The sequence below is a fragment of the Paenibacillus sp. FSL W8-0186 genome (assembly GCF_037969765.1).
In the GTDB taxonomy this organism is placed as follows: domain Bacteria; phylum Bacillota; class Bacilli; order Paenibacillales; family Paenibacillaceae; genus Fontibacillus; species Fontibacillus woosongensis.
This window is the reverse complement of the sequence record NZ_CP150207.1, coordinates 634,388-692,058: the sequence shown is the minus strand read 5'-3', so window position 1 is coordinate 692,058 and position 57,671 is coordinate 634,388. Positions and strand designations below refer to the sequence as shown.

At 49.1% G+C, this 57,671-nt stretch carries 52 protein-coding genes and 2 pseudogenes (2 of these 54 running past the window's edge); 9 read left to right on the top strand and 45 right to left on the bottom strand.

The annotated features are described in order from the left end of the window. On the bottom strand, positions 1-512 hold the 5' portion of the coding sequence (locus MKX50_RS02900; protein ID WP_213590967.1) for a MerR family transcriptional regulator. Its footprint begins 229 nt before the window's first position; only the first 512 of its 741 coding nucleotides appear in the window; its start codon is at positions 510-512; its stop codon lies beyond the left edge, outside the window. A 96-nt stretch (positions 513-608) separates the two neighbouring features. Here MKX50_RS02900 and MKX50_RS02895 point away from each other — a divergent pair, with 96 nt between their 5' ends. Then, the gene (locus tag MKX50_RS02895; RefSeq protein WP_213590966.1) at positions 609-1,310 is read left to right on the top strand and encodes a type II CAAX endopeptidase family protein; all 702 of its coding nucleotides are present in this window, start codon (positions 609-611) and stop codon (positions 1,308-1,310) included. A 298-nt stretch (positions 1,311-1,608) separates the two neighbouring features. On the opposite strand, the gene MKX50_RS02890 is transcribed toward MKX50_RS02895, so the two are convergent. The 14 genes and pseudogenes from MKX50_RS02890 to serC form a co-directional block, all read right to left on the bottom strand. Beyond that, positions 1,609-2,355 carry an SDR family NAD(P)-dependent oxidoreductase gene (locus MKX50_RS02890; RefSeq protein WP_339158369.1) on the bottom strand — a complete coding sequence of 249 codons (747 nt, stop codon included), beginning with the start codon at positions 2,353-2,355 and terminating at the stop codon, positions 1,609-1,611. A 533-nt stretch (positions 2,356-2,888) separates the two neighbouring features. Beyond that, positions 2,889-4,043, bottom strand: coding sequence for a sialidase family protein (locus MKX50_RS02885; RefSeq protein WP_213590964.1), 1,155 nt, complete (start codon positions 4,041-4,043; stop codon positions 2,889-2,891). A gap of 366 nt (positions 4,044-4,409) precedes the next feature. Continuing rightward, positions 4,410-6,020: a sodium:solute symporter family protein gene (locus tag MKX50_RS02880; protein WP_213590963.1), complete on the bottom strand. Its 1,611-nt coding sequence runs from the start codon at positions 6,018-6,020 to the stop codon at positions 4,410-4,412. 33 nt (positions 6,021-6,053) lie between these two features. Next, positions 6,054-6,968, bottom strand: a complete 915-nt coding sequence (locus MKX50_RS02875) for an NAD-dependent epimerase/dehydratase family protein (protein ID WP_055106756.1) — start codon at positions 6,966-6,968, stop codon at positions 6,054-6,056. Positions 6,969-7,042: 74 nt separating this feature from the next. After that, complete coding sequence (gene allB / locus MKX50_RS02870) at positions 7,043-8,416, bottom strand: allantoinase AllB (protein WP_339158368.1); 1,374 nt, start codon at positions 8,414-8,416, stop codon at positions 7,043-7,045. Positions 8,417-8,481: 65 nt separating this feature from the next. After that, positions 8,482-9,258 (bottom strand): FCD domain-containing protein, encoded by a 777-nt coding sequence (locus MKX50_RS02865; protein ID WP_213590961.1) that lies wholly within the window; start codon positions 9,256-9,258, stop codon positions 8,482-8,484. A 224-nt stretch (positions 9,259-9,482) separates the two neighbouring features. Continuing rightward, positions 9,483-10,346, bottom strand: coding sequence for a serine/threonine protein kinase (locus MKX50_RS02860; protein ID WP_339158367.1), 864 nt, complete (start codon positions 10,344-10,346; stop codon positions 9,483-9,485). 172 nt (positions 10,347-10,518) lie between these two features. Continuing rightward, positions 10,519-11,163 (bottom strand): hypothetical protein, encoded by a 645-nt coding sequence (locus tag MKX50_RS02855; protein ID WP_339160267.1) that lies wholly within the window; start codon positions 11,161-11,163, stop codon positions 10,519-10,521. Positions 11,164-11,289: 126 nt separating this feature from the next. Further along, a pseudogene (locus MKX50_RS02850) lies at positions 11,290-11,606 on the bottom strand (response regulator); the annotation flags it as partial. Positions 11,607-11,645: 39 nt separating this feature from the next. Continuing rightward, positions 11,646-11,927: pseudogene (locus MKX50_RS02845) on the bottom strand (5'-nucleotidase); the annotation flags it as partial. A 17-nt stretch (positions 11,928-11,944) separates the two neighbouring features. Then, the gene (locus tag MKX50_RS02840; protein WP_244996411.1) at positions 11,945-12,754 is read right to left on the bottom strand and encodes an aminoglycoside phosphotransferase family protein; all 810 of its coding nucleotides are present in this window, start codon (positions 12,752-12,754) and stop codon (positions 11,945-11,947) included. Positions 12,755-12,928: 174 nt separating this feature from the next. Next, entirely contained in the window at positions 12,929-13,618 is a 690-nt protein-coding gene (locus MKX50_RS02835; protein WP_339158366.1) for an MOSC domain-containing protein, read from the bottom strand. 55 nt (positions 13,619-13,673) lie between these two features. Then, complete coding sequence (pdxS, locus tag MKX50_RS02830; protein ID WP_339158365.1) at positions 13,674-14,555, bottom strand: pyridoxal 5'-phosphate synthase lyase subunit PdxS; 882 nt, start codon at positions 14,553-14,555, stop codon at positions 13,674-13,676. 124 nt (positions 14,556-14,679) lie between these two features. Further along, on the bottom strand, positions 14,680-15,765 hold the full coding sequence (gene serC, locus MKX50_RS02825; RefSeq protein ID WP_339159999.1) for a 3-phosphoserine/phosphohydroxythreonine transaminase: 1,086 nt from the start codon (positions 15,763-15,765) through the stop codon (positions 14,680-14,682). Between the two features lie 102 nt (positions 15,766-15,867). Here serC and MKX50_RS02820 point away from each other — a divergent pair, with 102 nt between their 5' ends. Then, positions 15,868-16,764: a LysR substrate-binding domain-containing protein gene (locus MKX50_RS02820; protein ID WP_339158364.1), complete on the top strand. Its 897-nt coding sequence runs from the start codon at positions 15,868-15,870 to the stop codon at positions 16,762-16,764. Here the strand turns inward: MKX50_RS02820 and MKX50_RS02815 are convergent. From MKX50_RS02815 to MKX50_RS02780, 8 genes are all read right to left on the bottom strand, one after another. After that, complete coding sequence (locus MKX50_RS02815; RefSeq protein ID WP_339158363.1) at positions 16,761-17,939, bottom strand: acetylornithine transaminase; 1,179 nt, start codon at positions 17,937-17,939, stop codon at positions 16,761-16,763. The two genes, MKX50_RS02820 and MKX50_RS02815, sit on opposite strands and share 4 nt — an antisense overlap. Before the next feature lie 12 nt (positions 17,940-17,951). Beyond that, the gene (hemL, locus tag MKX50_RS02810; protein ID WP_339158362.1) at positions 17,952-19,259 is read right to left on the bottom strand and encodes a glutamate-1-semialdehyde 2,1-aminomutase; all 1,308 of its coding nucleotides are present in this window, start codon (positions 19,257-19,259) and stop codon (positions 17,952-17,954) included. Positions 19,260-19,272: 13 nt separating this feature from the next. Beyond that, positions 19,273-20,520 carry a serine hydroxymethyltransferase gene (gene glyA / locus MKX50_RS02805; protein WP_213590953.1) on the bottom strand — a complete coding sequence of 416 codons (1,248 nt, stop codon included), beginning with the start codon at positions 20,518-20,520 and terminating at the stop codon, positions 19,273-19,275. A gap of 14 nt (positions 20,521-20,534) precedes the next feature. After that, the gene (locus MKX50_RS02800; RefSeq protein WP_213590952.1) at positions 20,535-22,007 is read right to left on the bottom strand and encodes an aminotransferase class I/II-fold pyridoxal phosphate-dependent enzyme; all 1,473 of its coding nucleotides are present in this window, start codon (positions 22,005-22,007) and stop codon (positions 20,535-20,537) included. Between the two features lie 174 nt (positions 22,008-22,181). Next, positions 22,182-22,796, bottom strand: a complete 615-nt coding sequence (locus MKX50_RS02795; RefSeq protein ID WP_213590951.1) for a MarR family transcriptional regulator — start codon at positions 22,794-22,796, stop codon at positions 22,182-22,184. Positions 22,797-22,913: 117 nt separating this feature from the next. Continuing rightward, positions 22,914-23,153, bottom strand: coding sequence for a thioredoxin family protein (locus MKX50_RS02790; RefSeq protein ID WP_339158361.1), 240 nt, complete (start codon positions 23,151-23,153; stop codon positions 22,914-22,916). Between the two features lie 210 nt (positions 23,154-23,363). Next, a complete protein-coding gene (locus MKX50_RS02785; protein ID WP_213590949.1) occupies positions 23,364-23,843 on the bottom strand; it encodes a DinB family protein in 480 nt (159 codons plus the stop codon). 52 nt (positions 23,844-23,895) lie between these two features. Then, positions 23,896-24,354: a GyrI-like domain-containing protein gene (locus tag MKX50_RS02780; protein WP_339158360.1), complete on the bottom strand. Its 459-nt coding sequence runs from the start codon at positions 24,352-24,354 to the stop codon at positions 23,896-23,898. A 319-nt stretch (positions 24,355-24,673) separates the two neighbouring features. Between MKX50_RS02780 and MKX50_RS02775 the strand changes: the two genes are divergently transcribed. The 3 genes from MKX50_RS02775 to MKX50_RS02765 all read left to right on the top strand — a co-directional run bounded on the left by MKX50_RS02775 (position 24,674) and on the right by MKX50_RS02765 (position 27,128). Continuing rightward, positions 24,674-25,012 (top strand): helix-turn-helix transcriptional regulator, encoded by a 339-nt coding sequence (locus MKX50_RS02775; protein WP_213590947.1) that lies wholly within the window; start codon positions 24,674-24,676, stop codon positions 25,010-25,012. Positions 25,013-25,057: 45 nt separating this feature from the next. Continuing rightward, on the top strand, positions 25,058-25,720 hold the full coding sequence (locus MKX50_RS02770) for a cell envelope integrity protein TolA (protein WP_339158359.1): 663 nt from the start codon (positions 25,058-25,060) through the stop codon (positions 25,718-25,720). A gap of 475 nt (positions 25,721-26,195) precedes the next feature. Beyond that, the gene (locus MKX50_RS02765) at positions 26,196-27,128 is read left to right on the top strand and encodes a macrolide 2'-phosphotransferase (RefSeq protein WP_213590945.1); all 933 of its coding nucleotides are present in this window, start codon (positions 26,196-26,198) and stop codon (positions 27,126-27,128) included. Between the two features lie 6 nt (positions 27,129-27,134). Here the strand turns inward: MKX50_RS02765 and MKX50_RS02760 are convergent, their stop codons facing one another. The 9 genes from MKX50_RS02760 to MKX50_RS02720 form a co-directional block, all read right to left on the bottom strand. After that, the gene (locus MKX50_RS02760; RefSeq protein WP_213590944.1) at positions 27,135-27,296 is read right to left on the bottom strand and encodes a hypothetical protein; all 162 of its coding nucleotides are present in this window, start codon (positions 27,294-27,296) and stop codon (positions 27,135-27,137) included. A 196-nt stretch (positions 27,297-27,492) separates the two neighbouring features. After that, positions 27,493-28,623, bottom strand: a complete 1,131-nt coding sequence (locus tag MKX50_RS02755; RefSeq protein WP_339158358.1) for a glycoside hydrolase family 88 protein — start codon at positions 28,621-28,623, stop codon at positions 27,493-27,495. Positions 28,624-28,656: 33 nt separating this feature from the next. Continuing rightward, the gene (locus MKX50_RS02750) at positions 28,657-30,456 is read right to left on the bottom strand and encodes a hypothetical protein (protein ID WP_339158357.1); all 1,800 of its coding nucleotides are present in this window, start codon (positions 30,454-30,456) and stop codon (positions 28,657-28,659) included. A gap of 118 nt (positions 30,457-30,574) precedes the next feature. Then, entirely contained in the window at positions 30,575-30,796 is a 222-nt protein-coding gene (locus tag MKX50_RS02745; RefSeq protein WP_339158356.1) for a hypothetical protein, read from the bottom strand. 345 nt (positions 30,797-31,141) lie between these two features. Further along, entirely contained in the window at positions 31,142-31,336 is a 195-nt protein-coding gene (locus tag MKX50_RS02740; protein WP_339158355.1) for a hypothetical protein, read from the bottom strand. A gap of 145 nt (positions 31,337-31,481) precedes the next feature. Beyond that, a complete protein-coding gene (locus MKX50_RS02735; RefSeq protein WP_339158354.1) occupies positions 31,482-33,386 on the bottom strand; it encodes a DUF2264 domain-containing protein in 1,905 nt (634 codons plus the stop codon). Positions 33,387-33,545: 159 nt separating this feature from the next. After that, complete coding sequence (locus MKX50_RS02730) at positions 33,546-34,385, bottom strand: carbohydrate ABC transporter permease (RefSeq protein ID WP_155613037.1); 840 nt, start codon at positions 34,383-34,385, stop codon at positions 33,546-33,548. 14 nt (positions 34,386-34,399) lie between these two features. Further along, positions 34,400-35,338, bottom strand: a complete 939-nt coding sequence (locus tag MKX50_RS02725; protein ID WP_244996410.1) for a sugar ABC transporter permease — start codon at positions 35,336-35,338, stop codon at positions 34,400-34,402. A gap of 100 nt (positions 35,339-35,438) precedes the next feature. After that, entirely contained in the window at positions 35,439-36,782 is a 1,344-nt protein-coding gene (locus MKX50_RS02720) for a sugar ABC transporter substrate-binding protein (RefSeq protein WP_339158353.1), read from the bottom strand. A 269-nt stretch (positions 36,783-37,051) separates the two neighbouring features. On the opposite strand from MKX50_RS02720, the gene MKX50_RS02715 reads away from it, so the two are divergent. Then, the gene (locus MKX50_RS02715; RefSeq protein WP_339158352.1) at positions 37,052-38,863 is read left to right on the top strand and encodes a histidine kinase; all 1,812 of its coding nucleotides are present in this window, start codon (positions 37,052-37,054) and stop codon (positions 38,861-38,863) included. A gap of 124 nt (positions 38,864-38,987) precedes the next feature. Next, on the top strand, positions 38,988-40,607 hold the full coding sequence (locus tag MKX50_RS02710; RefSeq protein ID WP_213590940.1) for a response regulator: 1,620 nt from the start codon (positions 38,988-38,990) through the stop codon (positions 40,605-40,607). A 504-nt stretch (positions 40,608-41,111) separates the two neighbouring features. On the opposite strand, the gene MKX50_RS02705 is transcribed toward MKX50_RS02710, so the two are convergent. Both MKX50_RS02705 and MKX50_RS02700 read right to left on the bottom strand, forming a co-directional pair. After that, on the bottom strand, positions 41,112-43,064 hold the full coding sequence (locus MKX50_RS02705; RefSeq protein WP_339159997.1) for a carbohydrate-binding protein: 1,953 nt from the start codon (positions 43,062-43,064) through the stop codon (positions 41,112-41,114). Positions 43,065-43,166: 102 nt separating this feature from the next. Then, a complete protein-coding gene (locus tag MKX50_RS02700; RefSeq protein ID WP_339158350.1) occupies positions 43,167-45,206 on the bottom strand; it encodes an RICIN domain-containing protein in 2,040 nt (679 codons plus the stop codon). A gap of 328 nt (positions 45,207-45,534) precedes the next feature. On the opposite strand from MKX50_RS02700, the gene MKX50_RS02695 reads away from it, so the two are divergent. Beyond that, positions 45,535-46,677 carry a glycosyl hydrolase family 8 gene (locus MKX50_RS02695; protein ID WP_339158349.1) on the top strand — a complete coding sequence of 381 codons (1,143 nt, stop codon included), beginning with the start codon at positions 45,535-45,537 and terminating at the stop codon, positions 46,675-46,677. Between the two features lie 74 nt (positions 46,678-46,751). Here the strand turns inward: MKX50_RS02695 and MKX50_RS02690 are convergent, their stop codons facing one another. The 11 genes from MKX50_RS02690 to MKX50_RS02640 form a co-directional block, all read right to left on the bottom strand. Then, positions 46,752-47,075 (bottom strand): hypothetical protein, encoded by a 324-nt coding sequence (locus MKX50_RS02690; protein ID WP_213590936.1) that lies wholly within the window; start codon positions 47,073-47,075, stop codon positions 46,752-46,754. 30 nt (positions 47,076-47,105) lie between these two features. Continuing rightward, on the bottom strand, positions 47,106-47,618 hold the full coding sequence (locus tag MKX50_RS02685) for a GNAT family protein (protein ID WP_339158348.1): 513 nt from the start codon (positions 47,616-47,618) through the stop codon (positions 47,106-47,108). A 187-nt stretch (positions 47,619-47,805) separates the two neighbouring features. Further along, on the bottom strand, positions 47,806-48,279 hold the full coding sequence (locus MKX50_RS02680; RefSeq protein WP_213590934.1) for a DUF4358 domain-containing protein: 474 nt from the start codon (positions 48,277-48,279) through the stop codon (positions 47,806-47,808). Next, positions 48,276-49,424, bottom strand: coding sequence for a DHHW family protein (locus MKX50_RS02675; RefSeq protein WP_339159995.1), 1,149 nt, complete (start codon positions 49,422-49,424; stop codon positions 48,276-48,278). The genes MKX50_RS02680 and MKX50_RS02675 overlap by 4 nt, the downstream gene beginning before the upstream one ends. Before the next feature lie 14 nt (positions 49,425-49,438). Continuing rightward, complete coding sequence (locus MKX50_RS02670; RefSeq protein ID WP_339158347.1) at positions 49,439-50,845, bottom strand: MBOAT family protein; 1,407 nt, start codon at positions 50,843-50,845, stop codon at positions 49,439-49,441. A 21-nt stretch (positions 50,846-50,866) separates the two neighbouring features. Then, positions 50,867-51,553, bottom strand: a complete 687-nt coding sequence (locus MKX50_RS02665; RefSeq protein ID WP_213590932.1) for a GDSL-type esterase/lipase family protein — start codon at positions 51,551-51,553, stop codon at positions 50,867-50,869. Positions 51,554-51,672: 119 nt separating this feature from the next. Beyond that, the gene (locus MKX50_RS02660) at positions 51,673-53,499 is read right to left on the bottom strand and encodes a HAMP domain-containing sensor histidine kinase (protein WP_339158346.1); all 1,827 of its coding nucleotides are present in this window, start codon (positions 53,497-53,499) and stop codon (positions 51,673-51,675) included. Beyond that, on the bottom strand, positions 53,496-54,170 hold the full coding sequence (locus tag MKX50_RS02655; protein ID WP_213590930.1) for a response regulator transcription factor: 675 nt from the start codon (positions 54,168-54,170) through the stop codon (positions 53,496-53,498). Before MKX50_RS02655 ends, MKX50_RS02660 begins: the two co-directional genes overlap by 4 nt. Positions 54,171-54,306: 136 nt before the next feature. Beyond that, positions 54,307-54,570, bottom strand: a complete 264-nt coding sequence (locus MKX50_RS02650; protein ID WP_213590929.1) for a helix-turn-helix domain-containing protein — start codon at positions 54,568-54,570, stop codon at positions 54,307-54,309. A gap of 14 nt (positions 54,571-54,584) precedes the next feature. Further along, positions 54,585-55,580 carry a hypothetical protein gene (locus MKX50_RS02645; RefSeq protein ID WP_213590928.1) on the bottom strand — a complete coding sequence of 332 codons (996 nt, stop codon included), beginning with the start codon at positions 55,578-55,580 and terminating at the stop codon, positions 54,585-54,587. 326 nt (positions 55,581-55,906) lie between these two features. Next, positions 55,907-57,217 (bottom strand): ABC transporter substrate-binding protein, encoded by a 1,311-nt coding sequence (locus MKX50_RS02640; protein WP_339158345.1) that lies wholly within the window; start codon positions 57,215-57,217, stop codon positions 55,907-55,909. A 299-nt stretch (positions 57,218-57,516) separates the two neighbouring features. Here MKX50_RS02640 and MKX50_RS02635 point away from each other — a divergent pair, with 299 nt between their 5' ends. After that, a protein-coding gene (locus tag MKX50_RS02635) for an LLM class flavin-dependent oxidoreductase (RefSeq protein ID WP_339158344.1) crosses the window boundary here: on the top strand, positions 57,517-57,671 show its start. The gene runs 916 nt beyond the window's last position; 155 of the gene's 1,071 nt are visible here — the first part of the coding sequence; its start codon is at positions 57,517-57,519; its stop codon lies beyond the right edge, outside the window.

The window sequence follows — 57,671 nt, the reverse complement described above, 5'->3', positions numbered from 1 at the left end:
CAATGCTCGATCCGCCGAAGCAGCGATACGTACTGCTGGGTGGCGCGGTCTCCGCTCTCCAAAGCGGGCAAAGCCTTTCGCAAAAACTCGCGCTCCTCCTCAGCAAAGTAATCGACCCATTTCTTCGTGCCAACCTGTGCGTTCTGTACCAGAGCGGAGACTCGTTCCCAAGGGAGAGTCCCTTCCAAGTCCAGCATATTTATGAGCGAAGCTGTATTCGCAATGCTGGCCTGTAAAGAAGCAAGTTCCTCCTGCAAATGATGGTGGTGGGCGATCAGGATGTCCCGCAAGGAAAGCTGGCCGAGTACCTTCTGAATGTCCTCCAGCGAAAGGGACAGCGATTTGAGCAGCATGATTTTTTCGAGTATAAACAAATCTTCTTCAGAATAGTAACGGCGGCCGTTATCCTGCCTCAGGCTTGGCGTCAGCAGCCCGATCTGATCATAGTAGCGCAGCGTGCGCACCGAGATATTCCGCAATTTGGATACTTGTCCGGTCGTCCATCTAGTCATTGCCTGCCTCCTGCAAAAAACGCTTGAAGATAACGTTGCGTCACCTTTTATAATGCAAATTATACCATAGGGAGATAATGGAAAGGAGTTTGTTCTATGAACAGAATGGCTGGATGGAAAACAAAAGATGCATGGTCCTGGAGGGAATTCGTGCTTCTCCTGCTGCTTGAGTTCGTCTTCGTGATGGCTGTGGTGAAATACGGTGCACAGAGATTGTATTTGTCCTGGCTGGGCAACCCGCTATATTCAGGTATGCTTACCGGACTGACGATCGCGATCGTGCTGCTGGCAGGCTTGAACTATATTGCCCTGCGTCCGCAACGATTAACATGGGCGGAGATTGGGCTCCGCAGGTTCCCGGCGAAGGATTGGGGGCGGATTCTCATTTGGATTCTAGTCCTTGTCGTACTCAGCACAGGAGCGATGCTCTTAACCAACTTGTTTGGAAATACGGTAAGTAACAGCAAAACGGAAAGCCTTCAGCAAAATGTCACCTGGTTCACCGTACTCCTCGCGGTGATTTCTGCAGGGGTTATCTCCCCCTTGTATGAAGAGCTCTTTTATCGCGGCTTCATGTATCGCTGGCTGCAGGCACGAGCGGGAGTAGGCTGGGGAATAATGATCAGCTCGCTAATTTTTACGGCGGCGCATTATCCAACTATGAATGCGATGCCGGTTAACTTCATTGCAGGCGTCGTTCTGGCCTGGGCATATGAAAAGACGGGCTCGGTCGTGCCCGCCATGATTATCCACGGAGTAACCAACACCATCGCTGTCCTGCTTACGGCAACAGGATAGTCCCTTCCCCCTCTGAGCCAGCGAAGCGGGATTTCGCGGCAGCCTGCTTACGGTAATAGAATAAGTTCTTGCCCCTGAGCTTTATTGATAAGCACATCACGCAGCTGGTACTGTGCGTACCCCGGGCCAAGCCCAACTTCGCATGGCGCTTTCCAAATAACGGTTCAAATAGCGGTCCAAGTAGCGCCATAGCGGAATTCCCCCTTTGCCTAACCCCTTTTCATTTGATCCTACTTCACTTAACCCTCCTTTGCTTGATCCTGTTTCGCTTGAACCCCCTTCGGATGATTTGGACAACCTAGGGCTCCATATCCGCGTAATGGACAAGCCTTCCGGGTGAAAATTCGTTTTCGATGATTTTCAATAAGTGCCTGCCGAGCGATTCCACGGGCTGGACTTGGCCGGCCTCGTAGGCCTGCTTGAAGTATTTGCCCATCCCGAAGTCCTGCTCATCCTTACCCCGGGCTGCTGCTTGCAGTCCGGTCTCGACCATTCCCGGATCTACGGCAATAATCTCCACAGGGCGGGCATGATTCGCCTGCTCCGCTCCGACACATTGAGTGAACATGTTGATCCCAGCTTTAGCCGTACAATATGCGCTCATGCCTGGAGCAGGATACGTGCCTGAGCCAGAGGTAATATTGATGATTTTCCTTCTGATGTCCATGTCCTGGGTATACCGGATAAAGCTAGAGGTCAAGGCCATAGGAGCAGCGAGGCTAATCTGCAGATGCTGCTGGATTTCCGTAGCGGTACAACGATCAATTGGCTTTAGCGGTTCAAGCATGGCTGCATTATTAATCAGGCAAAATATTTTAGAGTTATTTATATTTACCTCATTAACAATCCCTTCGATCAGGGATTCAATTGCTGTAATATCGTTCAAATCAAACGTGCGATGGACGTAATTCCCATAGCTTTGCAACCGTTCCGAAGCCCCCCGGGCAATGCCGTATACCCGGTGTCCAAGATCAAGCAGCAGGGCCGCCAACTGCTCGCCAATTCCTTTGGATGTTCCTGTAATAACAAAATGCCCTCTTTCCATCAGAACACCTCCATCCTATTAGGGCTAGTTGCTGTACATATTTAACTTAATTTGAAAATATCACCGCACGCTCCATTCGTCAAACCTCGTCCTCTTTCATCCGTTTTCATACAATTTCTTAGACTTTCATCCCTCTTCTAGAAGCTCCGCAAATGCAAAAAGCCGATTTAGCCCTGTTAGAAGGGTAAATCGACTTGAACACTGTTGAGGCATGTGGCGATCGACCACCGTCATGCAATGGAACACCGCGCGCTGGGAGCTTCACGTTAGGAGCTGCGCTCGGGAGATGTGCGCCCGGAGCCCCATTTGAAACTGCACTCGAGAACTGCGCGCCCGGAGTTCCATTTAGAGCTGCACTCGAGAGTTGTGCGCCGGGAGCTGTGCTCGGAACTGCGCCCCCGAAGCTGCACTCGGGAACTGCGTGCCCGGAGCTGCGCGCGGTGCGAAATGGAGTTAACGCAGTAGAAGCCAACCCTACAGACGATGGATGATCTGCTGTCCTTCATTCAGCAACACAAGCCTATACTGAGGTCTTATTCGACATCTGGCTGTCCTGTTGCTTTGTTGACCACTTTTTTGAGTACAGCATTTGGAGAGCTGCATTCCCCCTTTATAATATCTTCCTCTGTAAAACGCGCCATCAAAATTTCCCGCTGTGTCACACGTTCCCAATCATAAGTCACATAGATATACCCATCCGCAGCCTCGACGGCATCCGGATAAGATACCTCGTTGCGCTCATCAAGCAATAAGGTATACGGCCATGTCTTCCCGTCATCCTCACTCAATAAAGCAGTCAAGTGACTTCGGCCCTTCCACTTTTTCACATCTCCCTGATTAAATATATCCTCCAGGTCAATTCTTTCATTAAAGTTATAATGATTAATCATTAACAGTCTTCCTGATTTCAATCTGCGAATATGGAAGCGTGAGCACGGTCCATCGATATGGCTCTTCCTGCCTGGAGACCAGGTATACCCTCCATTCTCGGAAATGCTCTCCCCGACTCCATCAAAGGTTCTGACAAGCATCCATAAGGCTCCATCCTGTTTCTCTACGATCATATGCTCATCGAAGCTCCGATTAGGTACATCCGCATGACCTCGTAGCTGAAAGGTTTTCCCGTTATCGGTTGATACATAAACATTGGAAAACTGTTCGTGCTGCAACCCATGATCTTCACTTGGCGTACTTCCGCAGGTATTGCACCATATAGCGCATGGAAATAGCCATTCTTGCTTTGATGTAACAATGGGCTTATTCATCATGATCCCATTGGCTATTCTACGCGGCGGGGTCCAGCTAAGGGTTTCCGCGTCCGGATCCTCGCAAATGGAAACCCACACGCCCATTCTACCGTCATTAAATCCACGGGCTTGAGTCCAAGTCATCCATAATCTTTTAAAAGGATCGATCCACAAGTTCGGATCATAGATGCGACATTCCGGGTCAGGGTGCTCTACAACGGCAACGCCTGAGCGAAAGGTCTGTCCATGGTCATCGCTTACACATAAAACCATGATATTCCCGCCAACCTCTGCACCTTGTCCGGAGTAAAAATTGATAAAAATTCTTCCTTTTTCTGTGACTTCAATGGAAGGTATCCCTTGCCAACGTCTGTAATCATCCCTGAACCTTTGTTCGGAAGGCTCTACAAAAATATGAGCTGGTCTCAGTGCAGAATCCATAATATGTGATCTCCTTAAAGTGTAATGTGGATTTATACCCAAAGGCATTTATGCAAAACAATAACGAAGGTGCAATCGATATTAAGAGGTCTGAGATGCTTCAGACTTCGTGCGTGTGATGAATGCAGCTATGAAAAAGGCTAGTCCAAAGAGGAAGGTCACACTTCCCCACCAAAAATTGATGTTGTACGGAAAGAACTCTGTAGTCTTGTTGGTAAATAATCCGAAAACCACCAAGACTAGACCCAGATAACAAAAAATCACGCCTGTTAAAAATTTAAGATCAAATATTAGCCTCTTCATGATCTCACTCCTCGTGTTTTCATTACAGCCGTCTAAATTACAAGCATGGGCAAATGAAATCGCTTACCAGAAATAAATATTAATGACAGTCATAATAATGATAGAAATAAGGGCTAGATAACCTGGCCGTTTGTACCATGGAAGATCCGGGTAGGATATTTTATCACTCAAGCTCCGTACTAATCCCTTAAGCTCGCTTTCCGGCTTTGGTTTGGTAAACAAGCTTACGACTATAGTAATGACCATAGTTACGATCCAAGCCCATAATGCTCTAGAGAAGTTGCCTTCGGCCATCGTGCTGTAGAAATCGCTTGGAATTAGGAAGTACATTAAGAAGGAGCTGATAATCCCCAGCAGCAAGCCCCAGAACGCTCCCCATCCAGTTGCTCTCTTCCAGAATACGCCTAGGAAGAATGTTGCAAAGAACGGTGCGTTAAAGAACGAGAACAGCATTTGAATATAGTCCATAATGTTCGGGAACTTGGCAGCGATAAAAGCAGCAAAAACCGCAAGTATTGTACCGATGACCACCATTAAACGCCCGACCTTAATATAATGCCGCTCACTGCCATCCTTTTTCATATAAGCCTGGTAGATATCATACGTCCAAACCGTAGTAAAAGCTGTAATATTACCGGCCATCCCACTCATGAAGGCAGCCAATAGAGCGGTTATGCCTAGACCAAACAACCCTTCAGGCAGCAGCTTGGCTAATGTAAGCGGCAATGCCAGATTGTAAGGCATATCAGGGTCGGTACCCAGCTCAGGGAACAGCGGAATGGCAATAAACCCTGGCACAATAACTACGATCGGCACGATAATTCTAAAGAAGGTGGCATAGATAGGTGTATTTTGAACCGCTCTTACATCCTTAGCAGCAAATGCCCTCTGTGCGACCAGAAAGTCGGTCATCCAATATCCAAAGGATAGAACAAAGCTAAGGCCAATAATCACTCCGAACCAGCTAACTCCCATTGGATTATCAGCAGTGCTGCCTAAGCCCTGCCATAGATGCGTGAAGGACTCGGGCATGTTGGCCAAGATGCCGTGAATACCCCCAAACTTGTACATCCCGATAAAGGCAATGGGCAGCAAACCGATCCATATTAGGAAAAACTGAATAACCTCGTTGTATATGGATGAAGTCAGTCCTCCCAGCAATACGTATAATAAAACTACGATCGCGGCCAGAACGATACTGAAGACCATCGACCATCCCAGCAATACGCTAAAAATCAATCCCATAGCATATAAGCTAATGCCGGAGAACAGAATTGTTAGGACAAAAAACGTAATGGCATTCAATCCACGGGTTGCTTCATTGTATCGGAACTTTAGATACTCCGGGATCGTTCTGGCTTTTGACGCATAGAAGAATGGGTACATGTACAGGCCTACGAATAACATAGCGGGTACGGCTCCCACCCAATAGTAGTGCATAGTCAGCATGCCATATTGCGCGCCGCTGGCGGCCATCCCCAATAGTTCCAGGGCTCCTAAATTCGCTGCCAAATACGCGATACCCGTAATCCATGCCGGAAGCGACCGGCCGGATAGAAAGAAGTCACTGTCTGACTTGATCAGCTTCTGAACAATTAACCCGACTACTATTACGAACGCGAAATAACTGAAGATAATAAAATAATCAATCGACCCCACTGAAATTTTCCCCATTTAGTTCACCCGCTCTCGTTTGATTAAGCGCTTTCATTTATCGGCTTTATGAATATTTTCCAAATGCTTCGCATAGTCCGTAATCCCGGCCTCAAGATGATATTTAGCTTTGAACTGCAGCTGCTTCTCCGCTTCACTGCAATCAAATGCACCAATAAAGTCATAGCCTAAATCTCCGGGGCCAATCCGGATGTATACATTAGGGTATATTTTCTTAATTACCGCCGCCACTTCTTTTATCTTGGTATTAACTCCTGTTCCAATATTAAAGACGCTTGAACTGCAATTTTCAGCCTGCAGCGCTTTATATACGGCAAGAGCGGCATCCTTGACATAGATGAATTCCAGCTGTTGATCCCCACCAGCCGCATCATCTATGTCCTCCCCATGAACGGCCCTCTCCAGAAGGGATTTAATCGGATCCGGCATGAAGCGATTGGGACCGTAAACGAAAGCAAGACGTAATGAGATCACATTCATCCCGTAATTTCTGTTATACACCTCCCCTAGCTGCTCCCCCGTCAGTTTGGATACCGCATACGTGTTCTCTGGATTAACCTTGCTGTCTATAGTTGTTACCGCTGCGGAATTATTGCCGTACACGGCCCCCGAGCTCAAATAAACCACCTTGCTAATATTAAATATTCTTGCGGCTTCAAAAATCGTTGATGTTCCTAAAATATTCGTTCTCACCGTCTCATAGGGGGAGACTTCTCCCGCATGAGGATGCGAGATGCCTCCTGAATGAACTATCGCGTTGATGTTGTATTTTTTAATGATCGATGCCAGCCTCGGAAAATCGCACAGATCACCCGTCTCCACCGTAAACTTATCCGTGATCGGCGATTTTCTCTGATCAAAACCTACGGCAATATGGCCTTCGCTGCTTAGCAATTCCATCACGGTTGATCCTACCAACCCTGAGCTTCCTGTTACTAAAACGTTCATGCATGCGCCTCCCTTGTTTCCATGCTGTATAAAATCAATTATTTCAATGAGCCCCCAAAAGGGGGATTGCCCAATCACCGCTGAATGGGGACAAACTCTCCGTAGGTGGATTCCTCCGTGATTTTTCCATTCTCATAAACTACAGTCCCCCGTACCATCGTTGCCATCACTTTGCCTTTAAACTTGTATCCTTCATAAATCCCCTGTGAGCTTTTGGTCTTCGAAAACGAATGCTCGCCTTGATAGACCCATTCCTGGTTCAAATCAACAATCGCCAGATCGGCGTCCGATCCCACGGTAATAGTCCCTTTTTTTGGATATAGCTCAAAGGTTTTCGCTACATTCGTTGAAACCAGCTTGGCCAGCTCCACTAAGCCCAGTCCTCTGGCATTCACGCCCTCGCTAATCATAGCCGGAAGCAAGACATCGATTCCACCGAATCCAGGCCAGGCCTGCCATATGTTATCCTTGCCTGCCAGTTTCTCCTCATCCGTGTACGGAGAGTGATCCGAGCCGATGAAGTCTATATTTCCTTTAAATATCTGTTCCCACAGCCCCTCTTTATTCTCAAGCGATCTTATTGGAGGGTTGCATTTGGCAAATGGCCCCTTTTCCTTCAGGATCGATTTATCGAATAACAGGTAATGCGGACAGGTTTCATTCGAAACCCGGATGCCCTTTTCTTTCGCCTTGCGAACCATTTCTCCGCCTTCGGCTACAGTCATATGGACAATATGCAGACGGCATCCGGTATTTTCCGCGAGCAAAATGGCCCTTTCCATCGCTTCCAGCTCGGCCAAAGCCGGTCTTCCGTCCGGGTATGACTCCGGATTCAAATTACCGCTTTGCTCCATTTCCCTGCCTGCGGCTTCCACAATGTCAGCGTTTTCAGCATGGACTCCAATGAGGCCGTTGAACCTTGCAGCGTTCTTCATCGCTCTATATAAGACATCATCCGGCGTATGCGGGTAATTCTCATTCGCGTAGGACATGAAGGCCTTGTAACCGACGCAGCCCAATTTATGCATTTCACTTAAATTATCCGCAGATTTGGGGATCAAGCCGCCCCATAGGGCAAAATCAATCAAGGAGTTTCGGTCTGCGATTTCCTTCTTCAATTGGAAGGATTCACGGTCTATGACCGGCGGAACACTTAAAGGCATTTCTATCAAGGTCGTTACCCCGCCAGAGGCCGCTGCCTTGGAGCCGCAGTTATAGTCCTCCCTATAATCTTGGGGACTTGGCTCCCATAGATGGACATGGGGATCGATTGCGCCCGGCAATATAACCATCCCCTCGGCATCGATCAGCTTCCGGCTGTCAACCCTGCTATGGCTGTCTAAAATTCCTGCAATTTTCCCATCTTGGATTAACAAGGTTCCCTTCACCGCTTGGTTCTCCAGCACAATGGTTCCATTTACTATCGCGGTATCAAATACGGTACCCATTTGCTTCGCCCCTTTCCTTATTCAACTAGTCCATGTCCATAGTTAGTGGCAGCCCTTCTGCCGCCTTAATTCCCTTCAGCCTGTTCTTTGATCGCACTAATCAGCGTTTCGATATGGACGCCCATTCGTCTCTCGGCTTCAGAGGCATTTCTCTGCTTAATCGAATCAACAATCGATATATGTTGAAGGAGATACTCCTCTCCCCGTTCTCTTGTAATGAGCTGAGCGATTTGGGATTCCAGCCGAAGCTCCTCATAAATCAAAATATCCAGTGATGCGATTAAGAATCGATTGTATGAAGCCTTGGCTACCTTAATATGAAAATCCAAAGCAATATCCGTAGGATCAATCTTGCCTTTGACTACTTCCTCATGTTTTTTCAAGGAAATCTCAAGCTCTTCGATGTCCTTGGAGGAAGCCCGAAGCGCGGCTAGCCTTGCTGTTTCACACTCCAAAGCTTTTCTGGCATCAAGCAAGTCAATTAATTCATCAAAGCTTTGTGGTATTGCGGCCATCATAAGCCGGGCCTGCAGGCGTTCCCGCTCGATTCTTTCTGACTGAATTTTGGCATAATTCATTCCTTTTGAAGTGATGGCCCTCCCCTGGGCACCGGCAAGCTTCGTGAATCCCTTGGCGTCCATTTCCTTCAGCATTCTACCGATCGTTGCCGTACTGAACTCGATTCCTTTAAGCCCAAGCATCACCTTCAACACCCAGGAGCCCACCGGCTCATCCGTCTGTATTAAATACTTGAGCACCAAATACTCCGCATATTCATTTTTTGAAGAAAAGAAGCTCCCTTCATCGAATGTGTCTGCGCTTTCAACAAATTTTACGCTCACCTTACACTCATCCTTCCCTCCTCCTCATCGATGAGGAGTGTTATATATAAAAAATATTCAGCATACCTCCTATACCGAAGACAGCTAATCTCTAGTTGGCACCTCATCATTGATGAGTAGGTTGTATGTGTATTATAAATTCTCTATTTCCTGACTGTCAACATATTTAAAAAAGACTCTTTCGAGAAACCTGGAATGACGGAATTGCAAACGCCTGGATTAGGCTAAATTCGCTGTCTATTCCAGGCTTCGCAAAACTCCGCCACAGACGAATAACGGCGCTCCCGCTCCGGTTCAACAGCCTTCAAGGCTACCTCGTACAGCTCTGGGCAAGCCTCCCATTTTGCCCATGAACGGTCGAGCTCTCCGCCGAGCAGCCCAAAAGCCGTGGCTCCCATATTAAACACATTGGTTATTCCATCAATTATGGCGCCTCTTTCAAACTCCTCCGGGGACATGAATCTGGAAGAGCCCCACATTCTGCCCATAGAATTGACAAATGACCCTTTCCGATACAGATCAATGTCGCAAATCCGGGTCGTTCCAGATTCGAAGTTGTACATGATGCTCCCATCGTAAAAATCAACGGCAACAAAGCCCTTCTGCTCAGCAAAAGCATGAAAGGCAAAAATTTCATCCAAAGAGGCCAGCCTCTGGTCCAAGGAAAGCTGCCTGTAGCGATAATACGGCGACGCAGGATCCGTATACTTCGCCGGAGGCGGGTAGGACCAATGCGGATGAAGATTCTCCCCTTCAAACCATTCAAAAACTGCAGCATATCCGTCCCTCGTTGAAGAGTGATTTACCAGATTCACCAAGCTTTGGTGGGCCAGTGCTTCATAAACCGGTATCGCCTGCCGCAGCCGCAAAACGGCCTCCTTTACATTGCCCTCGTAATTCACGGTTTCAGCGCCGGCATATTTCACGAACTTCTTGCTGCCATCTTCAAGCCGAACTCCGAATGAAATATTGCCGGAGTCCTGCTGCCAGAATACATCGAACACCTCTCCCATGCCCTCCAGCCAGGTTAAATCATGAGAGGCCCGTAATGGAAAGGTCTGGGCTTGTAAACGAACGGTTACCGTCATTGAATTCCCTCCTGCAATACTGCCTGCTCTCTAGAAAACCCCTTCTCCCTAAACCAGATGCAAGTTCACCATATTGCAGGGTCTCTAATCAAAGATTATAGGCGAAACTAAATAACCAGTCACCTATTGAATATCAGTAACTGGTTGCTTAGTTAAGTTATTTGCCCGATCACTATTGCTGTGAATCGACCGGAATTCCCTTTTCTTTGAGCCAGCTGACTAAGTAAGAAAAACTGTCCAAGGTTAACTTCAGACTTTGCTTCTGATCATTTAAGGCCATCACATCAATCTGAATGGTTTTATCATGTTCATTAAAGATCACTGCTGCGGCTTCTTCTGTGTGACTGCCCAGTTCCGTTCCTGATCCCAGTTCGAAGTCTGCATGCACTTTCTCAAAAAAGGACATGTATTCATCTTCTTCCTTAGAATCCTCATCTTCCTCCACCTCTTCTGCAGCTCCAGCTTCCGCAAAGGCTCGAAGAATTGCTCCAAATTGATCTGTTGATTCTTCATAATCCGGCTCGTCTTCTGACAGCAGCTCCTCAGGCTGATCCAGCTCGTAATAATTCCCCTCTGTTAGGTAGCCATGCTTCTGACCTAAGTCTGATGCCGATTCTATATCTGAATTAGACTTGGAATTTGGTTCTGGATCTAGTTCGAGCTTTAGTTCTGCATCTAGTTCTAGCCCTGACTCCAATTCATCTCCTGGCTCAGAACGCAAGTCCAAATCTGGGCTTGTCTCAGCCGGTGGATCGTTATCCCAACTGCCTCTGCTCAACAATTGACTTAAATGCTCTAGCTCCTGCTGGTTCAGCACCGGGCCTTGTCCGAGACTCTCCATCGTCTCTTTAGGATCCTCTGTGTCTTCGCTGCCCGCCCTTTTCTTCCGTTCAATCAGCGGTATAACATTCTCAATTAGCGTATTAATGGTCTCCGGGTCGAGTGGCTTGGTAACATAGTTTGCTCGCCCCTGCCTCCAATGCTCTTGAGATCAGCTCTCTTTGACTCATTGCCGAGCATATCATCACCACCGCATCGGCATCTATTTTTTTAATTTCCTTAAGGGCCTGTATTCCGTCCATTTCAGGCATTGGAAATATCCATCATAACAATGTCGGGTCTAAGCTCTTTAAATTTTTCAATGCCAATCAGCCCATTTTCCACTTGACCAACTACCTCATATCCTGAAATAGTTAATATATCCGTCAGCATCATGCGTAAAAACCTGGTATCGTCAACGATAAGAATACGAAGTGACATTGTAATTCCACCCTCACTTTTAGGTTCTTGTTGCAGCTTTTATAGCATCCCTCCCCAACTCGCTGTCGGGTTGTTCTTCTTAACGGGTTGCGGGAAATTGGCCTTTGGAAGACGATCCTCGATATCCTCAAATTGAACAGATGGCACGATCCTAGCAACGCCCTCAATGTGCCCAACCTGGTCATCGAAGAATATGGGGTTTAAATATTCGCAAGACTCTGCCTTTATCGATTCCTCCTAGAAAAAAGCCTTATCCACCCTAATATCCAAATTTCTCATTGTCGTGATCACCCTCTCATGTGCAGGGGCGTTCTTGGCCGTAGCTTTACCTCCATTTTCTATGTAATTGTCTTCAATCTTGCTCTGATCTCTAGTAATAATGCGTTTTTCTCTTCATCCGGTATCCCATCCGAAAGTCTCGCGGCAGCTACCGGCAGTATCCATGGATCTACCTCGGCATAATCTTTGTTCGCCAGCTTCATGTAATGCCTGACATATTCTTTTTTGATGCGCTTTCTAAAGAAATTGATAAGGAGACCTTTCGTTTTGGGAGTCCCTTCTGGTAATGTGCCATAAGTCAACAGAAGTACGGACCTGGCGAGGTCGCCCAGCGGGTGGCCAGCCATTCCCGTCATCCAATCAATTACGCAGCTATTATTTGGATCCGTTACTAACACATTGTCGGGATGATAATCTCCGTGGCAGAGCTTATGATCCTCGGGCAAACCTTGCAGTTGATGAATAATCTTCGACTTTTCGGCATCGGTTAGGAGCGGGGCTGATTGAATATTATGAGCGAGTATCTCTTTATGATTCCTGCTCAAATCCGCAACAGAATGGGAATGCACGTGATGATGGAGGGCGGCTAACGTCCTTGAAAACCGCCTGATCCGCAGAGGTCTCCGTGTCATCAAATGAAGCAGAGAGGTGCCTGGAACCCGTTCAAAAATAATCCCCAGCCTTCCGTCCCTCTCGATCATCTCAAAGGCCCTCGGGACATTGATACCCAGGTCATGCACATACTGGCTGACCTCATACTCCTCATGAATCGCTTCAATTGGAAAGCCCTTCTTATAAAGCTTTAGAACCTTGTTATCACCGGCAACGAATATATCTGCTGTTCTTCCCTGGCCCACCTGCTCCAACAACGATCATCTCCATATAACCAAATTAACCTTCCACTATTACAAAAACGCCCCAGCCTTAAGATCGCTCTTATCTTAGGCTGAGGCGTTGTTACGCGAGCTTCTTTCCACGATTATACATCTGATTCTCCCGTGGCGATAGCCCGGATATGCGTAGAAAATCGCTATGAACATAAGCTACTTTTCTTTGTAGCCCGTTAGTCTTTCTCTAGTATCCGTCTCGCTTCCTTCAAGTCGCTTGGTCAGTGTCTTTCTCCAGTTGTCCGAGAGTTCCTCGACTTCAAGAATCTTGGCTATTCCTTCAAGATTATTCTTTTCGCGATGCATGATCTTGTTGGCGTAAGATACCGTAATTGCTTTCGGATGTCTGTCGATCAAATGCAGCCCATCCAGCCTCGATACGAGCCCTTCCTGGAGCACGCGGAAATAAAAGCCGGTATACCCGGTTTCCTGTACTTTTAACGGCATGTCAGGGGTCCCGTATTTTACGGATAGTTTATAACAAGGCTGCCTTGGCTGGCTTACCTGCACCACCGCTTCTCCCAGCTGAAAAATATCGCCAATGCAAACCTCCGTCTCCAGCAAACCCCGCGTTGTTAAATTTTCGCCGAATGCACTGTACTCCAATGCCCGGCCCAATTCCTTCTCCCAAAAGGGATAATGCTCGTAAGGGTACACACAAACGGCCTTCTCCCTGCCTCCGTGGTGAACAAGATCGGCCTGACCATCCCCCTCGAAGTTGAGCCAGGACAGGAACAGCGGCTCATCGCTTGGCCTCTTGAAGATGCCTGTCGAAATTTCCTTATTGTTAAATTGCACCTGTATCGGCTTGCCTACATTGATGGATATAATTTCACCCTGCCCCACGAGGGATCACTTCCGTTTCCGACTTTGAATTCAAGAATTAACTGTCTCTTACCTATTATATACCACGTTCCTGCATGCGGTCTCCTGCTTCTAGCTTCGAGATTTCTAAACCTTTCATCGGGGCTCCCAGGTTTTTGGATATTTCTGCAATCAGCTTAAAATCGGTATAATTCGTCGTTGCCTCCACAATGGCCCGGGCAAATTTCTCCGGCTGCTCCGATTTGAAAATTCCCGATCCAACAAACACGCCGTCGGCCCCTAATGTCATCATTAAAGCCGCATCAGCGGGAGTAGCCACCCCTCCGGCAGCAAAGTTAACGACCGGTAATCTTCCCGTATCCCTGACCTGCAGCAATAATTCATAAGGTGCGCTGAGCTGCTTGGCCTCCACCATGAGCTCATCCTTGCTCATTCCCTGCACTTTACGTATTTGCCCAAGCATCATGCGCATATGGCGTACTGCCTCGACAATATTTCCCGTTCCCGGCTCCCCTTTGGTGCGAATCATCGATGCCCCCTCTCCGATACGGCGCAAGGCCTCTCCCAAATCCCTGGCCCCGCATACGAATGGGATCGTAAACTCATTTTTGTCGATATGAAAAATATCATCGGCGGGCGTTAACACTTCACTTTCGTCAATGTAGTCCACGCCCAGGGCTTCAAGTACTCTGGCTTCTACATAGTGACCGATGCGCGCCTTCGCCATCACGGGGATAGACACAGCCTTCATTACCTGCTCGACAACAACCGGATCGGCCATGCGTGCAACTCCGCCTGCCGCACGGATGTCTGCCGGCACTCTTTCCAGCGCCATCACGGCAGTAGCTCCAGCTGCTTCCGCAATTTTGGCCTGCTCGGCATTCATCACGTCCATGATGACGCCGCCTTTTTGCATTTCCGCCATTCCCCGTTTGACTCGGTTCGTCCCTGTTTCCATCTCTCATTCCTCCATGTTTTCAAGTTTCTAAACTTATTTTGTTCACCAGTGCACAACCATGCCACGCACCCAAATTGAAACCCCGACAATGAAGGCCGAAATTTCAGTCTAGCAGATTTATTTTCTATCCAAAGCGCTGTTGAAAGTCCACCATGAAATCTGCCAACGCTTTGCACTGTTCATACGTAACAGCATTATAGAGAGAAGCCCGCATATGCCCGGCATCCCGATGTCCCTTTAATCCCACAAAGCCGTTCTGTTCCGCTTCTTGTAAAAATTGCAGTTCCAATTCATCATTCATCACGCGAAACGTCGCATTCATCAGCGAACGACTTTCCTTATGTGCGAGCCCGCTATAAAAACCACCACTTTGGTCGATCGTGCTATACAGCAAGTCGGCTTTAAGCCGGTTGCGCTGTTCCATGCCTTTTGCTCCGCCGTTATTCCGAATCCATTTCAGCACAAGATTAACTATGTACACGGCAAATACAGGCGGTGTGTTATACAGCGAGCCGCTGTTCGCATGAGTCCGATAATTCATAATATCTGGGATATGTGCAGGAATTCTGCTCAGCAGCTCACGCTCAGCGATCACAACAGTAACCCCAGAGGGGCCTAGGTTCTTCTGAGCACCGGCATAGATAAATGCAAAGTTAGATACATTAACCGGACGAGACAAAATATCACTGGACATATCTGCAATCAGCGGAACTTCCCCTGTATCGGCGAAGCTATGGTATTGGGTTCCCGCTATCGTTTCATTGGAAGTAAGGTGAACATAGGCTGTTTCAGGATGAAGATTTATTCCATGCAAATCTGGAACCTTCGTAAAATGATCCGCCTCCGAGCTTGCCGCAATTGCCGTATCGCCCATTTTTCTCGCCTCCGCTATGGCCTTGCCCGACCACGTCCCGCTGTGGATGTAGCTTGCCACACGCCCTGCCGGCAAGAAATTTATCGGCACCATGGCAAACTGCATGCTTGCCCCTCCCTGCACAAACATCACTTCATAACCCGAGGGAATGTGAAGAAGCTCTTTTAGCAGTTGTTGAGTTTCGTCGTTAATTTGTTCATATTCCTTGCTCCTATGCGAAATTTCCAGAACAGATAGACCGGTGCCCTGCAGGTCAAGGAGTTCCTCCTGTGCTTGATGCATTACTTCCCCAGGCAATCCTGCTGGCCCAGCATTAAAGTTATAGACTTGTTTCATCTCCGTTCTCCTTTTAATATATAGATATTTCATATCGTTTATCTTAAAATAATAGTAAGAACCTATTATTATTTGTAATAGGCTTTTCAAGGAGGAAGATTCATGGAACTCAGGCAATTGGAGTATTTCATGGCCGTATGCCACGAGCTGCATTTTACCCGTGCCGCGGAGAAGCTGGGTATCGCCCAACCCTCGCTAAGTCAGCAAATTCGTTTACTGGAGCACGAAATCGGCACCCCCCTGTTCGATCGCATCGGTAAGAAAACCGTCATTACCGAAGCGGGCAAAACCTTGCTGCACCATAGCTACAATGTGTTTCATGAACTATCCCAGGCACGTGCCGCGATCAGCGAAATCCAAGGATTGAAAAGAGGTACATTGAAAATCGGCGCGCTGTTGACCGTAGTCAATTACTTGCTCCCCCCAACCGTAATCGGCTTCCACCGCAGCTATCCTAACGTCGAGCTGTCTGTGCTCGGTCTGCGAACTGGAGATATTTACAACGGACTACTGGAAAATGAACTCGATTTGGGCATTGTATATTTACCGATGGAGCATGATGATCTGGAGACTATCCCCCTCTTTAAAGAAAATCTTGCCCTTGCCGTGCCTGTAGATCATCCCATCGCTCAGAGGCCTTTCGTGACACTTGATATTCTTAAAGAGACACCAAGTGTGTTACTGCCAAACACATATTTTCTGCGCCAGCTCATTAATGAGCAATGCCGCGCCCTTGCCTTCGCGCCGCAGCCCGTTATGGAAATGACAACGATGGAGTCAATCATCAATATGGTCGTTCAAGGCCTTGGCGTCACAATTCTACCGAAAGGTTACCTCGACTACATAGGAAATCCGCATATTCAGACAATCCCGATTCAAAACCCGGTTCCTACGACACAAATCGGGGTCGTCTATCGGAAAAATAAATATTTATGCGCGGCCAGCCGGGTGTTTATGGAGCAATTGATTACTACGATCAAAAGCAAACATATGGATTAACGCCTCTCCAGAACGGTGGAGACAATGTCCACGGCCTGGTCAATTTCTTCCTTTGTAATATATAAGCTAGGCATAAAACGAATCACGTGAGTACCTGCTGCCAATACCAATAGTCCGTGCAGCAGCAGTTCCTGAATGACGGGGGCAATCGGTTCGCGGCATTCAAGGCCGATCAACAGACCGAGGCCCCTTACGGATTGAACGATAGAATAGGACTGAAGCTGCTCCTGCAGCCTTTGCAAAGCATATGCGCCCATCTGTTCCGCTCGTTCACATAAACGTTCCTCGAGTATCGTCTCTAGCGTAGCCAGGCCAGCCGCCGCCGCAAGCGGGGCGCCTCCAAATGTCGACGCATGGCTTCCTGGGGAGAAGGCGTCGCGAAGCTTCTTCTTCCCCATCATTGCTCCGATAGGAAATCCGCTGGCCAGCCCTTTGGCAAGCGTGATGATATCCGGCTCGATGCCATAATGCTCGTAAGCAAACAGCTTCCCCGTTCGCCCCATCCCCGTCTGCACCTCATCGATCATAAGCAGCAGCCCTCGCTCCTTGCATAGAACGGAGAGCCGGGTCACAAACTCGGGATCCGCGGCATAGACGCCACCTTCTCCCTGTACGAGTTCAAGCATGATCGCTGCGGTCCGCTCCGTGATCCTATCTTCTACCGATTGAATATCGTTATATCGTGCATAGGCAAATCCCTCCGGCAGCGGAAAAAATCCATCCTTGACCTTATCCTGCCCCGTCGCGGTCAATGTGGCCATCGTGCGCCCGTGAAAGGATTTTTCGAACGTGATGATTTCGTATCTGCCATTGCCAAGCACCCGCTGGTGATATCTTCTGGCACATTTGATTGCAGCCTCATTGGCTTCTGCCCCGCTATTGCAAAAGAAGACGAGATCCGCACAGCTGTGAGCGGTAAGCATTTGCGCCAGCTTCTGCTGGTTCGGAATATGGAACAGGTTGGATACATGCCACACTTGTTCAAGCTGTTCCTGTATTCTTCGTTTTATTTTTAAGGGCACATGTCCCAAATTACATACCGCAATTCCTGACATAAAGTCCAAATATTCTTTGCCTTGGTCATCCCAGAGCCGGCTTCCATTCCCTTTGATCAGCGAGACGGGATATTTCGTGTAGGCCGGAAACAGAACGCCGTTGTCAATAGGCTCAGCCATATTCAAACCACATCACTCCTTGATCGCTTTTACTGCCTCGAAATGGGCTTTGATCGTAGCCTCGATATCCTCATCCGAATGCGCAGCCGATACGAACATGACTTCATAGGGGGTTGGTGCTGTTAAAATGCCACGATCCAGCATCGCTGCATAGTATTGTTTAAACAGCCGCATATTCGAACGTTGAGCTGTCTCATAATCCACGACATCATGTTCCGTAAAAAAAGCAGACAGCATCGAGCCTACCCTGTTGATCTTGAGGGGAATCCCTGCCATTTTGGCATTTCGTATAAAACCTTCCGCCAGCCGAGCCGCTTTTCTTTCCAATTTGTCATAGATTCCAGGCTGTGCAAGCAATTGCAAAGTCGTATATCCAGCCGTCATGGCGAGCGGATTGCCCGATAGCGTTCCGGCTTGATAGACGGGCCCGGCAGGAGCAATCTGCTGCATAATTTCATGCTTGCCGCCATAAGCGCCTACCGGGAGACCTCCGCCAATCACTTTTCCAAAGCAGGTAAGATCCGGCTTGATTCCGTACAGCCCTTGGGCCCCCTGATAGCCTACGCGGAATCCCGTCATGACCTCATCGAAGATCAGCAGGCTGCCGTACTGTGCGGTAATCTCCCTTAACCCTTGAAGAAAACCGGGTAAAGGCGGCACAACCCCCATATTCCCGGCCACTGGCTCAACGATGACCGCAGCGATTTGTTCGCCACATTGCTCGAATACATGACGAATGCTAGCGATACTGTTATAAGGCACCGTAATTGTATTTGCAGCGACACTTTCAGGAATTCCCGGGCTATCCGGCAAGCCCAAGGTCGCCACCCCTGAGCCGGATTTAATGAGCAAAGCATCGGCATGCCCGTGATAGCCTCCTTGGAATTTCACAATTTTGTGCCGCTTCGTATATCCTCTGGCCAGACGCAGCGCACTCATTGAGGCTTCCGTGCCGGAATTCACCATGCGTACCATATCTATAGACGGAACGCTTTCGATGATCAGCCTGGCCATTTTTGTTTCAATTTCTGTAGGCAAGCCAAAGCTTGTTCCTTGAGCCGCCGCCTTTCCTACCGCCTCGACAACCTCCGGATGAGCATGCCCCAGGATCAACGGCCCCCATGAGCCGATATAATCTATGAACTCATTTCCATCGATATCGAACACGTGCGAGCCTTGTCCGCCTGCAATGAACACAGGGGATAAGCCGACCGATGAAAAGGCGCGAACCGGGCTGTTTACCCCTCCGGGGATCACGCTCCTGGCCTCAGCGAAGGCTGCTCTGGAGTATGAATCCTTTCTACTGGTGCTGGATGTCATGGCTTCTCCTCCTTCAGCTCATTGTTGTCTCATATAAAGAGAACCGCGAGGTAATTTCCTGTACCTTGCCCTTCAATTGCTCGCGAACCGCCGAATGACGCGGATGCTTCAAAGCAGTCGCAATGATACCGGCAATCTCCTTCATTTCCTCCGGACCCATGCCTCTTGTTGTAGCCGCAGGGGTTCCGAGCCGAATCCCGCTCGTGACAAGCGGGCTTGTAGGATCAAAAGGAATAGTGTTCTTATTGACGGTAATTCCAATTTCATCTAAAAGCTGCTGGGCCTCTTTGCCGGTCAGCTCAATATTCCGAAGATCCAGAAGAATGAGATGATTGTCTGTTCCTCCGGAAACGGCGTGCAGGCCTTCTGCCATTAAAGCCTCCGCCAATATTTTGGCGTTCTGCAGGACGCGTTCCATATATATTCTGAATTCAGCTCCGGCATTTTCCTCGAAAGCGACAGCCTTAGCGGCAATCATATGCATCAGCGGGCCGCCCTGCGTCGTTGGAAAGACTGCTTTATCAATGGCTTGCGCCCACGATTCCTTGCATAAAATCACCCCGCCTCTCGGCCCGCGCAGCGTCTTATGGGTGGTCGTTGTCACAAAATGGGCGTGGGGCACGGGATTCGGATGCAAGCCTGCTGCAACGATCCCCGCAATGTGAGCCATGTCTACAAGGAACAGCGCGCCTACTTCTTCAGCAATCTGGGCAAAAGGCTCGAAATCAATTGTACGCGGATAGGCGCTTGCCCCTACAACGATCATGCGCGGCTTGTGTTTATGCGCCAGCTTTCGCACCTCATCAAAATCAATGCGAGAGGTCTGAGCATTAACTCCATATGGAATGAAATTGTATAATTTACCAGAAGCATTTACGGGACTTCCATGCGTCAAGTGGCCGCCATGCGACAGATTCATGCCAAGAATCGTATCCCCGGCGTTTACAGCGGCAAAATAAACGGCCATATTGGCCTGTGCTCCCGAATGGGGCTGCACGTTGGCATGCTCTGCCCCGAACAGCTCCTTCACTCTTTGCCTGGCCAAATCCTCTACCCTGTCCACGTACTGACATCCGCCGTAAAATCTTTTTCCAGGGTAGCCTTCCGCGTATTTATTGGTTAAAACAGTGCCCATCGCCTCCATAACCGCTTCACTGACAAAATTCTCCGAAGCAATCAGTTCAATTTTGTCACGCTGTCGTTCCAGTTCTTGCTGAATCGCTTTGGCTATAGCCGGATCTTGTTTCAGTAATTGCTCCATCTCAATTCCTCCCTCTAAAAAATCGCTTTCGCTTCAATAACAACCTTCACGTTTTGAACCGTTAAATCTTCAGGGCCTTTTACAGGAAGGCCGACCTCCAAGTGCTCCAGAATGTAGCGGATATGCTGCTGTGCAATCACTTCCCCAGGCAGCAAAATCGGAATGCCCGGAGGATAAACATAGATGGCTTCGGCAATGATCCGTCCGGCCGACTGCCCCACGGGAACAAACTCGGCATTCCCGTAAAAAGCATCCCTCGGCGTTAAGGCCAGCTGTGGAATCTCGGGTAATTTTACATCCATAGCTTGAGGATCCGCTTGTTGCTTGTGCTGCACGTTGGCAAGCTCGGCTAAAGCATCCAGTAGGCAATCTATGCTCTCTTTCGAGTCGCCCGGCGTGATTAAGCACAGGATATTGTATAAATCGCTCAGCTCCACTTCAATGTTGTAATGATCTCGCAGCCAATGCTCCGCATCATATCCGGTCATTCCAAGCTCCCGAACATGCACCGTAAGCTTGGTAGGATCGAAATCAAACGCCGCATCCGTCCACAAAATCTCTCTCCCGAAGGAAGACAGGCCGGGAATTTCATTGATTCGGCTTCTGGCGTACTCCGCCAAACGAATCGCTTTGTCCGACATTTCGCGGCCTTGCAGGGCGAGCTGCTTGCGCGCCGCATCCAAGGAAGCCAACAGAATATACGAAGTGGAGGTCGTTGTCAGCATACTGAACATCGCCTGCACTTTTTCCAGTTGAACAATGCCCTTCTTGATATGGAGAAGCGAGCTCTGGGTCAATGAACCACCGAGCTTGTGCATGCTTGTCGCCGCCAGATCTGCGCCGGCCTGCATCGCTGATAGCGGAAACTTGTCGTGAAAATGCAGCAGCGCTCCATGCGCCTCGTCGACGAGTACGGGTATGCCATAATGATGGGCCAGATCAACGATCGCCTTTAAATTCGTGCATACCCCGAAATACGTCGGATTGATTACCAATACGGCCTTGGCATCCGGATGCCATTCGATCGCCTTCTTGACCGAGCGAACGGAAATACCGTGATCGATGCCTAAGTCCGCATCCCGCTCCGGGATAACAAAGATCGGCTTGGCTCCCGCAAAAATAATCGCCGATAAAATCGACTTATGCAGGTTGCGCGGCACGATAATTTTATCGCCCGGGCCGCAAACCGACATGATCATCGTCATAATCGCGGTACTTGTACCCTGCACGGAAAACAAAGAGTAATCCGCACCAAAAGCATACGCAGCCAAGCGCTGTGCTTCATCAATTACACCGGTGGGCTGGTGCAAGTCATCCAAAGGCGCAATATTAATCAAATCGATGGACAAGGCATTCTCACCCAGAAAGGTTTTAAACCCGTTTTCCATACCTTCGCCTTTTTTGTGGCCGGGTATATGGAACGGAATTGGATTGCGCTTGGCATGCTCGGTTAAAGCAGTAAATAAGGGGGTACGATGATGAACCATAATTCTCGTTCAATTCCTTTCAGGAGACGGTATCCGTATTTCGCTCTAGTATAGGGCGCAGGAATCGATTGTTCAATTCAATAATTTATATCGTTTCGATAGGGTATTCCTATGATTAAGAGGGAGTGAAGTCCCGTAAAAGGCAGGAGGAAAGCGAAGCTCGGCCTATTTCTTTTAGACTTCGATAGAAGGAGTATGTTCGGGGCATTCTTGGAGAGAGGCTTCGTGGGTAAGATATTTTTGGATAAGCCCGCAATAATGAGGTGCTGCGGCATCGCCGACATTCGGATGAAAATGTACACAGCCCAAGCAGGGTTCAGCAACCACAAGCTGGCCGCGTTGTTGCATGGCTGAAATGATAGCGCCGAGTCCTAGCTCGAAATCCGCCAAAGCTTCATCTGATATAGAACCGACCGCTTCTTCCAGGGAGTGCCCCCAATGGTTCAGCTGCGAAATGATGACCTTGCCTTCTGCAGTCAAAAGGAGCAAGGTCACTCGGCGATCCTCGGGCTTTTGTGCTTTGGTCACCAGCCCTTTTCTGAGCAATCCATTGATGATCTTCACCGCAGTTACATGGGTCGTACCGATGGCATCTGCAAAGTTGCCCACGGTAGCTACATCGTTTCGGGTATATGCTGCAAACAGCAGCGCTTGAATCTGTACGGGCGACAATCCCAGCGCGTCACTCTCTGCCTGCGTCACCTTTTTGATGGCCTGCGACATCCGGAAAAGAGCCATGCTAACGCGGGCTGAACGATTGTCTTTGCGGTGCTGGGGATCAAATATCATAGCTATTCGTACCTTCCATGTTCATTCTCGTATCCATTTTACATGCAAACACGGTTAGATAAAAGCTGATATGTAAAAGGAAAAGGCGCCTAAGCAGGCACCTCCTTTTTTTGCACATTAACCTTTTTTGACATCCTCCAGGCTCTCGCCATAGTTGATGTGATACACATTTCCGTCAATCACCAAAGCAGGAACGGATTGAACCCCGGCACTCTCCGCTTCTTCAATGCGATTCCGAACCGTACCCAAATGTACGATCTCCGTAGTGATTTTAGATTCGTCAAGATACCTGAGCACAACCTGCTCCGCATCCACGCAAACCGGACAACCCGCATGATAAAAAACCGCTTTTGACATTACGATCATCTCCTCTGAAATTATGTAGCTTTGCTACTTAGTTACAGTATAGGAGCGGACGTAATCTATGATCAATTACAGATTTCTTATGGTTATGATAGGTAATTGTGATGGTTTCAACCGACACCCGGAATTCATTTAACTGTGTCATACTCCAAGGTGTCTTTCAAAGCTGATTGTCTGCTATCCATTAATGCAGCGCTCAGCTAGTCATTTTCCCCTTAAAAAAGCGATGTAATCCGTCATTATTCCACTATGCCCTAAGTATCTTAGAATTGTAGTAATATTCCCCCTGTGATAGGTTCCGTGGTTTACGACATGTTGAATGATCTCTGATATCGAATTTTGGAACTCTTGGCCCATGGTGTTTCTATAAATCACCCTCTTCTCGAAATCGCTGATCGAGGTCAAATGTTGGCGAATCCGCGACTGCAGACCGGTTATGTGATTGCTGGCTTGCTCAATGCTGCTGAATGATTTTGCCGCTAGGGATGGAGGTTCTTCTTCCTTGATCCGGGCAAACCAGACTTCGTCGGCCGAAGCAAGGTGCCCTAAGACTTCTGCCATCGATTTGAAGCCCAGATTCACTTCTGTTAGGAATAATTCCTCCGGCAGCGTGCGAAGATGCTGAATCACTCTCTCGTTTGCCCAAATGTTGTAATCGTACCCCTGAACAATTTGTCCGTTCATCGTGATCTCTCCTAACTTATTTTCCAGCTCGAATTGTCCGTGCCAACAAAAATTATCTAACTGTGTCGTACAAGTCTGTCACAATCTCATTTATCCCTTCCTGACCCCACTCCACCGTGATCTCCAGATGCCATGATCTAGGGAGCCTTTCAAGCTGATTGTCCGCTATCCATTGATGCAGCTTCTTATATGAATTTCTTATTTCCGTATGAGGTCCCGTATGCCTCAGCACCGCATATTTCTGTCCGGGAACTACGATGGAGACCATGCCGGCAGGAACTTCCTTCACTTCATCAACCTCAACACAGACCCAGTAGCCATCCTCTTCCTCAGAAAAATCCCCAGCTACGAAAGCGCCGATCAGTCTAGCGGGATTAACTACTTCCTTGATCTCGCCTAGTCTTTCTTTGAGATGTACCGCAGCTCTGGGAATCTCGCTGACATACTGATCACCTGGGCATACTACGCGTATTCCTACCAGCTTCTTTGCATCCAGTTCGACTATCTTCAATGCGGATCTCCCCTCCTCAATCCCATAATTATACATTTAATTAATGAAAGATACAGCTATCGTTCCAACAAAATATTTTGTGACGTTGGTAACCCATTTGGGTTGACGGGTCTTTTCTTGCTAGATTTAATAGAATTCAACGATCCTCATATATGGGGGTAATGGAACTTTCTCACATCTGGTTTAATCATTCCCTAATATCGGTTTGATGCTTCATCACACGAAACATTTTGTTTACAAAATTCAAAATATGTAACTTTTTGTTTCTATACTTAGTAGCAACAAAAAGTTGCGTTATAATTACCTTTGAGGTGATAGGGTGTTACGAACTGATCGTTTAAAAAATAAACGTCTCGAAAAGAAACTTACCCAGGAAGATATGGCTAATAAATTAGATATCACTCGGCAAGCTTATGGAAACTATGAGTCCGGTAAAAGAGATGTAGATTCAACCACTCTTGTGAAGCTTGTTGAAATACTTGATATCGATTCAGATTACTTACTTGGGATTACAGACACACCTCGAAGCCTTGCTACAAATATGTCATTTTACGGTGGTTCAAAAAATTATACGCCTGACGAAATTGCGGTTATGGAAGCCACCTTGAAGGCATACCGTCAACAACTCACAAAAATGAAAGAAGACAAGAAGAAGTGAGCAAATACTCCAGCCGATGGGGACTTTGAAAGAGAATGAACAAACATGAAGAATTTAAAACTAGCAGCAGTTATTTTTGTAATCGCGATAGTAGTCTCAGCTTGTGGAACCAATGAGGGAAAGATTAGTGACCAAACTAATAGCTCTAGTGACACCAAACAGCAAGAGATTGAAGCAGAGAATGAAAAACTAAAAGCTGAAGCAGAGCGATTGAAAAAGGAGCTTGCAGATAAAGAAGCGGAAGAAAAAGCTAAGCTAGACGAGGAAATCTCTGTAGCTGCTCAAGAGCAAGACATTTCAAGCGGTGATTGGAATATTACTGATGAAAACCCAACAACAAGCGGAAATATCTTGGTAGGGTTAGAATATATGGAAAAATCCGGTCCATTAAAAAACGGAAGTAAAGTTGATATCTCAAAAGTTTTTAAAGCACCTTGGGATTATTATGGCGAACCTATTGCAATTAAAGGGTACGCTCAGATTGTCCAGGACTATCCCCCAAATCCTGATAATTTCTTACGTTCCGAGATTGTTATGTTAACCGATAATGAAACGATTATTGATGTACTATCTACTGTTCCAAGTGGCGATATCCAAGAAAATGATCTTGTCTCACTAACCGGGCTGGTCATAGGTAGAATGGAAGTGCCTAATGCGATAGGTGGAACTTTTACTCATCTTATTGTTTTAACTAATAATTTCGAATAATTTATCTTCAAATTCTTTAAGCCGGAAACGGCTTTTATTTTTACTACAAAACCGAACATATATTCTAGCGAGAGGTAATAATACATTCATTTCAGCGCCAACATCTCACTAATTATGATTATAATTCTGATTACGGATGTTTTCGTCAACAAAGTATGATATCATGACAATATATTACAGATTGGAGGGTCACGTGTGCTAATTTATGCCCGATTGAGAAAGCAATGCAAATAATTGCAACCGCTGTTTCTGCTCTGTCTCATGCAGAGTAATCGGGATAAGTCTGCCTTTTTTACGTGAGTCCGCCTTCCGTAATAGTTACTCTTTATGGAGTGCTTCTTTTTGCGTACCCAATCACGTCATTGCTTCTGCGCGGGCGCTGAAGCGTTAAGGCATATCTATATTCGATTACGGCTGCACGGACATCAGAATGTCTGTGTTTTTTTATTTTCTGCCAAAAAAGGAGAATGCCTTTATGACGAAACAATATTCAAGCGATCAGCAACATATTATCCATGAGCTCTTAAGCCAGGCGGAGCGAAACGGCTTGCGCTTAAACTCCGATCATGTCGAGATGAATGAGTCCGGGTTGGACTTTCTCGTTGTTTTTGCCAAGGATCTGCAAGGAGAGAAGTGGGTGCTTCGAAAGCCTAGACGCAAAGACGTGTGGGAGCGAGCGGAAAATGAGCAGAAGGTGCTGCAGGTCGTTGGTCAGCATCTGCCCGTTGAGGTGCCGGACTGGCGCATTTTTACGCCCGGGCTTATCGCATATCCGTTGCTGAGCGGGCATCCCATTGCTACGGTTGACCCTGCTGGCGGCGGTTATGCCTGGAGGTTCCCTCAGGATTCATTAACCGATGAATTCTTTGATTCTCTGGCAAGGGCAATAGCGGCCTTGCACAGCATCGAACACAGCGAAGCGATCCAGGGCGGCGTTCGTTACAAAACTCCACAGGAAACGCGGGAATCTTTTGCCGCAAACATCGAAGAAGTAAAACAATCCTTCACCATCCCTGCCAAGCTGTACGACCGTTGGACGGAATGGCTCTCTACCGATTCCTACTGGCCTGATCATTCCGTGCTTCACCACGGCGATTTGCATCCGCCTCATATCATTGTGGACGATCACCAGCGGGTTACGGGCTTAATTGATTGGACGGAAGCTGAGATTGCCGATCCCGGCAAAGATTTTGTTATTCTTTATGCCCTATTTGGCCGGGAGGGATTGCGGGATCTGCTGACCCGCTATGAAACAGCAGGGGGCAAAACCTGGCCCCGCATGCATGAACACATCGCGGAGCAATGGGCCGCTTATCCGGCCCTGGTTGCCAAATTCGCGCTGACCACAGGAAAAGAATCCGATATGGAAATGGCTAGGAGCATGATCGCTAACTGGAATGTGGATTAATTCACTCTAACGCCCCTTTTCATTGAGATAAATATCCAATGCCTTGATCCCTCTGCGAGCAAGCTTAATAAATAGGATTAAGCCATAGACACTCAACCCTACAAACGACACATAAATTAAAAAAACCAAAAAAGCAAAAACTCCGCCACCTATAGAGGCAAGTTCCATTTGTATTCTCCTCCATTCATTTTTGGAATTGCGCATGCCTCTCCAGCAAACAGCCCCAGCCATAAGATTGCTCTAATCTTAGGCTGGGGCTGTTTCTGTTGGAGCATATTCCATTGTTTTATACATACGCTGCTCTAAAAATGCTAGAACCATATCATGACCTGTAAACAGCGATCACTCCAAGACGGTAAGAAAGCTACTCCCAGTAAGACGGACCCCAGCCCTTCAGCCGAGCCAAGCCTTCCACAAAAAAGAAGTCGCCGTAAATTAACGGAACGTCAATATTGGTTCCCTGCGGATAGTTGCTGGTGCCATGCAGCAGCAATCCTTCCTCTGCAGGAACATCCCAAGCGCCGTAGTTTTCGTACAGTGACTTCAAGATGCGCTCACCGCCTGCACGGTAAACATCTGCGTCCCCTCCCTCGCTCTTATCCGCGAGCAGCAGAAGACCGCTTGCCGCACAGGAGCCGGCTGAACTATCGCGCAAATTGCGCAGCTCGTCCGGGGCCCGGAAATCCCAAACCGGCACACTGTCCTCCGGCAGTCTGCTGAGGAAGAAGTTCGCCACACGCTTGGCAGCCTGATAATAATCGTCCTTGCCGGTATGATGATACGCCAGAGTCAGGCCATAAATAGCCCACGCGGCCCCCCGCGACCAGGCGGATTCCGGGGCATATCCCTGGCCGCCCAGCCCTTCCAGCATTCCTCCCGTATGCGGATCAAAATTGACGATATGATACACTGAGCCGTCCGCCCGAATGAAATGCTTCAGCACAGTGTCCGTATGCGCCTCGGCAACATGGGCATAGCGAGGGTCGCCGCTGACATGGGAAGCCCAGAACAGGAGCGGCATATTCATGCAGCAGTCGATGATCGCGACCCCCTCGTTGCGCTCTCCTTCTGTCCAGGGATTCCATGCCCGAATATATTGCCCCCTCAAATTAAAGCGGGCGGCAAGATAGTTCGCAGCCTTCAGGGCCCTGACCCGTGAAGCTTCATTCCCATGGAGCTTGTAGTTGGCCACGCTGGTCAAAGTCCACATAAAACCTAAATCATGATCCAGCCTCTCGAACCCATCCAGCACTTCATCCAACTTGACCTCGCATTCCTCAGCCAGCGCCTTCAGCTGTTCCTGTCCGCTCTCCTGATAAAGAAGCCAAAGCATTCCAGGCCAGAAGCCGGCCGTCCACCAATTTGGCGCCTCCAATTGATAGACCCCATTTTGGCTTGCATGCGGGAACCCGGAGCCGATTCTGGCGGTGTTATGCAGCGTTTTTTCAAGCGACTTGTCCCAAGCCTCATTCACCCAGCTTAGTTCAGTGTTCATTGGAATGTCTCCTCTCCTAATAAGATTAAATATTCATGATATGAATCGAAAGATGAAGCGAAGCTCAAGCTGCTCCTGCGGCTGCAATACGTGAAAATCCAGCGTATACCAGACTTGATCCTTCCCGAAATGGTCCCGGTAAGTTCGCTCCGTTACCTCTGACTGCAGCTGCCTGTCGTCATAGACCAGCTCTAGAGCAAAATTGCCCCGAACTAGCAGCAGGCGGCCCTGCCCTGAAGGCTTCTCAGGCTGAATCAGTGTGACAAAGCGTTCTACTAGCGTATCCGGTATTTTCGAAAAAGAGAACTTATCCCGCAGCTCCAGACTCGGCAGCTCTTCTTTGCGCCACAGCCAGGAGCGCGTAAAAGACTGCAGCTCCTGACTGTCGTAGGCTCTCGACAGCTCTACGGTCATCCGGCTTTCCGACGCGCCGTTCGCCTGCTCCAGTACGGATGCCCCTCTATCGCTTCCCTCTGCCTGCAGGCAGCCGTTGATGATGGGAACAGAATGACCCTGTGAGCCATTGCAATCATACGTATAGCGGGCCGAGCCAAAGTAGTCTTTCGTGTATTCCCCGCAGCCAAGGTCGGATAAGAAAAACTCTCCGTCTCCCGCCAGCATGAACTGGCCAAGATCGTTATGGTTATGCGGCTCATCATTATGCCCTCCCTTAGCGGCAAAGCCGAAGACACCCTTCGGCGACACAGTACGCGAGATCAGCCAGCCTGCATCCTCTAACAGGAAATCGCCAGGCTCCCAGTCCGGTGCATTCCCCGCCATTTCACGCCAGAGCAGATTCCGCAGCGCAGGGGCCCATCTGCTGCAATGGTCCTCGCGGTAATCCGCCCGCAGGCGGGAAGGTGGCGATGGAACGCTATCATATATGCTGGAAATATAGCGCGAGAGCCCAATATGCACGCTTGCGTAAGGTAATGTGTCGGAAAAGTTGACTACTGCATCGCCGCCCAGGAAGCATTTCTGCTGGAAGCCGGCAATCGCCTCAACTTTCTCCTGCGCAAACCAATTCAGCTCGCCACCGCTCCGCTTATATAGCAGATCAGCGTAGTATACAAAGTAGCCAAAACCATAATTCCAATAACCAAGTCCTTCCAGGCAGGCGCCGTCTTCTCCAAAGCCTTTCAGATAACAGGTCATGCTATGCTGCGTCTTCTCCAAAATCCGTCCCAGCAGTTCACGATCCTGATCTTTATCCAGCAGCAGAAGAGCGGCCGAGCCGATCGACCCGGCGCATACCGCCGACCAATTATGCTCTGCCTCCTCCCATTCATAGGGGCCCTTCTTGAGGAAGGGCTCAAAGAGCCGCGCGTGTACCATTCCGGCGATGTGCGTCTTCAGCAGCTCCGGCAGCCTGTCGTCTAGCAGCAGCCGCAGTTCTGTCAGCGTAAAGCCCGTTTCGGCCGCGAACAAATCAATCGTCTCCCCAAGCGGCCGCTCCGGGCTGACATGCGCCGGCAGGCACCAGGCCACTTCACCGCATATGGCCCAGATCGCCTCCAGCAGCTCCGTATAGTGCTCCTCGCACTCCGGTTCCAGCAGAGATAGAAGGGCAAATGTATTCAGCCGTCTTCTACGCTCAAAATAAGCCCGCTCATATTCCAGCCTGGAGCCTGTCTCGGCAAACTGGGAGAAGAGTGAAAAGGTTAGGCCTGTCGGTGCCTGCCCCCGCAGCCTTTCCCCTTCCGCCTTGATCTCGGCTAGATCGGCAGCATACTCCCCGCTGCTTCGTACATTTCGCCAAAATAGCGAGGCGTCGCCGTCCGGGTAGTGCAAATGCGGACCAATTGGGGACATCCTGCTAACGATTTCTGTCATCTTTAGAGCCTTTGTAATTCCAAAAGCCTCTGAGTTATCTACAGCCCTTGGATCCTTTGCCTTTTGTAAGAGGTTAGGGTTTTTAGGGGCTTTGGCGGCTTGAGTGTTTTGGGCATAGTTAGGGTTCTTCACAGTCTTCTGAATCTTCTGATTCTTCTGATTCTTCTGGCTCATCGAGTTCTTCGCGGTCTCCTTGTTTTTCGAGTTCTTCGCGGTCTTCTGACTCTTCTGGTTCTTTGCGGTCCTCGTAATCTCTGCGTTCCCTAGGTCTTCTCCCTCTCCCGGCAATGGTTTGGTTACTTTCACATCCGCTTCCTTCATCTTGTTTCCTTTCCGTCATACGGATTTTAGAGCTATATAAAGTTGCGTGCACTAAACTGTCGTACTAAGATGACTATGTCATACACTACGATGCTTATACTAAGCTGCTTACACTAAGATGTTTATACTAAGATGTTTATACTAAGATGGTTCGTATACCAAGATGCCTAACACTGAGATGTGCCGTCCACCAAAATGCCTTATACTAGGATGTTCCGTCTACCAAAATGCCTTATATGAAAACGACGGCGCCATCGATTCATACTAAGCTGCTGTGACGAACGAACATTAAAGGGATTTCATGTATCTAATTATGCTCTAAACGAATGTTTCGGGGGATTAGATGGATTGTATGCATCTAAAATCAAGTATCCAGCCCGTAATGACCCATCTCCCTACTTCTAATGACATGAAATCCATTTAAAGCTTCTTTCGATTCCTTTACGCGGAAACTAACTGCTAAAAATCCATTTAAATTTTGCTCCCAGATCTGGATGTATAGATCACAAGAGGTAGGAACCCGCTCATCAAGGGCGACCTTAGCAGACTTCAAACTCATGCTCCCGAGCAGCTTTTCTATAGAAAGCTATCCGTTCCCTCGGATTCATTTTCTCACTTGCCTGGCCCCGATCCTTTCGTTCATCCTTTATAGCGCCATAGAATCCTTTTCACCCAAACATTGCAGTCTAGACGCTGCGATATCCTCAAGTACGAGGGATTATGATCTCCGCCCCTCGGCAGCTCTGGATGGCTATAGCCTCTTTTTCCATCGTGACGTTTAGCCCGATATCCGGAAGGTCATCCAAGCTTACATACGTCGAATCACTAGAGTCGCCCGCCGGACCCGGCTCCCGTGCAGCCCCCGTCTGCCCCGGCTCGCCATACACCGCTGACACGAGCCAATGCACCCCCGGCGCCAGCGAAGCGGTCAGCGTCGGGATCACCGTGCGCGGACGCAGCACATTCGTGTTGGCGTTGGGCCACACCAGCCCCGCCGACTCATAACCAAGCAGGCCGCGCACACCGCTAACGCCCCAAGGGCTGGCGGCAACGGCCTCATTTGCCCCCACGCGCTGCATCGGCTTCGCTTCGATGCCGAGGGCATACCCGCCCTCGGCCGCATCCAGGCTGCGCGATGTCTCGATCCGGTGAATCCGGATATGCCAAGGAAGTCCAGCTACGAGCCAGGTGCTGACCTCTACATCGGCCCAAGGCCTCCACACGGCATGGAGCACGTTGTCCTGGATCATTGTCTCCGTATTGCGGCGTCTGACCCGGTACAGGTTGTCCTTGGCTTCACTCAAGGCCAGCATGGAATCAAATGCTCCTTGGGACAATCCCCACTCCGAACGCGGAACGCTGAACCCAAACCAGGTGGAATACACGAACTTCTCGTATTTGGCCGAGGTATGGGTATGTTCGTTCGTGCCCCGGTGGCCGCTGTTAAAAGCAGCCACATGCCCAGCACCCTCGTCCCGAACCAGCACAAGGTGCGCCGGCTTCTGAACAGACAACGCATCCGCCTCCGGCAGCGGCAGCTCCTCAGCCGCCCAGAAAGGATGGTCGGCAGGCAGAGCCAGCGGCAGAAAAGCCTTAAACGCCCAATACGGCGAACCCGGTGAATTGTAGTTCTCCGCCATCACGAGGTTTGGATAAGCGTAGCCGATCGTCAGGATACCGCCCGCATCCACTATCCTCTGGCTAAACCACCAGCGCAAATTCCGCAGCAGGAGCCCCTTCAGCACACCCATCGGCAGGCCATCCGCCCCGGCAAATGCCATCGCTCCCCAGAAGGCCGATTGCGAGAAACGATAGGTCAGGCTCCGCCCATATGGAATCGCCGAACCGTCCGTGGAGAACCAGGCCAGGAAGTTCGCAGCAAACTCATTCGCACGCTGCTTGAACCTATGAGAGCGCTCGGGGTCTTCCTGCTCCATCAGCTTGGCGTAAAGCAGACCATAGTAATGAAAGGCAAACGGCACATAATAATCGCAATGCCCCTCCTCCCCGTCGCTATACCAGCCATCCTCCAAATAGAAGGCGTCCAGCCGATCCAAGTTCTTCTCCAACTGCCCGGCGTCATACGGCAGTCCCGCTTTGCGGAAGCCGATGTTTACAAGCACGTTAAAGAACAGCCAGTTGCAGTCGTGACAAGGATGCGAGTTCATTTGATTCAGCCAGGCATAGAGATTATTTCTTGCCTCCACATCAAGTGGCTCCCAAATTCTGTCCGGGATTAGGGCCAGCGCGTAGCCAAACGCAGCCATCTCGACCAGCCGCTGATCATAATCGTCAACCTTGCCCCAGTACTCTTCATGTTCCGGGTTCGTCCCGTTCCTAATGCCTTCAAGGACGGTATCCCATAATTCGTACGAACCCCCGCCGACGAGCAGCGGGACCAGCCCCCATAACACCCGGGAGAAGCCCTCCATCCCGGCCACCGCAGCCGGATAGCTCGCCCCGGTTGCACCGATCTCCAGCCTGGACATTCCCTTGCTATAGTAAGGCTGAAGCGGCGCAAGCAGCTGCTGCAGGGCGGCGGCCAGATCACCGTGCGTCTTCAGCGGATTATCCGCCAGCTTTTCATATCCATGAGAGACGTTCCCCATCACAATCTTCCCCTTCGTTCCGCTGGTAGTTGCTTATATTTCGCATGTATCCGCCTGAATCCCACTTATATTCGCATATAATTCGCTTGTATTCGTTCGTGTTCACCATATAATTCTCATGTGTTCACTTGGCGACGCTTGAATCTGCTTACAATCACATCATCCTTTTATGCCCGAAGAGGCGACCCCCTGCACAAAATATTTCTGCAGCCCCAGGAACACCACCAGCACCGGAATGATGGACACGACGCTCGCGGCCATAATCAGGCCGTACTCCGCCGAATACTGGGAGATGAACATCCGCAGACCGATCTGAATTGTCTTCAGCTCAGTTTTAGTCAAATAAATCATCGGCCCCAGGAAGTCATTCCATGTCGATACGAAGGTGAAAATGGTCAATGTTGACAAGGCCGGCTTCGACAGCGGCAGCATGATCCGCGCCCAGATGCCATATTCGCTAAGGCCATCAATCCGGGCCGCTTCGCACAGCTCATCCGGGATGCTCTGGTAGAACTGCCGCATCAGAAAGACGCCGAAGGCGGAGAATGCCTGAAGCAGGATGATCGCAAGATGGGTATTGTTCAGCCCCATCGAGCGCATCATGATGAACTGCGGCACCATGTAAGCCTGCCAAGGGATCGCGATCGTAGCGATGTACCCGAGGAACAGCGTTTTTTTGCCGGTAAAATTCAGCTTCGAGAAGGCATAGGCTGCAAAGCTTGAAGTCAGGATCTGCAGCGCCGTGACGATAATGGACAGCTTGGCGGTATTGTAAATAAACGTCCCTAGCGGAATGCGCGTCCAGATTTCCTTATAGTTGCTCCAGCGCGGCAGCTCTGGAATCCACTGCATCGGGAAGGTAAACACATCCTTGTTCAGCTTGAGCGAGGATGAGAGCATCCACAAGTACGGCACAAGCATGCACAGCACGACGACGATCAGCACGGCATAGGCCAACGCTTTGGCAGCGATTTGAATTCCTTTATTTGCTCCTACCATATCCGTAAGTCCCCCTATTGTCCGTACTTCTTCTCGCCCTGGAACTGAACCAGCGTAATGCCGAGGACGAGCAGGAATAATACGATCGCCATCGCGCTGGCATAGCCATAATCCAAGGAGCGGAAGGCCGTGTTGTAAATTTGATAGACGAGCACCCTGGTTGAGTCGTTCAACTGATTATCCGCGCCGGCAAACAGGTTGATGAAAATATCGTAGACCTTAAACGAGTTAATGATCAGGATCATCAGCACAAAGAAAGTCGTAGGCGCAAGCTGCGGAATCGTAACGTTGCGGAATCTTTGCCAGGCGTTCGCGCCGTCGAGCTCGGCGGCTTCGTACAATTCGGGATTCACACCCTGAAGCCCGGCCAAATATATCACCATGTAATACCCCATGTTCTTCCACACGGTGAACAGCACGACCGTGAACATGGCCCAATCTTTATCCGCGGCCCACCGCGGGAGATCCTCGATCGGAACGCCGGTCAGCGCATGGAGAATGTTATTAACAGGCCCCATCGTCGGGCTGAAAATAAAGTTCCATACGGCAGCCACCGCCACAAGCGAAGCCACATACGGGAAAAAGAACACCGTCCGCATGAAGTTGCGCCCAAATATTTTCTGATTGAGCAAAATGGCGAGACCCAGCGCGCACACCATCGTCAGCGGCACGACGCCCACCGTATAAATCACCGTATTCCATAACGATTTATGAAAGGTCGGATCCTTCCAGAGACGAATGAAGTTGTTCATCCCAACGTATTCCATCGGGTTAGCCCCATCCCACTTCACGAAGGCAAGAATGAGAGCAAAGACCATCGGCACCAGCGTAAAGACGGCAAAACCGATAAAATTGGGGGCGATAAAGCTGTAGGCCACCAGATGATCCTTCGCTCTTTTTTTGAGACCGCTTTTTTTCGCCGTATGGTTTCGTATCACGGTTTCGTTCTGCATAACATCGCTCCTCCTCCTAACCTGCTAGCAGTCTAATGATTTGGCAAAGGGCAGGCCATTAGCCCGCCCCCTGGTATTCATGTGTCTATTCTGCAAATTCTTAATTATCCAAAATAAGCTGTACGCGTGTGTTCATATCGGCCAGGCCTTTGTCGATCGTCGCATTTTTGGTCATGATGCTGTCATGCGCCTCGTTCAGAATAACCTCAATGTCCGCGCTCTTCTCATGCAGCGGCATTTCCAAATATGTCTTCGCCGTCGTCAGCGCTACCTTGCTCGCCTCATCCGCAGGGAATCCCTCGACAGAAGCGATGGAATTGACGACTTCATCGTTTTTGATCGCTGGAATGGTGCCTGTAGCGGCAATCACCGCTGCGCCTTCTTCGCCCGTGACGAATTTCATGAAGTCCAGCGCGGCTTCCTTATTAGCTGACTTCTTGTTCACCGCCAGCGAAGTAATCGTACCCAGCGTAGTGCCTGGTTCCACTCCTTCGGGATGCGGATATTTCACGATGCCCCAGTTCGTCGCCTGCGACTCACCGCTCTTGACCTTCTCGATCTGCGTCGCAATAAACCAGCTGCCCATATTCATCATGGCAACAGAGTTGTTGTAGAATACGCCGGAGTAGTGTGTGCTGGAGGTCTTCAGGGTCGCGTAATCCATAACGATTCCGTCCTCCTGCTGCTTGAGAATGCGCTCATAGGTCGGCTTCAGAAAGTCATATTCGCCGTCAACGACGGTGTGCTGGCCATCCAGAATGCCGAACAGCTGCACTGCGCTGCGCCATGTATGATAATGGGCGCCGTATACTTTATTAGAGCCGCTGCCTGACGTCATTTTTCGCGCCAGCTCGTCGTACTGCTCCAGGGTCATATCATTAGTCGGATATGGAACACCCGCCTGATCAAAAAGATCCTTGTTGTAATAAATCAGCCAGAAGTCGCTGCGGAAAGGAAGCGCATATACTTCATCATTCATTTGAATTTGCTCCACTGTTCCGCCATACAGGGATACGTCGATGCCTTGCTCGCTCATGTATTTTTTTAGCGGCTCCAAATGGTTCTGCTTCACGAGGTTGGCATATCCCGGGATATCCTTCACCGTAAGAATATCGAGATCCGCTCCGCCGGAGAGCTGCGTGCTGAGCATGGTCATGTAGTCGGTCGAACCCAGATCGACGTACTCGATGGTCACGTTCGGATTTTTTGCCTTGTAAGCATCAATCAACGGCTGGTAATAAGCGGTTGCTTCCCAATCCCACAAGGCCCATTTCAGTGTGACGGGATTTGCGGACGACTCATTGGCAGCGTTTCCATTATTGTTTGTAGCTGGCGGCTCGGTCTCGTTGGCGTTTTTGCCTCCGTTATTCCCGGAGCAGCCGGCAAGCATGCTGAGCAATAGTACAGCAGCCAGAGTGATCCCTAACCATTTTCGCATTCTCATGTTTTAGTCCCCTTTTCCTCTGGTTTAAGATGCCGGATTCGGCATTTCGAAGCTCTATATTTATCCTAGTGGATTTTAAAATGAAAGGGCATACATTTTTTATCACAGTTCATTCACTTTTCTGTTCACTTCTTTTCATGAAGCGCAGAAAGCTGTAAAATTCTCATAAAAACCTGTAAAAATCGTTGTTCCTGTCCGGCCTGCTCTGTCTGCAAACTTGTGTTCATGTTATGGTAATGTTACCAACTCGATTTGAAAGCGCTTTATATTTGTACAGAAAAGAGGTGGCTTCTACGAAACGAAAGGCAACCATCAAAAGCCGGATCATCCTGATCATGACGGTATTCGCCCTGCTGATCGCGACTCTGCTGTCTTTTTTCAGCTATGAGCTTATTTCCTATTTTCAGAGAAAAACGACAATCCAGGCCACCGAATTCAATTTGCAGCTCGTATCCCATATCATTGAGCAGGATCTGATGAACCTGTCGGTTCTGGCAATGACCTGCAGCACCAATTCTTCGACAAATCGCATGTTAAATGATTATTTCAATGCGGACCAGCCGAGCTCCATGGAGGCGATTCATGTCTTTACCTCACTGCAGGATGATTTCCGGATGAACCGCTCCAACGGGTATGTGCGCCGGCTGATTGTGACGGATAATCAGGATAAATTTTTTCAAGTGGACAACTCGGTCAGCACTTCGGTTCCTTTAACCATTCATAACATTAATCAGCTGCCCGGCCTGACTGCGGATGCGACTGAGGAGTGGGCGCGGGTCATTCAGGATCCGCTGTCCCTGACCAAGACGATCCCCTTCGTGATGCCGATCTACGGGGACAATGCCAACCGAATCGGAACCGTATACCTGCTGGCCAACACCTCCGTCATTACCGACAAGCTGAAGGGCTATGGCCTGCCTGCGGAATCCAAGCTGCTGTTAACGCTGGGTTCACAGCAATATGAAATTCAAGGGGATCAGATTCTGCCCCTTTCGGCGGAATATAAGGCAACCCCCTATGAGGAGGAGACGTCCAGCGGCAGCGTTACGTCCTTGTCCTGGCTGGAGATGAGCGAAGGCGAGAAGCTGATTTCCGTGTCATATCCGGTGCGCAAAGGGGTCACGCTCTCCCAGACGCTGTCGGAGAAGCAGTTTGCTCCACAGTTCAATCTTTGGCTGCTGCTTATGCTCGGCGTCTGCGTGCTCGTGATTGCCTCGAGCGGTGTCATTACGATCTATTTGACCAAGACGATCAGCCTGCCTGTCGAGAAGCTCAAGAAGCGTATCGACAAAATCGCCCAGGGCAACTTCCTCATCGACCGGAATATGGAATGGAATAGCGAGCTCGGCGATGTGGGACGCGGGATCAACCGCTTGTCCCAGGACATTCTTACTCTGATGGAGACACGGGTTGCAGACGAGAAGCAGCGGCAGGAGCTGGAGTACCGGATGCTGCAGAGCCAGATTAACCCGCATTTCCTGTACAACACGCTGAATTCGATCAAATGGATGGCGACGATCCAGAATGCAACGGGCATTGCGGAGATGACTACCTCGCTGTCGCGCCTGCTGCGAAGCATTGCCAAGGATGGGCGCAAGCTGGTACCGCTGCAGGAGGAGTTAAGTCTGCTGGAGGATTATTTTCTCATCCAAAAATACCGCTATGGCAGCAACATTACGATGGAAACGGCTGTCCATGACGAACAGCTGCTGTCGGGGCTCATTCCGAGGTTCACCCTGCAGCCTCTGGCGGAGAACGCAATATTTCACGGTATTGAGCCGAGGGGCCATGGGTACCTTCGGCTGAGTATTGAACGCAGCGGATGGAACGATATTCGGATTACCCTGGAGGATAACGGAATCGGGATCAGCGAAGAGCAAATTGCGGAGATTCTGGCTCCGGGGGAGCAGGGGCCGCATCAGGAACCCGCCGCGAAGGGGCTGCTGGAGGGGATGGGGCTGCGCAATGTCAATGACCGGCTGAAGCTCACCTTCGGGGAGCAATACGGATTGTCGATCGAGAGCGTGCAGGATCAATATACGAAGATGTTTATTCTGCTGCCTTACCGAACCACGGAATGATTGCACGAGTATTGGAGCAGAACAATGGGTCTGTAAATGGAGCGATAAAGTGTTAAAGTCCCAACCCTTCTGGAAGCATCTTTGAAAGCATCTTTGAAAGCAAACTTGTAAGGAAGTGATTGCATTGATCAAATTGCTGATTGCCGATGATGAAGCCTTGGTATGCATTGGCCTGCAGTCCATGCTGAAATGGGAGCAGTACGGGATCGAAGTGATTGGGGTCGCCTATAATGGGGGACAGGCCGAGGAAATGATTGAATCCTGCCGGCCGGATATCGTGATTACCGATATTAAAATGCCGGTCAAAACCGGACTGCAGGTCGCCGAGTCGGTTCGCCGCAAATACGGGCGCGTTCCGCTCTTCATTATTCTGACCAGCTATGAAGAGTTTGAGTATGCGCGCACAGCCATCGAGATGCAGGCGGTGGATTATCTGGTGAAGCTGGAGCTGACGCCCGAGGCGCTGGAGACCGCAATCAGGAAGGCAATGAAGCTGCTGGAGGAGCATAATACGGTGGAGAGCTATCCAGAGCTGATTCACCGCAGCAACTTGCATGAGCTGCGCGAGAAGTTCTTCGTCCGGCTGTTTAACAATCTGTTCGAGAACAAGAACCAGTACCTGCTGCAAAAAGAAGATCTGGAACTGGAGCTGTCCGCCCCCGCCTACGTTGTATGTACCTGCCGCATTATGGCGCCGGATACCGTTCCGCCGAGCGGCGACAAGCTGGTCACTCTATGCACCAGCACGGTAAAGATGGCGAGAGACCGCCTGACTCCGGTCAGGCCCTGTTATGTAACCAGCCTCGATTTGCGCAACTTTGCCATCATTCTGCCGGTTGATGACGCTCATTCGCTGGATTGGATGCCTGACATAGAGCGGCTGCTCTCGGATATGGCACAGGCGCTGCATAATTATTTCAACGTGAGGATTATGGGCGGCATCGGCCATGCGGTGGATGATCCATACTTGATCCATGAGAGTTATCTGGCCGCCCGCCGTGCTTTACCTGCGGCGTTGGCGCAGCAGGCCTTTATTTTTTATGCAGATGCAGATCATAAACAAAGCCCTGACCTGAAGCAGCCTCTCTTCGATTATTCGGCTTCCCGCTCGGAAATCCGCCGGGCGTTCGAGGAGATGGATACCGATGCGCTCCACAGCATGATTACTAGTATGATCGAAGCCTTCGAAGGGCGGCCTGATCTCCTCGTCGCGGCGACCGATGCTGCCTGCAGCGTGCTCTATATGGCCACCTCCCTGCTGGCCGATGGGGAGAATCTGGTGGAGCAGATCTTCGAGCACGAGCCGGAAGGATACCGGACCATCTATCAGCAGAGCTCCATCGACGGCGTGATGGGCTGGCTCGTGCAATTCCGGGACGGATGCTGCGAGCTTCTCTCCTCCAGGAAGCAGAACTATAAGGAGCAGGTTATCCGGCATGTCCAGGATTACATCAAGCGCAACCTTGACAGCAAGCTGTCCTTGAACCAGGTCGCGGATATTTTCAACTTCAGCCCCAATTATTTGAGCCATCTGTTCTCCAGGACGGCTAAAGTCAATTTCGTCAAATACGTCACCGACACCAAAATCGCGGCGGCCAAAGAAATGATGCTGCGCGGCGAAGGGCGGATCAATGAAATTTCCCACAAGCTTGGCTACGACAGCGCCTTCTATTTCAGCAAAGTGTTCAAGAAGGTCGAGGGCATCTCCCCCCGCGAATTTATACAACGGGTAGAGTCGAGGTGATGGGATACATTGAATGGTTACAATGGGTGTAGTGTAAGTATTTAAATGCTTACCTGCATCCCATTCTTTAGCTCATTTATTTAAGCTGCGTCTAGGCTAGGCTGTCGTACCCTAAATGGAGTTCATGTATCTAATTACTGCCTAAACAAATGATTTCGGGGACTAGATGGATTTTACGCAACTAATATCAACTATCCCCGCTCATATTGTCCATTTCTCTTCTTATAACAACATGAAATACATTTAATTCTCCTTTCCCCTCTTTGCCGCTGAAACTTACTGCTATAAATCCAGTTAATTCAGGTTGAACGGTTGGATCAATCGATGGGTGGGCGGCGTAGAATTTGGCAATATTCCAACTGGATTGATGTTAATCTTGTTTTTGCACAGTCATATAACTCTTCTTCGGAAATCGGCGAAATTAAGATACTGGACCGTTCCTTAAATCTAGAATAAATAGAACCCACCGTTGGCGCTAACCATAGGGCGGGTTCTTATTTATTGTTACCTTACAAACACAAATCGCCAGTTGTGGTCTGCCGTGCCGTTATCGTCCCATTGCACAATGTTCGCGCCTGATGTCGTGGACATGCCATTCACGCCGAGCACCTTGCCGCTGTGGCGGTTGACGATTTTGTAGCTGCCATTGCCCACAGGGACGAATTGCCAATCATGGTCTGCCGTGCCGTTATCGTTCCATTGTACGGCCTTGGCCCCGTTTGCGGTGGACATGTTCTCAATCCCGAGCACCTTGCCGCTGCGCATATTCGTCAGCTTATAATAGCCATTATTCAAACTGTCCACCCGCCATTCGTGATCCGTCGCACCAAAATTGTTCGATTGCAGGGCCTGTGCGCCGTCGGCTGTAGATGCGCCTGCTATGCCGATCATCAGACCGCTATGTTCGTTCTTCAGCGTGTACACGCGGCCGCTCTCAATATCAGATGGCTGCCCCCCGCCCGTAGAAGTGCCGAACTGCCAATAATCCAAGTTGAACAGACGCTGATTATTTGCACCTTTAAACATAAAATACACATGATGAACGCCAGTCACACGGTTTACCGTAGTTTCTCTGAGGCTCCAAGTTTGATTGCCCCCTGTCGGATTAACCTGAAGCGTCCCGATGACCTGGCCTGTCGGACTGTCAAGCCGAATTTCGATTTGCCCTCCTACCGTCGAGGCCACATTTGCTTTGAAGCTCGTCGCGCCATTCGATCCAAAGTCGGCGTTGGCGACGGCGATCCAGTCGCCGTTATGAATATCGGTTACGTTCATGTTTACGCTTGGTACCATGCCGCCAGGCGCCTGAGCAGCCTCTGTCAAAATGCCGCCCTGCCAGGCGATCGTCTCGGCTTCCGTCCGCACATACGGATTTAGATTTTTAATCTGCGAAACGCCTTTCATCGTTCCCTGAATCGGGTTGATTTCTCCATTGCCCGCATACGTTAGCTCATTGATATGAGGGGAACGATACCCCAATCCATCGCCAAGGATGGCTTTGCTCACAGTCTGGGCATGGTAGGCTATATACCACTTATTGTTGAATGAAAAGATGGAATGGTGGTTGTTGCCCCCGACGCCGAAAAACTCATACGGATTTTTTAAGATCGATTTTACATAAGTAAACGGCCCCATCGGGTTGTCGCTCACCATGTAGGCAATTTCTCCAGGAGGAGGGGTTCCCGGCGGATGATTTCCGCCAAAGTTGGAGCAGTAGGAATAATAGTATTTGCCGTTATATTTGTGGATTCCCGAGTCTTCAAAAAAGAACGGAGCATCAATGACCTGCGCGCTGCCTTCCGTATGAATCATATCATCGCTTAGTTTGATGACGCGGGCAGTCTTGGGACTCGCCCATTGCTGCTGGGTCGGATTGTTGCCGCCAGGAATTCCCCCGCCGAAATACAGATAGCCGGTGCCATTATCATCGACTAATACGGCCGGATCAAACAGCCATACCACGCCCGCAACGCCAGGTGTGTTCAATGTCACCAGCGCTCGTCCAAGCGGATCTGTCCACGGCCCTATCGGGCTGTCCGCCGTGAGCACGCCAAGCCCTCCTGCACTATTGGAGAAGTAGAGAAAGAATTTATCCTGCCCGTTGATCTTCTTATGAGCTGCTGCCGGCGCCCAGGAACCGCTGGCCCACTTGGCAATCCCGTTTGGTCCCGCGACGGGAATAGCGCCGTGATCCGTCCAGTTCACCATATCGTCTGAAGAAATGACATGGACTTTGTTCAAATTGCTGAATGAATTCGTTTTGATTTTGCCGCTGCTATCGTATTCATAAGCATCGCTGGACATGTATAGATAGACCCTGCCGTTATAGGTCATCGCAAACGGATCAGCCCCAAGCTTATGATCCATCAGCGGATTGCCGTTGCCAGGGGTTTTGGCGATCGCCGGCGTTTCTGCGTGCGCGGCCTGGCCTTGGAACATCCCTATTCCCAGCAGCATAAAGGTTAATAGTACAGCCATGATTCTTTGGTTTGTTTTCATTCCCATTTCCTCCCCATTGTTCAAAATAAAATGTGTGTACATCTGCACTTCATAGATTCGTTATCGAACGAACGAGAATGTCCAGTTGTGATCCGCCGTGCCGTTATCGTCCCACTGCACGATTTTTGCGCCTGCCGTCTTGGACATGCCGTCCACGCCGAGCACCTTGCCGCTATGACGGTTCACCAATTTATAGCTGCCGTCCCCTACGGGAACGAGCTGCCATTCATGATCCGCCGTGCCATTGTCATCCCATTGTATGGCGGAAGCGCCGTTCGCCGTGGACATGTTCTCAACCCCCAGCACCTTGCCGCTATGGATATTTGTCAGCTTGTAGTAGCCGCTGCTTAAGCGGTCAAACCGCCACTGATGATCCGCACTGCCATTATCGTTCCATTGGACGGCCTGTCCTCCATTTGCTGTGGACATGCCGGAAATACCGATAACCATGCTGCTGTGCGCATTCCTCAGCTTGTACACCGATCCGCTTTGTACGGGTGACTGCGGAGACTCTCCTGATCCCCCTGTCCCTGTCATCCGGTTCTCGATTCTAAAATAATCGAAATCCACATACCCGCCAGCCGATTGTGTTGCGTAGTTAAATAAGGCAAACCGGTATCCCATAAAATGCGGCAGAGTGTAGCTCATCTGCAGCGTGTTGCCAATGACTGTCCACCGGTTGCCGTCCAGGCTGTAATAGAAGTAGGCTTTGTCGGTATTATTTTTAAAATCCATTTCCACTTTGAAGTAGACATTGTTCTGTGCAAGAGGCACACTCGCGACTTCTACCGGAGCTGTCCCGCTTCCGTTGACCATGATGATGGATTTGGAATTCCCGGACATTTTTACGCCGACGAATCCGTAGTTTTTCTGCAACGCGGCAAGACCTGCATAGTCCCCGCTTTTCATCCGGCTTACATCGAGGGCAATCCGTCCAGAGCTTTCCGGCCCGATGCTTCTTTGCGTGAGTGAATTGCGCGCATCCAAAATGCCCGTGCTCGTCCGTCCGGTCTTCAGCCGCATAAATCCCGGGCGCTCGGTTAGAGACCAAAGATTGTTGTCTGGATTATGATTCCACTGCCATACGAGCGGAAGCCGGGTTTGATCGAATTCATCGGAGGCCACGATTTTATGATTGGAATTCGCGCCGGGGACGGGCTTTGGCATTTGCGCGGGAATCTGGCCATTCACGCCGAATACCGGCCAAGCATCTTGCCACGCAACGGGAACAAGGAAGGGAGTACGCCCTACTGATCCATGATCCTGAAAAAGCATGCCGTACCATTTGCCATCCGGCGTATCCACGATTCCGCCTTGAGCGACGCCAGCAAAATCCAGAGCAACCCGTCCTTCATAAGGCCCGGTAATGCGATCCGCTCTAAAAACCAATTGCGTACGGCCTTTTCCCTGCGGCCAGGTGATCAGGAAGATGTAATACTTGCCGTTTATTTTTTGAATATGCGCTCCCTCGGCCGGGAGTCCGACATTAGGACCTGCCACCAGGCTGGCATTGGGAATAATGACCTGGTTTAACCCGCCTGGCTTTACAGCGCTGGCATCCGCAGTGAGCTCAGTAAGGCGAATATCGCCACCGCCGTGAACAAGGTACACCCTCCCGTCATCATCGAACAGCAAAGACATGTCATGGTAAAAGCCGATCGTGGAGCGAGTCCATGGCCCTTTTTCAATATCCCGCGTCTTGTAGATGAATGTATTGCCCGCTGTGCTGGAGGAAAAAACCACATAGTAGGTGCCGTTGTGATATCTTAAGCTGCTGGCCCAGGAGCCTTTGCCATACTCATTCTGACCATTCCTCAGCGTCTGTGCGTCGGAATCCCCTAGCGTATCGTATACATAATTGACGATTTCCCAATGGATAAGATCATAGGATTTCATGATCGGCACGCCGGGGTTCATATGCATCGTTGTACTTGTCATATAGAAGGCATTCCCCACTCTAATGACATCCGGGTCCGGCACATCGGCCCACAGGATAGGATTCTCAAACGAATTCTGATCCTCTGTAGCATGCAAGCCGGGAGATATGAATACCGCCATCAATGTAAGCGTTGCCAAAACTAAGCAAAATTTTTGCCTCATCTCTGATCATCTCCTTTCTTGTGACACTTAACTGGACATTCGCCGAATCTTAATCCCCCTTTCGACAAAAGTTTGCGCGATCTGCCTCCCTCCAGATCAAATCTAGAAATTAATTACATTTTTTCAAGTTCATTTTATGATCATTCCATCGAAATCTAAATGGAATTTTTTGTTTGTTTATTGCACTTTCTTTTTTGCAGTAACCCGATAGACTCCTGTATCTTACTATTAGAGAAATAACTAATATTTCTGGGGAAAGCGCTTTAATTTACTCAACTCCTGCTGTGCTATGATATAGCCAAATGATGATTAAACGGAGGTTGACGTTATGTCTGCAAACCAATTAGGTGCTTTTTATACGAAAGAATACAGGAACCTGTTCAAGGAGCTCGGCTATTCCGAAACGGAAATTGAAGCCAATCTGGAGCAGGTATGGAACGATCTGTTCTATGGAGAGCCGGATGTGCGGATCTATCACCCGATGGGTGACGATAAAGGCTATATTCTCGATACCGGCAATTTGGACGTGCGGACAGAGGGCATGTCATACGGGATGATGATGGCTGTGCAAATGAATAAGAAAGAAGAGTTTGACCGGCTGTGGAATTTCTCGAAGACATTTATGCAGCATAAGGAAGGGCCCTACGCCAATTATTTTGCCTGGCATTGCAAGCCGGACGGAACCCGCATCTCCCAGGGTCCTGCACCGGACGGAGAGGAATTTTTCGCGATGGCCCTGTTCTTCGCGGCCAGCCGCTGGGGAGACGGGCCGGAGCCCTATAACTATTCCGAGCAGGCACGAACGATTCTAAGAGCATGCTTGCATCAGGGGGAAAACGGCGAAGGCGATCCGATGTGGGACCCGGAAACGAAGCTGATCAAGTTCATACCGGAATCTAAGTTTAGCGATCCGTCATATCATCTCCCCCATTTCTACGAGTTGTTTGCCCTGCTGGCCGACGAGCGGGATATGAAGTTTTGGCGGGAGGCCGCCAAGGCCAGCCGGGCTTACCTGCATACGGCATGCCATCCGGAAACTGGCCTCGCTCCAGAATATGCGAATTATGACGGTACGCCGGCAGAGCCGCAGCCCCATGGCGACTTCCGTCATTTCTACAGCGATTCCTACCGGGTGGCCGCCAATATCGCCCTGGATTGGGTATGGTTCCGCCAGGATCCCTGGCAGGTCGAGCAGTCCAACCGGATTCAGGCATTTTTCCGGGACATCGAGGTTTCCGATTATCGCCGCTACACCATTGACGGGAAGCCGTTCGATGAGCCAGCGCTTCATCCAATCGGCCTTCTGGCGACCAATGCGGCGGCTTCCCTCGCCGCCGACGGCCCGGACGCGGAGCATTTTGTCCGCCTGCTCTGGAACACGCCGCTTCGTACCGGAGACCGCCGCTATTACGACAACTGCCTGTACTTCTTCAGCCTGCTGGCGTTGAGCGGGAATTACCGGATTTACTAATTGCGATGACTGGCAGCAATCCAAGATACAAAGGCAGGACAACTAAGCGTTGTCCTGCCTTTTATCCTTCTTGATTAACTCCAAAATCCATGCCTCTCCTTATCATCCACCCTATTTTCTTGTTTCCGGTATTTGATATAATCTACTACAAGCTTTATAAGATATATGATCAGCAGCACCGAAATCCCGTACGTTGGTAAAATGTGCACCTCATACTGCTCTAGGGTTGTAAAGATTTTTAAACGATATATATTGAATTCTACATCTGTGATTACAGCTTCTGTGAATCTTATCATCCCTAATACCGCATACAAATGAACAGCCAGCTTAATACATGCTCCAAAAAGAATAATGAAGCTTCCTATTTCCGCCGACTGATTGAATCTAAATTTTCTCATGCGAACCCCCTTTAGAATCAATTAAGTTCTCTAGACCTCCACTCTTAGGGCCGTGAATTCCTGCCTTAGCAGGGACATTACAATCAGAGATTCGTACTGATCGCCATTCCTAATGCATTCTCTTAATACGCCCTCCTGCTTGAACCCTAGAGCTAAATAAAGCTGCATCGCTCTCTCGTTATACTCCTTCACATCCAGCCATACTCGATGAGCACTTACCCCTTCAAATACATATTGTAAAACCGCCTTGATGGCTTCTCTTCCATATCCTTTATTTTTCTCTGCAATGACAATCCGGACCAGCTCAATGCTATGGTGCGGGCTGTCGAGACCTGCCAAAATCATATACCCCACCGGGTTCGCAGCCTCATCCTCAATAACTATATGCCTCTTATCCGAGTCGCGCAACGCGGCCATATGCTGGTCCCTGGGCCAAGGTATAATATAGGATCTGTTCTCATGATCGTTTTCAATCGCTAACACCATCTCTAAATCAGAAGCCATAGTTGGCCTGTAGGTCAGCCTTTCAGATTTCAATAACATACTAGAATTCATTCTTTCTTACCTCACAATTCGCTGCTTCTTACATGATTATACATCCTTTGCTGTCAAAAGCGCGATTACGGCTTCTCCATGAGATCATAGACCCTTAAAAACATCATGATACACGAAACGAAACATGATCTAACCGATCAGCTACAAGGATTTGCAGAATTATGCTTGAAGTGCCTTATTTCAATATGTCGTCAAACGCGCGCTCCATTTGATCTGCTTCTTTCGAAACCGCGAACAGAACAAACCTGCCTTTGGCCTTCAAAATATGCTTATCCAGCAAATAGTACTCCTCCGGGCGATAATCTTTAAATTTGACGGTTTGGACCTGGATTCGCTCCTGTACTTTGTCAAGGACATGACCGACTTTGTCCGCATCCTTGACCCGGATGACGGCCAGTTCATCCGCCTTTACATTGGAGGAAGCTGTATACAGTATGAAATCCTCCACTATGTCCGGTTCGATGTGATACAATTTTTGGAGTTTCTCCTGGTCCCCCGGCTTCATGCCGGGAAGACCTGCCGCTAGCCGAATGCTTTCCCCTACTTCTGCAGCCGTCAGCTGTGCCGAGGCTCCTCCGTCTCCGGTGCATCCCGCCAATATTCCCGCTGCATTAGAAAGCACGAGCAGTATGATCCATAGTCGCTTCATTTCGTTACCTCCGATAGATTGAGAATAGATATGTCTTCAAAAAAAGTGTGGACATTGTAAAGAATGATCATGTCTTGAAACTGCCGATCTTCTACGAGCTTCAGCAGTGATTCGTCGTAGTAGCGAAGATCAACCACATCGATCTCGGCGAAGTGCTCCAGAAGGAACGGGACCAAACTATTGGCGTACGAATCCTTGATTACCAGCAGCTTCTTCCCGTTGGGATTCGCCATCGTGATTCGAATCAGCGGATGGTTGCCATTCAGGAAGACCGCATATTTATCCTTCTTGTTTAACTGCTCCAATTCATACAAGGAATTCGTGGTACGGCCTTCATCTACATATTCCACCTTGATCTGGCTTTCCTCCCGCGGCAGATAGAGATCGATTCGGTCGGGCTTAAGATGTCGGTAGCCGCTCTTCGAATAGAGCGATCCGTAAAATTTATCCGTCGCTTGCCGGATATCGAACGCCGCCTCACTTTTCGGAACGATGCCCATCCGCCTGCACAACGCCTGATAGCCGTAATAAGCGCCTGTACTCGTCCAGTGATGATCCGTCTTGTAATAAATGGACATTCCCCGGTGGTCATGCAATGCAGGGTACACCTCGACGAAGCGAATATCAGAGCGAAGCGATTGCTGCACTTGGTTTATAGCAGCCCGCTCATTGCCAGTCTGTGCATTCGCCGGCAGCTTATCCGCAAGCAGCGCAGCGGAGGTCGGCACCAGCATGACATACTTATTTAAGCCAGGCGTCGCCCGGTGAAACGAATGGATGGCTGCGATCCTCTTCTCCACTTCCGCAGCATTCGGTGATGTGAAGTGCTGAAAAAGATACCCGTCTTCGCCAAGGTATACGCCGTTGCTGTCCTTCTTGCCCACAATGCGTTCCGCATCGGTCTTGATTCCGACCCAAACGCCGCGGAATGCAAATTGATCGGAAACATATCTCTCATAACTGGCCGTAAACGTTCCTGATAGGAGGGATCGCAGCTCAAAAACAGGTGGCTTTTCGAGCACTCGGTTCTCCGCTTCCGCGAAGTCCTTGTCAGGCGTCAAAACGTTCATAACGACCATCGTCCCGATAAACAGCAGCAGCAACCACGCCGTCATGGTGCGGGTTCGTTTGTCATATCCGATCAACATCGATCCCCCCCTCAAAAACGGAAATATAAGAACGGATTATAAGACTTGTTGACTAAATAGGCCGTCGACAAAACCAGACTAATGAAATAAAACGCCAGTACGCCGATCACGCCTCCCGTATTCCAGCGGTCTTTGATGCGCTCGGTCATTCTCCGGGGAAGCGGCGTCGCGAATATAGCAAGGAGAACGAACAAACCTCCGTTCGCAGACAGGTCATACAGCGCTTGGTCATCCGCCAGCCCCTGCCCTCCGAAACCAAACATTGCCCCGATAAACGCCACTGCCGCGGACAATTGTTCAAATTCGAACAAGACCCACCCGACCACGACGATCAGCAGCGTGTAGAGATGCCCTACCCAGCTTGGCCCGCGCGTCAGCCACTTGAGAAGAAACAGCTTCTCAGCCGTAACGAAGCAGCCGAAATACAGCCCCCATACAATGAAATTCCAGCTCGCTCCATGCCACAAACCAGTTAAGAACCACACAATCAAGAGATTTCTGAGCTGCTTGCGCCAGCCCTGCCGATTGCCGCCAAGCGGAATATAGACATATTCCCGGAACCAGGAGCCCAACGATATATGCCATCTACGCCAAAATTCCGTAATACTCCTGGAGATATAGGGGTACTTGAAGTTCTCTGGAAAGTCAAAGCCGAACATCTTACCGAGGCCCCGCGCCATATCCGAGTACCCGCTAAAATCAAAATAAATTTGCAGCGTAAACGCCAGAATTCCAAGCCAGGCGGAAAGGACGGTCAAATCCTCGAGCGGCGTTGACTTCACATTCGTCCACAGCAGGCCGATGTTATTGGCGAGCAGCACCTTTTTAGCCAATCCCCGGATGAACCACTCCGCTCCTTCCCCAAATCGCTCCAGCGTTACTTTTCGTGAGACCAATGGTCCCACTATATCGCCGTATTTGACGATCGGGCCGGCGACTAGCTGCGGAAACATGGCAACGTAGGCGCCAAAGGCGATGAAGTTTCTTTGGGCCTTGACTTTGCCAAGATATACGTCCACCACATAAGACATCGTCTGGAACGTATAAAAGGAAATGCCCAGCGGCAGCGGCAGATCCAGGGCCTGAAAATGCAGGCCGAACAGAGCATTTATATTCTCAACGACAAACCCGGCATACTTGAAGAAGCCGAGAATGGCCAGATTGCCGCAGATCGAGCTGATGAAAATCACCTTGGCCAATGATTTGCGATGTCTATACTTGCCAATCAGGATCCCGTTAGCGTAGTCGAAGACGGTTGAGAAGAGCATGATGACGATATAGACCGGTTCCCCCCACGCGTAAAAGACGAGACTCGCGGCGAACAGAACGGCATTTTTCAACTTCTTGGGCGAGAGGTAATAAGCCAATAACGCAGCGGGCAGAAATTGGAACAAAAAAATCAGACTGCTGAATACCAACGCTCTTCTCCCCCTACGCCATTACTTTGTGTTTATCCCATAACCCAGCTTATCCTTCAAAAAATCGAGCAGGATCGGATAATACTCTGCCTGGAAATGAATGCCGTCCGTATCGTACAGCTCGGTATGATCGGCCACAATCGGTGACAGATCGAAGAAGCCGACCTGTTTCTCAGCAGCCAGTTCCTTCACTCCCTCATTGTACTCGCCAATATTCAGGTAACGGGGCTCGGAGCTCTCCGCTTCCGCCGTGACCGGGGTCACCGATAATAACGTAATCGCCGCGTCTGGAAGTTTACCCGCGATCTCATCGATCAATTGAGCGTAATACGATAGCGAATATTCCTTCGGATTGTCGGTTGGCCACAAAATATCATCTGAGCCCAGCTGAATAAAAATATACTCTGGCTTTCGCTTCACGAGCTCCTCCACGTCCTCCAGCGCAAATTGAGCCGTTTTCCCTGCCCCTGCAAGCACGTTCTCCTCGTTCAGTACATCATGGTAGGACAAACCTTCCGTAATCGAATCTCCGAGAAAAAGGCTCCGTTGGAACAGTTTTTTATATGAAGCCTGTTTTGAGGTTGCGGGGTTATCCCCTTCATTGAGCGTTAATGAAGCAGGGTTCCGACTACCGCTCTGGTTCCCGCACGCCGCTAAGAGCAAGGTGACGATTCCGATCAGCATGATAATCATTTTATTTTTTGACATGTTTGAGTTCCTCTCCTATATCCTGTTTTTTATTTAGAATAAAAATGAGAGATCAAGATCAAGTGCAGATGAGATGCAGATGAAGTAGAAATCCAAAAAAAAAGCGCAGAACCCAAGTTCTACACTTTTTTAGCTTTCTTCAATTCAAAATAAAACAAAACGCCCTGCCCTGTATTCCTTACCCCGTACGGTGCCCCATGCAATTCGAGAATCTGTCTTGAGATTGCAAGGCCCAATCCTGTTCCGCCCGTTGAACGATGACGGGACTGCTCGCCACGATAGAATCGATCCCAGATCCTCTCCAACTGTTCGGGCGGAATATGAACGCCATTGTTCTCAACGAGGACCTTAACGCTATTCTCCTCTTCGGCCACCGAGACCATGATCTCTCCCTTCTCCGGTGTATAGCGTATGGCGTTCGTCAGGAAATTGACGATCACCTGCTCGATCCGATGCCGATTGGCCACGACTTCGACGGGGGCAAGATGGGTGTGCAGACGGATCTGCTTGGCCGCGATACCCGGAGCCAGCTTCGCGCAAATCCGTTCCAGAACCTCATCCATCCGGAATGAATCCATCGTCATCTTATACATACCGGATTCATATCTCGCCAGCTCCAGCATATCGTTGACTAGCAGGTTCATCTTCTGCACTTCATCTTCCATCGCCGCAAAATAATAGTCCCGCCTCGGACTATCCGCTTTGTCCTTCAAAATATAAAGGCAGCCTTCCATTACGCTAAGCGGAGTTTTCAGCTCATGCGACACTCCCGCTATGAATTCCTTTCGTGTTTGCTCCAACCGCTTCTCCCGCTCAATATCCTGCTCCAGCCGGTCTATATGCTCGTGCAGCATATCCGAAAGCCGATTGATATTCCGCGACAGGCTGCCGATCTCGTCCTCGGTCCGGACAGGGATCTTCTCCGAGAAGTCCAGCCTGGCCATTTTTTGCGTCATCGCATCCATTCGAAGCAAGGGAGCGGCGATTCTACGGGAAAAATAAAGGGAGGCCAGTACAACGAGCAGCAAGGTGCCAACTACAATATAGCCATAATAATGTCTTAAGACGCCTGCGGCTTCACTCACGGGCTGCAGCGATGTTACTGCAAACAGGTAGGCAGGATTTCCTGCCTGGTCGACTATGCGCTCCACAAATATTTTGTAATGAATTTCGTTCTCCACGTAATCCATTACGGTACTCGTCTGCTCCGCAAAGTCCCCATACAGCAGATCCGCCTGAAAATCCTTCACCCGGTTGAGTAATAGACGGTTCGTATAGCGAGACACTTGCTCGCCTTGCGGCATCCGGACCTGCGTAATGGTTCCGCGAACGAGCTCACTGGGGTAGTGCTCATGATACTCCGTCGGGCTGGCAAATCTCGGAACAACCTCATATTCTTTGGCGACTAGCTGCCGATTCTCCAGGCGGCCCTCCTCTCTGAGGTTGGATGTGCTTCTCCCGATCCGCTGCGGATACAATTGGCCCTCGAACATGATCCCTTCCATGGCAACCTGCTGCCCCTCTTTGATAAATGAATCGGGGAACAACGGGTTATCAGCACTTGCATCCTCCACATCCATCACCGTATACAACGGCACGATGAGCGTTTTACCCGACAGATCGGAGTTAGCGTCCGAGTGCTCCAACCGCACCTCCATCTCATAATCATTTGCATATTTCAAGTAGCCCCGATGGTCCAATACTGCGAGCCAAGCGTTCGTATTTGCATAGAACTCCTGCTCCTTCCTGACTTCGGAGTGGGGAGCCCCAGCCTGGTTCAGCGCATCCTGCCGGTAGGAGCGAAGAGCTTCCTGCACCTTTTCCGTCTTTTGTTGCACATAAAACTGCTTGAAGAACACGGTTTGTCCGATAATCAAGCTCGCAATTACAATCAGGCACAGCCCCGTCGTAAGCAAAAACAGCTTGAATACAATGCGGTTTCTCATGGCTGCTCCTCGAATTTATACCCTGAGCGAACAACGGTGACGATATGTTTTGCATGCTCCCCAAGCTTGGAGCGTAAATTACGAATATGGCTGCTGAGCGTGCGGTCATCGCCATCGAAATCGTAGCCCCAAATTTTAGTGATGAGCTGCTCCCGTGTGAGGATGATGCCTTTATTTTTCATCAAGTAAGCTAATATTTCGAATTCCGTGTGTGTTAAGCTGCAGTGCTCTCCCCCCGCCAAAACAGTCCGGGACAGCAGCTCGATCGTAATCCCGCCGCCAGATAACCTATCCCCCTGACCAGGCGTTTTCCGATTCTCAAGCAGCCGCTTGGCGCGAGCCAGCAGGATGGGAGGACTACATGGTTTAATCACATAATCGTCTGCCCCAAGCTCGAATCCAAGCAGCGTATCCTCCTCGTCCGAACGGGCCGTCAGCATCAGAATCGGCGCATTTGAGACTTTGCGAATTCGCCGGCATACCGACCAGCCATCCAATTCCGGCAGCATAATATCCAGGATGACCAAATGCACCTCATGCTCTTGGAACAACGCCATCGCTTGATGGCCGTCACTCGCCTCCAGCACTTCATAACCTTCATCCGTCAAATATTCCCTCGTAATTTCCCTTAATATCTGATGATCCTCTACTATAAGTATCCTTTTCGACATTTTAACTACCTCTTACCCATCTCTCTAGATTGAATTTCGTTCCCTTTACATGCCTAAAGTTTGCTTTGATGTGCCCACTCATGAAATAACCCAGCCCTTGTTAGCTGCTATAATTTAAGCTGGGTCTACAGTGTGCTTATGAATCCTTGTTGAGAGCTTCTTTAATTTGCGGAATTGATAAGCCGCCTGATCTCAGTTCCTTAATGAAATGAATGCGCGCGACGGTTTCCTCTCTTTTATATCGGCGTGTCAGATTTTCCTCCGCCTGTGTGAAGGGCAGCATACCCTCTTCTGTGTAAAATTTCAATGTACTATAGCGAGAATCCGTAAGCCGTACTAATTCACCTATAGTTACGAACTCAGAGGCCAATATGGCCTCCATAGAACGCTGTCTGGACATGATTCAAGACTCCTTTAAATTAGGGGCTTCGGGATTAGACGCACACCATGGATCGGCACTCTCCCGTAAATGGCATGCGGAATCGCTTGATAAACAATATTATCTATCTTAATTGTTGGAATCTGCCCTTCCTGCAGCACCGTAACAGTATGGCCATTGGATTCCAACCGCTGCTTTACATCATGCAATCTTGCAGCTGGATTGGAGAACATCGCCTCCATGTCGATAAAAACAGCCTGCGAGCGCTCCAGGATGGGAAACAAAAAATTCAAACCGCTGCCCGCTTGTGTCTTTACTGCCCCTTTTTTCATACGGAAAAATTGCTTCACTGCTAATTCAATGCCACGATGGATGCGGATGGGATACAAGGCTGTGGCCAGCGGAGCACCTTGATACAATTTATACATTCGGGCACTTACGATATCCAGCTCATTCCGCGAAAAAAAATCATGCATGCATCCGCTCTCGCGAAGAAGCCAGAGCATGCAAATCGTCTCATCCGTTACCGGGCCATCCTCCAGAATTTCTGCGCGGATACTCTCTGAAATGCTGGAGTATTCCTGAATATCGCTGCGATATTCTTTGATACTAACGCCTGCAGAATGAAAATACAGGTCACACCCCAATAGATGGGGGATTTCCTCAAGCAGCCCCAATTCCTTAAGAGAGCCGGATACAGCCTGTTCTAGCTTTTTTAACGTTGATCCGGGAAGCATAGAGGCTCTTTTCAGCCAAGTATTCAAATCCCAAGATTTCTTAGCATTTTGACGGGCTAAGGATTTTAAAATAATCTCCTGATAAAGCATGGTATGAGATTGCTCCAGGACATCTTTCTTCAGAGCTATTTGTTTCTTAGTTGGTGTAAAGCCTTTGTCCAGGTAAACCTCGAGAATAACTGCTGCAGCTATGCAGCGGAGGGCCACCTTCTTGGCCGTAGTCATCTCAAGACTTCTCTGCGCATTTAGCGCCAACATGGAAAAGCTTTGTGTCAATTGCAAATCCGCCATCATAATCCTCTCCTAATCATCATTTCTTCAACTGATGCTTACTTGATGTGAGGAATCATTCGGTTAGCTCAATTCATGGTTTGTCACTTACTACTTACTACTTATCACTTACTACTTACTTTATATTTTAATTGTTTTTCTTGTCAATGGCTACACTTAAATGCACATCCTAACCCTTTGAATCAATGTGGTTATTGCATTAGCGTGAGGCTCTCTGGTCAGCAACAAACACCAAAAAGCGAGTCTGCGCAGCCGCGCAAAACCCGCTCAATACATTTTATTATAGCTCCAGTATTCTGAGGACAGTACCGCCGCGGCAATCAAAACATTTATTCACTCACGGATTTAAGCGCTAATTGCAGCTCCTCCTCCATGAGCTGTAGAGATTCTTGAACGGTCCGTTGATCAGACCGTATTTCAGACATGTATCTAGGCGAGATTTCATCGATCTTGGCGAGCACTTCTGGAGGCAGCTCTCTTAGCTCATTAATTAAAGTATTACTTGCTCTTTCCAATTTATAAAAAACTTGAATCGATTCCTCCTGATTCTCGCTGACTCTTGCCGGCAAATCAATGGTATTGATTTGCGGGAGGAGCCTTGCATAATCATTCCCGGAAACATACTTGATAAACTCCCAGGCCCCCTCCGTCTCCTGATTGTTTGATGGAATCGTAAAAATGTCATTCATCTCTACTCCATTTCCCAGATCCGGATGCTCCGCACTAACCGGAAGTGTTGTCATTCCCCACGCAAAATCCCTGTCTTTTTCATCTAAAATTCGATATAAGGATGAATCGGCAACCGCCATCGCAATATGTCCGGATAAGAATGGATAGCTTTCTTTCTGTAGGTCTTCCAACTTTAACGATTGCGTTGATTCTGCCTGATGGGGATCAAAACAGACCCGCAATTTAAAACACGATGTCACCTCTTCAAAAACTTTCTCCCAAGACGGAGAATTTAGAGTAAATTTTCCGTTTCCATACACTGATAAACCGCTGCCTTCCCCTATCGTTAAAGCCATCATAAAAGGATTGGCCGTTTTTTTATGGTGAAATCCATATTGTGGAGTCTGATCATCTGTAAAATTTGGAAACTTATGAGCTAGCTCAAAGACTTCTTCCCATGTTATAAAGTCTCTAGGATAGGATAAACGATAATGATCGAAAAGGTCTTTGTTATAAAATAGCGCATCCCCTACAAAGGTTGCAGTCAGCCCGTGAATTCGGCCCTGCTCGTCCCTAAGAAAATCAAGGATCGCTGGCGAATAATTAGCAAGATCGAAGCGATCTTTAGTAATCATCTCGTCTAAAGAAAGCAATTTGCCTTTCTTCTGAAGTACAGAGTAGGAATCCATGGGAATGGATAAGACATCTATATTTTCCTTCGCTATAAGCTCTTCGATAGTATCAGTCATGTGTTTTCCCGGCGTTAAATTTTCGTAAATGGAGATAACCTCCAGAGAATAGTTGGGATGCGTTGCAAGAAAGAAGTTCCCGTAAAGCTGATTAAATCCCTTTTCACTGAAAGCAAGAATTCTTAGGGTTTTGGGCTCCTGTTTTTTTTCAAGCTGCGCCTGACAGCCAGATAATAAAATGAGCAGACTTAATAACAATAAGCAGAGCTTCTTCATTTTCATATTCCTCTCCTACTTTGCTGTTTTGATAGACACAACCCGGCCTTCATCTTAGGCCGGGTCGTGAGTTGTCTGGATATTCTATTGCCTTGCTTGCATCTTCCATATTCCCTGTTTCAATTCAATATCCTTCCACAATTATACATCTTATTCCTAAAATGCGCTTGGAAAGGAGCTTAATAATTGTTAGTTCCTTTATTAACTTCGTTGTATTATGATATAGTTATAAGTTATTGCATTAACCAACCATGGATTGCAAACAATTCGAATACACGGCAATTCTTAATGAAGGGGTTCCAACAATGAATGACAGCATACAGAATAAGCATCCAGGAATTGAAATTGGAGTCTACACTCTCGGCGATCTTGTACCTGATCCGCATCAAGGTCAAACCATTAGCAGCCGGCAGCGGCTGTTGGATATGATTGAAGCGGCGAAGCTGGCTGATGAGGCGGG

Bases quoted from the DNA above. Each gene is read 5' to 3' on its own strand.
- MKX50_RS02895 (WP_213590966.1), top strand. From the start codon at position 609: ATGAACAGAATGGCTGGATGGAAAACAAAAGATGCATGGTCCTGGAGG.
- MKX50_RS02890 (WP_339158369.1), bottom strand. From the start codon at position 2,355: ATGGAAAGAGGGCATTTTGTTATTACAGGAACATCCAAAGGAATTGGC.
- MKX50_RS02885 (WP_213590964.1), bottom strand. From the start codon at position 4,043: ATGGATTCTGCACTGAGACCAGCTCATATTTTTGTAGAGCCTTCCGAA.
- MKX50_RS02880 (WP_213590963.1), bottom strand. From the start codon at position 6,020: ATGGGGAAAATTTCAGTGGGGTCGATTGATTATTTTATTATCTTCAGT.
- MKX50_RS02875 (WP_055106756.1), bottom strand. From the start codon at position 6,968: ATGAACGTTTTAGTAACAGGAAGCTCAGGGTTGGTAGGATCAACCGTG.
- allB (WP_339158368.1), bottom strand. From the start codon at position 8,416: ATGGGTACCGTATTTGATACCGCGATAGTAAATGGAACCATTGTGCTG.
- MKX50_RS02860 (WP_339158367.1), bottom strand. From the start codon at position 10,346: ATGACGGTAACCGTTCGTTTACAAGCCCAGACCTTTCCATTACGGGCC.
- pdxS (WP_339158365.1), bottom strand. From the start codon at position 14,555: ATGGAAACAGGGACGAACCGAGTCAAACGGGGAATGGCGGAAATGCAA.
- serC (WP_339159999.1), bottom strand. From the start codon at position 15,765: ATGAAACAAGTCTATAACTTTAATGCTGGGCCAGCAGGATTGCCTGGG.
- MKX50_RS02820 (WP_339158364.1), top strand. From the start codon at position 15,868: ATGGAACTCAGGCAATTGGAGTATTTCATGGCCGTATGCCACGAGCTG.
- MKX50_RS02815 (WP_339158363.1), bottom strand. From the start codon at position 17,939: ATGGCTGAGCCTATTGACAACGGCGTTCTGTTTCCGGCCTACACGAAA.
- hemL (WP_339158362.1), bottom strand. From the start codon at position 19,259: ATGACATCCAGCACCAGTAGAAAGGATTCATACTCCAGAGCAGCCTTC.
- glyA (WP_213590953.1), bottom strand. From the start codon at position 20,520: ATGGAGCAATTACTGAAACAAGATCCGGCTATAGCCAAAGCGATTCAG.
- MKX50_RS02800 (WP_213590952.1), bottom strand. From the start codon at position 22,007: ATGGTTCATCATCGTACCCCCTTATTTACTGCTTTAACCGAGCATGCC.
- MKX50_RS02795 (WP_213590951.1), bottom strand. From the start codon at position 22,796: ATGATATTTGATCCCCAGCACCGCAAAGACAATCGTTCAGCCCGCGTT.
- MKX50_RS02790 (WP_339158361.1), bottom strand. From the start codon at position 23,153: ATGTCAAAAGCGGTTTTTTATCATGCGGGTTGTCCGGTTTGCGTGGAT.
- MKX50_RS02785 (WP_213590949.1), bottom strand. From the start codon at position 23,843: ATGAACGGACAAATTGTTCAGGGGTACGATTACAACATTTGGGCAAAC.
- MKX50_RS02770 (WP_339158359.1), top strand. From the start codon at position 25,058: ATGAAGAATTTAAAACTAGCAGCAGTTATTTTTGTAATCGCGATAGTA.
- MKX50_RS02765 (WP_213590945.1), top strand. From the start codon at position 26,196: ATGACGAAACAATATTCAAGCGATCAGCAACATATTATCCATGAGCTC.
- MKX50_RS02760 (WP_213590944.1), bottom strand. From the start codon at position 27,296: ATGGAACTTGCCTCTATAGGTGGCGGAGTTTTTGCTTTTTTGGTTTTT.
- MKX50_RS02755 (WP_339158358.1), bottom strand. From the start codon at position 28,623: ATGAACACTGAACTAAGCTGGGTGAATGAGGCTTGGGACAAGTCGCTT.
- MKX50_RS02750 (WP_339158357.1), bottom strand. From the start codon at position 30,456: ATGACAGAAATCGTTAGCAGGATGTCCCCAATTGGTCCGCATTTGCAC.
- MKX50_RS02745 (WP_339158356.1), bottom strand. From the start codon at position 30,796: ATGACGGAAAGGAAACAAGATGAAGGAAGCGGATGTGAAAGTAACCAA.
- MKX50_RS02740 (WP_339158355.1), bottom strand. From the start codon at position 31,336: ATGAGTTTGAAGTCTGCTAAGGTCGCCCTTGATGAGCGGGTTCCTACC.
- MKX50_RS02735 (WP_339158354.1), bottom strand. From the start codon at position 33,386: ATGGGGAACGTCTCTCATGGATATGAAAAGCTGGCGGATAATCCGCTG.
- MKX50_RS02730 (WP_155613037.1), bottom strand. From the start codon at position 34,385: ATGGTAGGAGCAAATAAAGGAATTCAAATCGCTGCCAAAGCGTTGGCC.
- MKX50_RS02725 (WP_244996410.1), bottom strand. From the start codon at position 35,338: ATGCAGAACGAAACCGTGATACGAAACCATACGGCGAAAAAAAGCGGT.
- MKX50_RS02720 (WP_339158353.1), bottom strand. From the start codon at position 36,782: ATGAGAATGCGAAAATGGTTAGGGATCACTCTGGCTGCTGTACTATTG.
- MKX50_RS02705 (WP_339159997.1), bottom strand. From the start codon at position 43,064: ATGCTGCTGGGAATAGGGATGTTCCAAGGCCAGGCCGCGCACGCAGAA.
- MKX50_RS02700 (WP_339158350.1), bottom strand. From the start codon at position 45,206: ATGAGGCAAAAATTTTGCTTAGTTTTGGCAACGCTTACATTGATGGCG.
- MKX50_RS02695 (WP_339158349.1), top strand. From the start codon at position 45,535: ATGTCTGCAAACCAATTAGGTGCTTTTTATACGAAAGAATACAGGAAC.
- MKX50_RS02690 (WP_213590936.1), bottom strand. From the start codon at position 47,075: ATGAGAAAATTTAGATTCAATCAGTCGGCGGAAATAGGAAGCTTCATT.
- MKX50_RS02685 (WP_339158348.1), bottom strand. From the start codon at position 47,618: ATGTTATTGAAATCTGAAAGGCTGACCTACAGGCCAACTATGGCTTCT.
- MKX50_RS02680 (WP_213590934.1), bottom strand. From the start codon at position 48,279: ATGAAGCGACTATGGATCATACTGCTCGTGCTTTCTAATGCAGCGGGA.
- MKX50_RS02665 (WP_213590932.1), bottom strand. From the start codon at position 51,553: ATGTCAAAAAATAAAATGATTATCATGCTGATCGGAATCGTCACCTTG.
- MKX50_RS02660 (WP_339158346.1), bottom strand. From the start codon at position 53,499: ATGAGAAACCGCATTGTATTCAAGCTGTTTTTGCTTACGACGGGGCTG.
- MKX50_RS02655 (WP_213590930.1), bottom strand. From the start codon at position 54,170: ATGTCGAAAAGGATACTTATAGTAGAGGATCATCAGATATTAAGGGAA.
- MKX50_RS02650 (WP_213590929.1), bottom strand. From the start codon at position 54,570: ATGTCCAGACAGCGTTCTATGGAGGCCATATTGGCCTCTGAGTTCGTA.
- MKX50_RS02645 (WP_213590928.1), bottom strand. From the start codon at position 55,580: ATGATGGCGGATTTGCAATTGACACAAAGCTTTTCCATGTTGGCGCTA.
- MKX50_RS02640 (WP_339158345.1), bottom strand. From the start codon at position 57,217: ATGAAAATGAAGAAGCTCTGCTTATTGTTATTAAGTCTGCTCATTTTA.